At 61.1% G+C, this 57671-nt stretch carries 53 protein-coding genes and 1 pseudogene (1 of these 54 running past the window's edge); 30 read left to right on the plus strand and 24 right to left on the minus strand.

The genetic code is table 11. The features are described from left to right. Positions 1–429: hypothetical protein (locus tag AWB69_RS49195; protein WP_231936988.1), on the minus strand; the 429-nt coding region annotated here is incomplete at its 3' end. An 86-nt stretch (positions 430–515) separates the two neighbouring features. Between AWB69_RS49195 and AWB69_RS05415 the strand changes: the two genes are divergently transcribed. The 5 genes and pseudogenes from AWB69_RS05415 to AWB69_RS05435 all read left to right on the plus strand — a co-directional run bounded on the left by AWB69_RS05415 (position 516) and on the right by AWB69_RS05435 (position 4458). Then, on the plus strand, positions 516–779 hold the full coding sequence (locus AWB69_RS05415) for a DUF4148 domain-containing protein (RefSeq protein WP_063977754.1): 264 nt from the start codon (positions 516–518) through the stop codon (positions 777–779). Between the two features lie 149 nt (positions 780–928). After that, positions 929–1252: pseudogene (locus AWB69_RS05420) on the plus strand (CidA/LrgA family protein); the annotation flags it as partial. A 122-nt stretch (positions 1253–1374) separates the two neighbouring features. Continuing rightward, the gene (locus AWB69_RS05425; protein ID WP_062082990.1) at positions 1375–2109 is read left to right on the plus strand and encodes an LrgB family protein; all 735 of its coding nucleotides are present in this window, start codon (positions 1375–1377) and stop codon (positions 2107–2109) included. Between the two features lie 411 nt (positions 2110–2520). Further along, positions 2521–3258: a PA3715 family protein gene (locus AWB69_RS05430; RefSeq protein WP_062082992.1), complete on the plus strand. Its 738-nt coding sequence runs from the start codon at positions 2521–2523 to the stop codon at positions 3256–3258. Between the two features lie 246 nt (positions 3259–3504). Beyond that, positions 3505–4458, plus strand: coding sequence for a lysozyme inhibitor LprI family protein (locus AWB69_RS05435; protein ID WP_062082994.1), 954 nt, complete (start codon positions 3505–3507; stop codon positions 4456–4458). A 237-nt stretch (positions 4459–4695) separates the two neighbouring features. Here AWB69_RS05435 and AWB69_RS05440 read toward each other — a convergent pair whose 3' ends face one another. After that, positions 4696–5925, minus strand: coding sequence for a LysR family transcriptional regulator (locus AWB69_RS05440; RefSeq protein WP_062082996.1), 1230 nt, complete (start codon positions 5923–5925; stop codon positions 4696–4698). A 143-nt stretch (positions 5926–6068) separates the two neighbouring features. On the opposite strand from AWB69_RS05440, the gene AWB69_RS05445 reads away from it, so the two are divergent. From AWB69_RS05445 to AWB69_RS05460, 4 genes are all read left to right on the plus strand, one after another. Continuing rightward, positions 6069–6920 carry an amidohydrolase family protein gene (locus AWB69_RS05445; RefSeq protein WP_062082998.1) on the plus strand — a complete coding sequence of 284 codons (852 nt, stop codon included), beginning with the start codon at positions 6069–6071 and terminating at the stop codon, positions 6918–6920. 46 nt (positions 6921–6966) lie between these two features. Then, positions 6967–7878, plus strand: coding sequence for a substrate-binding domain-containing protein (locus tag AWB69_RS05450; protein ID WP_062083336.1), 912 nt, complete (start codon positions 6967–6969; stop codon positions 7876–7878). Positions 7879–7946: 68 nt separating this feature from the next. After that, a complete protein-coding gene (gene dctA / locus AWB69_RS05455) occupies positions 7947–9305 on the plus strand; it encodes a C4-dicarboxylate transporter DctA (RefSeq protein ID WP_062083001.1) in 1359 nt (452 codons plus the stop codon). A gap of 170 nt (positions 9306–9475) precedes the next feature. Continuing rightward, the gene (locus tag AWB69_RS05460; protein ID WP_062083003.1) at positions 9476–10516 is read left to right on the plus strand and encodes a porin; all 1041 of its coding nucleotides are present in this window, start codon (positions 9476–9478) and stop codon (positions 10514–10516) included. A gap of 169 nt (positions 10517–10685) precedes the next feature. Here the strand turns inward: AWB69_RS05460 and AWB69_RS05465 are convergent, their stop codons facing one another. The 5 genes from AWB69_RS05465 to AWB69_RS05485 all read right to left on the minus strand — a co-directional run bounded on the left by AWB69_RS05465 (position 10686) and on the right by AWB69_RS05485 (position 16992). Then, positions 10686–12677 carry a beta-galactosidase gene (locus tag AWB69_RS05465; RefSeq protein ID WP_062083006.1) on the minus strand — a complete coding sequence of 664 codons (1992 nt, stop codon included), beginning with the start codon at positions 12675–12677 and terminating at the stop codon, positions 10686–10688. 71 nt (positions 12678–12748) lie between these two features. Beyond that, complete coding sequence (locus tag AWB69_RS05470) at positions 12749–13600, minus strand: carbohydrate ABC transporter permease (protein WP_062083008.1); 852 nt, start codon at positions 13598–13600, stop codon at positions 12749–12751. A gap of 14 nt (positions 13601–13614) precedes the next feature. Continuing rightward, entirely contained in the window at positions 13615–14490 is an 876-nt protein-coding gene (locus tag AWB69_RS05475) for a carbohydrate ABC transporter permease (RefSeq protein WP_062083011.1), read from the minus strand. Between the two features lie 98 nt (positions 14491–14588). Further along, on the minus strand, positions 14589–15821 hold the full coding sequence (locus AWB69_RS05480) for an ABC transporter substrate-binding protein (protein WP_062083013.1): 1233 nt from the start codon (positions 15819–15821) through the stop codon (positions 14589–14591). Between the two features lie 31 nt (positions 15822–15852). Next, positions 15853–16992, minus strand: coding sequence for an ABC transporter ATP-binding protein (locus AWB69_RS05485; RefSeq protein WP_062083015.1), 1140 nt, complete (start codon positions 16990–16992; stop codon positions 15853–15855). Between the two features lie 265 nt (positions 16993–17257). On the opposite strand from AWB69_RS05485, the gene AWB69_RS05490 reads away from it, so the two are divergent. Then, positions 17258–18277: a LacI family DNA-binding transcriptional regulator gene (locus tag AWB69_RS05490; protein WP_062083017.1), complete on the plus strand. Its 1020-nt coding sequence runs from the start codon at positions 17258–17260 to the stop codon at positions 18275–18277. A gap of 156 nt (positions 18278–18433) precedes the next feature. On the opposite strand, the gene AWB69_RS05495 is transcribed toward AWB69_RS05490, so the two are convergent. Then, the gene (locus AWB69_RS05495; protein WP_062083019.1) at positions 18434–19717 is read right to left on the minus strand and encodes a lactonase family protein; all 1284 of its coding nucleotides are present in this window, start codon (positions 19715–19717) and stop codon (positions 18434–18436) included. A gap of 527 nt (positions 19718–20244) precedes the next feature. Here AWB69_RS05495 and AWB69_RS05500 point away from each other — a divergent pair. Then, positions 20245–21480: an acyl-CoA dehydrogenase family protein gene (locus AWB69_RS05500; protein WP_062083022.1), complete on the plus strand. Its 1236-nt coding sequence runs from the start codon at positions 20245–20247 to the stop codon at positions 21478–21480. 27 nt (positions 21481–21507) lie between these two features. On the opposite strand, the gene AWB69_RS05505 is transcribed toward AWB69_RS05500, so the two are convergent. Beyond that, positions 21508–22419 (minus strand): LysR family transcriptional regulator, encoded by a 912-nt coding sequence (locus AWB69_RS05505; protein WP_062083024.1) that lies wholly within the window; start codon positions 22417–22419, stop codon positions 21508–21510. A 115-nt stretch (positions 22420–22534) separates the two neighbouring features. Here AWB69_RS05505 and AWB69_RS05510 point away from each other — a divergent pair, with 115 nt between their 5' ends. Both AWB69_RS05510 and AWB69_RS05515 read left to right on the plus strand, forming a co-directional pair. After that, entirely contained in the window at positions 22535–23185 is a 651-nt protein-coding gene (locus AWB69_RS05510) for a glutathione S-transferase family protein (RefSeq protein ID WP_062083027.1), read from the plus strand. A 42-nt stretch (positions 23186–23227) separates the two neighbouring features. Continuing rightward, positions 23228–25336, plus strand: coding sequence for a 2Fe-2S iron-sulfur cluster-binding protein (locus AWB69_RS05515; RefSeq protein ID WP_062083338.1), 2109 nt, complete (start codon positions 23228–23230; stop codon positions 25334–25336). 216 nt (positions 25337–25552) lie between these two features. Here the strand turns inward: AWB69_RS05515 and AWB69_RS05520 are convergent, their stop codons facing one another. Further along, complete coding sequence (locus AWB69_RS05520) at positions 25553–26434, minus strand: NAD(P)H-binding protein (protein WP_062083340.1); 882 nt, start codon at positions 26432–26434, stop codon at positions 25553–25555. A gap of 211 nt (positions 26435–26645) precedes the next feature. Here AWB69_RS05520 and AWB69_RS05525 point away from each other — a divergent pair, with 211 nt between their 5' ends. Together AWB69_RS05525 and AWB69_RS05530 are read left to right on the plus strand one after the other, a co-directional pair. Next, entirely contained in the window at positions 26646–27602 is a 957-nt protein-coding gene (locus AWB69_RS05525) for an AraC family transcriptional regulator (protein WP_082913267.1), read from the plus strand. A gap of 4 nt (positions 27603–27606) precedes the next feature. Continuing rightward, entirely contained in the window at positions 27607–28848 is a 1242-nt protein-coding gene (locus AWB69_RS05530; RefSeq protein ID WP_062083029.1) for an MFS transporter, read from the plus strand. 18 nt (positions 28849–28866) lie between these two features. Here the strand turns inward: AWB69_RS05530 and AWB69_RS05535 are convergent, their stop codons facing one another. Beyond that, positions 28867–30072, minus strand: a complete 1206-nt coding sequence (locus tag AWB69_RS05535; protein WP_082913268.1) for an MFS transporter — start codon at positions 30070–30072, stop codon at positions 28867–28869. 130 nt (positions 30073–30202) lie between these two features. On the opposite strand from AWB69_RS05535, the gene AWB69_RS05540 reads away from it, so the two are divergent. Continuing rightward, the gene (locus AWB69_RS05540; protein ID WP_062083031.1) at positions 30203–30775 is read left to right on the plus strand and encodes a TetR/AcrR family transcriptional regulator; all 573 of its coding nucleotides are present in this window, start codon (positions 30203–30205) and stop codon (positions 30773–30775) included. A 125-nt stretch (positions 30776–30900) separates the two neighbouring features. Here the strand turns inward: AWB69_RS05540 and AWB69_RS05545 are convergent, their stop codons facing one another. Both AWB69_RS05545 and AWB69_RS05550 read right to left on the minus strand, forming a co-directional pair. Then, complete coding sequence (locus AWB69_RS05545) at positions 30901–31149, minus strand: hypothetical protein (protein ID WP_062083033.1); 249 nt, start codon at positions 31147–31149, stop codon at positions 30901–30903. A 141-nt stretch (positions 31150–31290) separates the two neighbouring features. Beyond that, positions 31291–31560, minus strand: a complete 270-nt coding sequence (locus AWB69_RS05550) for a DUF4148 domain-containing protein (RefSeq protein WP_062083036.1) — start codon at positions 31558–31560, stop codon at positions 31291–31293. A 350-nt stretch (positions 31561–31910) separates the two neighbouring features. On the opposite strand from AWB69_RS05550, the gene AWB69_RS05555 reads away from it, so the two are divergent. Together AWB69_RS05555 and AWB69_RS05560 are read left to right on the plus strand one after the other, a co-directional pair. Further along, a complete protein-coding gene (locus tag AWB69_RS05555) occupies positions 31911–32660 on the plus strand; it encodes a hypothetical protein (RefSeq protein ID WP_197500171.1) in 750 nt (249 codons plus the stop codon). Between the two features lie 200 nt (positions 32661–32860). Beyond that, entirely contained in the window at positions 32861–34162 is a 1302-nt protein-coding gene (locus AWB69_RS05560; RefSeq protein WP_062083040.1) for a UDP-N-acetylglucosamine 1-carboxyvinyltransferase, read from the plus strand. A gap of 100 nt (positions 34163–34262) precedes the next feature. Here the strand turns inward: AWB69_RS05560 and ggt are convergent, their stop codons facing one another. Together ggt and AWB69_RS05570 are read right to left on the minus strand one after the other, a co-directional pair. Beyond that, entirely contained in the window at positions 34263–35990 is a 1728-nt protein-coding gene (gene ggt, locus AWB69_RS05565; protein ID WP_062083042.1) for a gamma-glutamyltransferase, read from the minus strand. 158 nt (positions 35991–36148) lie between these two features. Beyond that, positions 36149–36871, minus strand: coding sequence for a GNAT family N-acetyltransferase (locus AWB69_RS05570; protein ID WP_062083044.1), 723 nt, complete (start codon positions 36869–36871; stop codon positions 36149–36151). Between the two features lie 195 nt (positions 36872–37066). On the opposite strand from AWB69_RS05570, the gene pdxR reads away from it, so the two are divergent. Beyond that, complete coding sequence (gene pdxR, locus AWB69_RS05575) at positions 37067–38542, plus strand: MocR-like pyridoxine biosynthesis transcription factor PdxR (RefSeq protein ID WP_062083345.1); 1476 nt, start codon at positions 37067–37069, stop codon at positions 38540–38542. Between the two features lie 15 nt (positions 38543–38557). Here pdxR and AWB69_RS05580 read toward each other — a convergent pair whose 3' ends face one another. From AWB69_RS05580 to AWB69_RS05595, 4 genes are all read right to left on the minus strand, one after another. Beyond that, positions 38558–39613, minus strand: coding sequence for an ABC transporter substrate-binding protein (locus AWB69_RS05580; RefSeq protein ID WP_062083046.1), 1056 nt, complete (start codon positions 39611–39613; stop codon positions 38558–38560). A gap of 85 nt (positions 39614–39698) precedes the next feature. Continuing rightward, the gene (locus AWB69_RS05585; RefSeq protein ID WP_062083048.1) at positions 39699–40559 is read right to left on the minus strand and encodes an ABC transporter ATP-binding protein; all 861 of its coding nucleotides are present in this window, start codon (positions 40557–40559) and stop codon (positions 39699–39701) included. After that, positions 40553–41644, minus strand: coding sequence for an ABC transporter permease (locus tag AWB69_RS05590; protein WP_082913270.1), 1092 nt, complete (start codon positions 41642–41644; stop codon positions 40553–40555). The genes AWB69_RS05585 and AWB69_RS05590 overlap by 7 nt, the downstream gene beginning before the upstream one ends. A 175-nt stretch (positions 41645–41819) precedes the next feature. After that, positions 41820–43262, minus strand: coding sequence for an NAD(P)-binding domain-containing protein (locus tag AWB69_RS05595; RefSeq protein WP_062083051.1), 1443 nt, complete (start codon positions 43260–43262; stop codon positions 41820–41822). A gap of 280 nt (positions 43263–43542) precedes the next feature. On the opposite strand from AWB69_RS05595, the gene AWB69_RS05600 reads away from it, so the two are divergent. Beyond that, a complete protein-coding gene (locus tag AWB69_RS05600) occupies positions 43543–44733 on the plus strand; it encodes a porin (RefSeq protein WP_062083053.1) in 1191 nt (396 codons plus the stop codon). Between the two features lie 47 nt (positions 44734–44780). On the opposite strand, the gene AWB69_RS05605 is transcribed toward AWB69_RS05600, so the two are convergent. From AWB69_RS05605 to AWB69_RS05625, 5 genes are read right to left on the minus strand one after another with little or no spacing between them, the layout of a single operon-like run. Then, positions 44781–45602, minus strand: a complete 822-nt coding sequence (locus tag AWB69_RS05605) for a transporter substrate-binding domain-containing protein (RefSeq protein WP_062083055.1) — start codon at positions 45600–45602, stop codon at positions 44781–44783. Then, positions 45599–47224 carry a rhodanese-like domain-containing protein gene (locus AWB69_RS05610; RefSeq protein ID WP_231936989.1) on the minus strand — a complete coding sequence of 542 codons (1626 nt, stop codon included), beginning with the start codon at positions 47222–47224 and terminating at the stop codon, positions 45599–45601. The genes AWB69_RS05605 and AWB69_RS05610 overlap by 4 nt, the downstream gene beginning before the upstream one ends. Positions 47225–47279: 55 nt before the next feature. Then, positions 47280–48467 carry a cystathionine beta-lyase gene (gene metC, locus AWB69_RS05615; protein ID WP_062083059.1) on the minus strand — a complete coding sequence of 396 codons (1188 nt, stop codon included), beginning with the start codon at positions 48465–48467 and terminating at the stop codon, positions 47280–47282. Beyond that, positions 48467–49093: a cysteine dioxygenase family protein gene (locus tag AWB69_RS05620; protein ID WP_062083061.1), complete on the minus strand. Its 627-nt coding sequence runs from the start codon at positions 49091–49093 to the stop codon at positions 48467–48469. The genes metC and AWB69_RS05620 overlap by 1 nt, the downstream gene beginning before the upstream one ends. 32 nt (positions 49094–49125) lie before the next feature. Continuing rightward, entirely contained in the window at positions 49126–50019 is an 894-nt protein-coding gene (locus AWB69_RS05625; RefSeq protein WP_082913271.1) for an amino acid ABC transporter ATP-binding protein, read from the minus strand. Between the two features lie 365 nt (positions 50020–50384). Between AWB69_RS05625 and AWB69_RS05630 the strand changes: the two genes are divergently transcribed. From AWB69_RS05630 to AWB69_RS05675, 10 genes are all read left to right on the plus strand, one after another. Then, positions 50385–51167, plus strand: a complete 783-nt coding sequence (locus AWB69_RS05630) for a transporter substrate-binding domain-containing protein (protein ID WP_231936990.1) — start codon at positions 50385–50387, stop codon at positions 51165–51167. Position 51168: 1 nt separating this feature from the next. Further along, positions 51169–51912: an ABC transporter permease subunit gene (locus AWB69_RS05635; RefSeq protein WP_062083068.1), complete on the plus strand. Its 744-nt coding sequence runs from the start codon at positions 51169–51171 to the stop codon at positions 51910–51912. Further along, on the plus strand, positions 51902–52708 hold the full coding sequence (locus tag AWB69_RS05640; RefSeq protein ID WP_062083071.1) for an amino acid ABC transporter permease: 807 nt from the start codon (positions 51902–51904) through the stop codon (positions 52706–52708). The genes AWB69_RS05635 and AWB69_RS05640 overlap by 11 nt, the downstream gene beginning before the upstream one ends. A gap of 145 nt (positions 52709–52853) precedes the next feature. Further along, entirely contained in the window at positions 52854–53873 is a 1020-nt protein-coding gene (gene tauA / locus AWB69_RS05645; protein WP_062083073.1) for a taurine ABC transporter substrate-binding protein, read from the plus strand. Continuing rightward, positions 53870–54661, plus strand: coding sequence for a taurine ABC transporter ATP-binding protein (locus AWB69_RS05650; RefSeq protein ID WP_062083075.1), 792 nt, complete (start codon positions 53870–53872; stop codon positions 54659–54661). The genes tauA and AWB69_RS05650 overlap by 4 nt, the downstream gene beginning before the upstream one ends. Further along, a complete protein-coding gene (locus AWB69_RS05655) occupies positions 54661–55512 on the plus strand; it encodes an ABC transporter permease subunit (protein WP_062083078.1) in 852 nt (283 codons plus the stop codon). The genes AWB69_RS05650 and AWB69_RS05655 overlap by 1 nt, the downstream gene beginning before the upstream one ends. A gap of 114 nt (positions 55513–55626) precedes the next feature. After that, positions 55627–55905 carry a YlcI/YnfO family protein gene (locus AWB69_RS05660; protein WP_062083081.1) on the plus strand — a complete coding sequence of 93 codons (279 nt, stop codon included), beginning with the start codon at positions 55627–55629 and terminating at the stop codon, positions 55903–55905. Further along, positions 55902–56210: a type II toxin-antitoxin system RelE/ParE family toxin gene (locus tag AWB69_RS05665; RefSeq protein WP_062083084.1), complete on the plus strand. Its 309-nt coding sequence runs from the start codon at positions 55902–55904 to the stop codon at positions 56208–56210. The genes AWB69_RS05660 and AWB69_RS05665 overlap by 4 nt, the downstream gene beginning before the upstream one ends. Before the next feature lie 111 nt (positions 56211–56321). Beyond that, positions 56322–57563, plus strand: a complete 1242-nt coding sequence (locus AWB69_RS05670) for an MFS transporter (protein WP_062083086.1) — start codon at positions 56322–56324, stop codon at positions 57561–57563. A gap of 100 nt (positions 57564–57663) precedes the next feature. After that, positions 57664–57671, plus strand: the 5' end (the start) of a protein-coding gene (locus tag AWB69_RS05675; protein WP_156528750.1) for a hypothetical protein. Its footprint extends 1300 nt past the window's final position; 8 of the gene's 1308 nt are visible here — the first part of the coding sequence; its start codon is at positions 57664–57666; the stop codon falls past the right edge of the window.

Raw genomic sequence — 57671 nt, forward strand, 5'->3', positions numbered from 1 at the left:
CGGCGAGCCGCAATCCTTGGGCGGGAGGGGCAGGCGCAACCCAAAAGCTCCATGGGAGTCGCTGCCGTGAACACCAATATCCATTGAACCGTTGTAGTTCTGAATTCCGCACTGTCCTGGCTCTATGGATTTGCCGTGGGAAATAGGACTCGCCCATCCAGACAGAGCCTTGAGCTGGGTTGCGTGCGCTACACCGACATTCTGCTTACAGATCACAAAAAATGATTCCAATATCGTTCCAACTGGAACGACCAGCAGAACTCTCATAAACACCAAGGAAGTAAATTGCAGGGGATGAAAATAGATCCTGGTTGGATGCCCGGGTTCTATCCTGGAGCGGTCGCGATACAAAAAGCAGATAACTCGCGAATAAAGGAAATTCTGCCCTGGTATTGCAAGAGCGTGCCGAGTCCTTGCAAGAAGCTTCAATGCCTTTCGAAGCGGCACGAAATCCCGGCGCCAACTGCATGATTCGATCGGCGTCGGGCACGTCATACACCATGCTGGAGAATATGATGAAAACTCTGACTTTGATTCCTATAGCCGCATTGGCGTTGTGCACCACGCTGGCCCATGCGGGCGACGACGCTGGCACCGCAAGTACGGCAACCGGCAGCAACGCATCTATGACGTCTGACGCAGTCGGCGGCACGCCCGAGGGCAGCAGCATGAGCGGTGCCCACGTTGGCAAGACTCGCGCGGAGGTCTATCAGGAATTGCAGCGCGCCCAGAAGGACGGCACGCTGGATCGCTTGAACGTGCTCTACGGCGGGCAGTGAGCAGATGCACGGGATGCCCGACGCTTTTTGCTCACCGCAATGATGACTAATGCCAACGGGTGAACAAGTTCTGGTGTGACGATTTGCGCCCACTTTGTCGTGCTTCGCCGGTGGCTCAACGTGTGCGCGTCCGAATCGAAGGTGAACCGATGACCAAAACGTTCGCTGTCCTTCTCGCCTACCAGTGCCTTGGCGAATTAATAGCCTACGCCGGGAACCTGCCGATTCCCGGCGCGGTTATAGGGATGATCCTGTTGTTAGCTTCCCTGAGTCTCCGCCCCGGCCTTTCATCCGCCATTGAGAGCGACGCTCTTGCCCTGCTTAGGATTCTGCCTCTTTTGTTCGTTCCAGCAGGAGTCGGCATCATGGTCTTTGCCGGCCGCGTGGCTCATGACCTGCTCCCGATAGCCGTGTCCGTTGTTGTGTGTACGGCGCTAACAATCGTCGTTGCCGCGCTTGTCGGCCAAGGCTTGTGCGCTTTATGGCCCCCGCGCGCTGCACCGCTTGCACCGCTGACAACATCGTTTGCATCGCCGCTCCATGCCGACGGAAACACGGCGCCTGCGGCTGCCGACATTGAGAAGGTTGATACGCCGTGAACGTTCATCAGAACATCGCGTCCGCGTGGGAATTTCTCGGAGCAACACCGCTTCTTTGGCTGACCCTCACGTTCCTCGCGTACGCAATCGCGCAGGTCGTCCACGGTTCGCTAGGAAAAAGTGCGCTCGCGAATCCCGTGTTAATTGCAGTAGCGCTTTTGATATTTGCCTTGCGTGAATCGAACACATCGTATGTCACCTACATGCGAAGCGCCCAGCCCATTCAATTTTTGCTCGGACCGGCAATCGTCGCGCTCGCTATACCGATGCACCGACAATTGCCTAAATTGCGCCGGCTAGCCCCACAGTTGGCTGGCGCACTTGTGGCGGGCTGTGCGACGGGCATCTCATCGGCCGTTCTAATCCCAAGGCTTCTGGGAGCCACGGGTCAAATACTTGCCACTATTGCTCCGAAGAGCGTGACGGCAGGAATTGCTATCCGTATTTCCGAGAAAATCGGCGGGTTGCCGTCGCTGACGGCCGTCCTTGTGATCATGACCGGCATCACTGGCGCGGTGATTGGCAGCGGCCTTTTGAGGTTGATTCACGTGTCGAGGCATGACCTGGGAGGGTTCGCACTGGGCGTCGCATCCCATGGAATCGGCACTGCTCGTGCGTTGCAGATAAGTGAAGAAGCCGGCGCATTTGCAGGCCTCGGGATGGGCCTGAACGGCATTCTGACGTCCTTTGTCCTGCCAATTATTTATCCGATCCTGAGCGGTTTTTCCTGACGCGACGGACCCACTTCGCTGCTTTATTTGCAGCACTCCTTCTGCTCACGCAGTCTTGGTGTGTTGCATCCACCGGTTGAGTCCGCACCGATGGCCCACCGGATGGCATCGTTCAACGAAGGGCCGCTTTCTGCCTTGAAACCAACTTTCGAATGTCCGAGCGACGGCGTCAATGAACGTCAGAAGGTGGCCGAACCAGGTCCGGCGCTGGGTCCGACTGCCCCGCTCTCCTTCAAGATGCGAACGGCATAAGGCGGCCCGGATCCGCTCTTGAAAATCACCCGAACCTAAGGTTCACAGAGTGAACGGTAGCGTCACTACGGCGTATCGCGCCCCTAAGTCTGCCTGATCTTGTAGAATTCCCGCGGCAGCGCATCGCTCACGTCCACCACAACCTCCGGCCACATACCCATGCGCACTCTCGTTGCATTGGCTTTCTTATGCTTGCCCCTTCTCGCACACGCGGACTGCAAAGAACGCTTTACCGAGTGGGCTCACACGCTGCAACCCGGCCGCGCTGTCGACGCCGACAATGCCGCTTGCAAGGTTTGGCCCGCGAATCCGGCGCAAACGCTTGCCGTGTTGCCGTTGCCCCAGAAAGGCGGGACAACCGATGAGACTGTCTATGATGTCGAGGTGCTGGTGGCGGACAGCAAGACGGGAGCGGTCATCGCTCACAGTTACGAACCCTCCGCCATTACGTCCGATGCGATAGGCCTGCAGAGCATTGCTCTCGACACCGCGCCTTGGCGGCTTACGCCTCAGGAACTTGCCTTTGGCGTAAGGAAGAGCTTCCAAAACTCGTCGCGAGTAAATCCCTTCGCGGATACGACGCTCAGTCTTTATGTCATCGACGAGCGCAAGCTTCGACGGGTGCTCAGCAATCTAACGACGCGACAAAGCACGGGAGATTGGGACGGCAACTGCGCCGGCCAGTTCTCCGATACGTCCCGCGCAATATCGGTCGGTCCAGCGGGCCGCGGCGGTTATGCAATGCTACTTGTCAGCGAAAAGACAGTCGACACGACCCACACGGTGGCCGGGGAACAATGTGCAAGCAAGGACAAGGCCGCCAGACGGGCCAGCTTTACAATGGAATACGATGGTTCGCACTACGGCGTTCCGAGTGGCCTGAGCGACGACCAATAGTCCTGCCGCGCCGACATCGCCAACGCGTGTCAATAACCCGGAGGCGCACAACTTTGCCGGCCGCCGCATCACTCTATCCACCTACGGCCGACCACCATGCTGCAGATGTCGCGCGTTGAGTGTCCGCATTCCAACCCTTGCTGTTCAGTGAAGCGATGGGTCCGTCGGCGCCTGATCGCTATCCGACAAACATTGATAGGCCACTTCGCAAACCAGCGACACCAGGCCCGGCAGGGACGTTACTTAATGATCGTCAGCCTGTCCGTTGCCTGTTTGGCGCCATCAATCGCGACGGCAGCAAGCTTTGACTGCGGCAACGCCAGAACCCGTTTCGAGAAAACGGTCTGCGCCGATCCGAAGCTATCGGCTCAGGACGCAGCGATGGCGCAGCGCTACGGTGCGGCCCTGCCATTACTTTCCGACCCGGGAAAAATGATCCTGCGCACCGGGCAGGAACAGTGGCGCAAAGTCGTGAAAGTCCTGTGTCTTGATAACAAGAGGGATGAAAACCCCGCCTCCTGCCTGCGACGGCAATACGCTGACCGGCTCGACGATCTGCGCAGCGCCGCCACTTCCATTGGTCCCTTCGTGTTCAGCCGAATTGACCATTACACGTCAATCGGGAAACAAGAAGTCACCGGCATGCCTTTGGAACAGCACACGGGCCTGCCAAGAATCGATCATCCGATTTCCCCGATAGCAGAACAATGGAATGGTGCGATAGTCCGATCGGCCGCGACAGCGCGAGCAAATTGGTGTTTCGGAGACGCCGAAACGTCCAGCGACCAGTTTGTGGGTTTCAGGGTCCAGTCAGCGACGCCGCATTTCATTAACGTCGAGATGTTCCACACTGAGCAATGCGCTGCGGGAGCGGCTTCCGTGACCATGAGCAACATTTCCTACTTGCTCAAGCCAACCCTGCATCGCCTCAAGACGGAGGACTTGTTCACACCGGATAGCGGATGGGAGGCCTTCTTACGTGATCGTGCCTCGCGGGAATTGAACGTCTCCCCCTTCTTTGCCGACGGAATCAGCAAGGACGTGCGAGATCCGACGGCGTGGTCCTTCACCAAGGAGGGCCTTCTTGTTTCGTTCAACCCCGGTGAGGCAGATGCAATAGCATCCGGCATTCTCGAAGTGACCGTACCGTGGACCGATTTGCATCGTTTGCTGGCGCCAGGAGCGCCGATCCCGCGATGATGCTCTAAATGCGGCCCGGCAGGATCTCGCTGGCCGATGCGCTCGCTCATGAACTTCACCGAACGTCCAGCGCCTCACAACGTTCCCCCCGTTACCCTTGATGACGCGGAATTGTGCACTTACCTGGTAACTCAGGCGTCCTGATGGCGGCAATTTCCGATTGTGGACGACCTATACACTCGTGCCGAAGGTCCGAAGCCAGCCGAACCAGGAACTCCGGCAACCACCCTCCTGCACTCAGAGCCGGGACGCGCATTCCTCACGCAGATGCTCGACGAATGCCTGCTGGACGGCGGTGCCGAGCCAGTCGGTACGCAAGGTGTACCCGACTGCCCGGCTCGCCTCAGGCGTCACCAGTTCCAACGCGACCATCTCGCTTCCCGGAGAGGCTTCGCGAATCAGCGCACGCGACAGGAGTGTGATGCAATCGCTTTCCACCAGCATCGCTATCATCATGGCGAGCGAGCTGGTCTCGACCACCAGCGGTGGCTTGACCTGCAGCCGGGCGAAGATCGAATCGATCACCGCGCGTCGCGGCACATTGCGCTGTGGCACGACCCAGTCGTAACCGGCAAGGTCGTGAGCCGCGATGGATTTCTGCCCGGCCAACCGATGCCCCTTGCGTACTGCAACCACGTAAGGATCGGCGAACAGTTCCGTCTCTTGCACGGACCCCATGAGGCGAGGCTCGCGCAGCCCGCCAATGATGATATCGATCGCGCCGGTACGTAGTTCGCGCAGCAGCCGTGCGTGGGAGCCTTCATCGACCGTGACGCGTGCAGCAGGATAGCGCTCGCGCAGCCGCTGGATGGCGCGCGCGACGAGGCGTGGCGGCAGCAACGGCAAGACGCCGATCGCCACTTTGCCGGTGAGCTGCCCACGGGCGTACGCCAGATCCTCGCTCGCCTGCGCGATCTCGTAGAGCGCCAGACTCAGACAACGCGCGAATTCAATGCCAGCGGGGTTCGCCGACACGCTGTGCACACGCCGCCGGTAGAGCGACATCCCGACGTTCTGCTCGATCTGACGCGCCGCCCGATGCACGGCCGGCTGCGAAATGCCCAATGACTGTGCGGCCTCTGCCGCCGATCCCGCGTTTGCAATCGCGATGTGGCAGCGCACCTGCGTATCGGTCAGGTGGCGGCAAATCTTGCCCGCGTTCGATGCCGCCGATTGGCCCGTCAGGCTCGCCACCGCACGCTCCATCTGGTCGAGCATGCGACGCACGCGCCGTTGCAGGATCACGCCCTCCGCCGTCAGTTCGCTGCCGCCGAAGCCGCGCTCGAACAGCTGACCGCCGAAACTCGCTTCCAGCTTGCTGATGGCGAGGCTCACCGCAGGCTGCGTGCGCCCCGCGCGGACTGCCGCCTGTCCTATCCCACCTGCTTCGCACACTGCATCGAACAGGAAGAGACGCCTTAATCGCGTCAGATCGTCATCCGATGACGTACCCCCTACTCCACCCATCGATTCTCCGGAATTGCTATGTGAAAACCCTTAGCTTAACCAAAATTTATGCCTTTCGGCGAACTTCATATTAAGGACTCCGGCTACATCTCACTTACAGTAACGCCCATTCGATCAATAAGTTTGCAGTCAGGAGCCGGTACATGCCCGTCGTCATCGACACGCACACTCATGCAATTTCCCCGGATAAACAACGCTATCCTCTCGCGCCGGTCGGTGGTCACCAGTCGGAATGGTCGGCAAAGCGCCCCGTCAGCTTCGAAGGCCTGCTCACGTCGATGGATGAAGCCGGCATTGACCGTGCGGTGGTCGTGCAGGCCTCGACGGTCTATGGCAACGACAATAGTTATGTGGTCGAAGCGGTACGCAGCCACCCCGGGCGTTTCGCAGGCGTGTTCTCGGTCGACGTGCTGGCAAGCGACGCCGTCACGCAGGTGCAGCGCTGGCTCGATGCAGGCCTCTCCGGGCTGCGCCTTTTCACAACCGGCAGCACGATGCCCGGCCAGGCGGGCTGGCTCGACGACGAGCGCTCGTTTCCGGTATGGGAATACGCGCAGCGCCATCACGTGTCGATCTGCCTGCAGATGACCGCGCAAGGCATTCCTGCGCTCCTGAACATGCTCGCGCGCTTTCCGGAGATCCGGGTGTTGCTCGATCACCTTGCACGGCCCGACCTCGCCGGCGGTCCGCCGTACGAAACGGCCTCACCGCTCTTCAGCCTCGCGTCGCATGGCGGTGTGTATCTGAAACTCACGAACCGTACGATCGCCGAAGCCGCACGCGGCGCTTCAACACCTGCTGCTTTCTTCCCGCGCGTGCTCGACGCATTCGGCGCACATCGCATCGCATGGGGCTCGAATTTCCCGGCTGCCGAAGGCGCGCTGCCGCAACTGCTCAGCGATGCCCGCGAGAGTCTTTCGATGCTGCCCGCCGACGCTCGCGAAGCGATCTTCGGCCGTACCGCCAGCACGATTTATCCAGCGCTCGCCGCTTGAACCGTGCTTGATGCATCCGTCTGGAATGAAACAGGAACACACGACCTTGAGCACCTCTACGCAACCGCTGCACCTGAAGATTGCACTGCACACCTATCCTCATACGCGAGCCCTGAAAGCCGGCGAACTGACCGATCCTGCCGTCGAATTGATATTTGAGGACGTCGAACCGATTCACCGTGCATTCGCACCGATGGCGCGCCGTCAGGCATACGACATCAGCGAATTGGCGATCGTCACGTATCTGCAGGCGAAAGCTTACGGCAAGCCAGTCGTGCTGTTGCCGGCCGTCGTCGCCGCGCGCTTCCAGCAGGGCTGCATTATTTATAATGCCCAGCGAGGCAAGCTCGATGCCGGCAGCCTCGCGGGCAAGAAAGTCGGCGTACGTGCCTACACGCAGACCACCGGCATGTGGGTGCGCGCCATTCTCGCGCAGACCTACGGCGTACCGCTCGATCAGGTCGATTGGATCACGATCGAAGGCGCGCATCTGGAGGAATATCGCGACCCGCCGTTCGTGCACCGCGCCGAACCCGGCAAACAATTGTTGCCGATGCTGCGCGCGGGCGAACTCGATGCCGTCATCCTCGGCAACGATTTGCCAGACGAGCCGGGCCTCGAACCGCTGATCGCCAATGCGGCCGCCGCCGACCGTGCGTGGTATGCCCTCCATCATTACGTCCCGATCAATCATGTTGTCGTGGTAACGAAGGCGCTGGCCGATGCACAGCCGCAAGCCGTGCGCGCGGTGTATGACCTGCTGTGCCGCGGCAAGGCATCAGTCGCTGCGGAGAACACCGGCAGGCCGGACAAGCTACTGTCCGGATACGAGGCGCTGCGCGGCCCGCTCGAGGAAACCCTTGCGTTCTGCGAGCAACAGCAACTGCTGCCGCGTAAGCTGAGTGTCGACGAAATCTTCGCCGACAGTCTCGCCATCCTGGGCGACGCCGCGCGCTAGAGCTGCATCCGTGCGTTTCACCATTTTTGAGCGAACCCGAATTCGCCGCCGCTTGACTAGGAGACACCATGAGCTTGCCCGGGAAATCCGCCGCCGCTAAACCCAAGGCACGTCAACCGTTCTACCGCGACCTGTCCTTCCAGGTACTGGCCGGTATGGCACTGGGCATTGTCACGGGTTACTGCTTCCCGAAGTTCGGCATCAATCTGCAGCCCGTCGGCGACGCATTCATCCGCGTCATCCAGATGCTGATAGGGCCGATCATCTTCTGCACCGTGTGCAGCGGCATCGCGGGCGCCAACGACTTCAAGAAGGTTGGCCGCGTGGCGATCAAGGCGCTCGTCTATTTTGAAGTGGTGACCTCGCTCGCGCTGGTGCTGGGCCTCGTGGTCATCAACCTGCTCAAGCCGGGTGTCGGCATGAACGTGGACATGCACAGCGTGCACTCCGCCGCCGTCGATGCGTACGTCGAGCAAGCGCACCACGTCGTCACCACGAGCGGATTTCTGCTGAATGTGATTCCGCACACGGCGATCAGTGCATTCGCCGGCGGCGACGTGCTGCAGGTGCTTTTCTTCTCGGTGCTGTTTGCGTTTGGCCTGGCCGCAATCGGCGAGCGTGCACAGCCGGCGTTAAAGCTGATCGATGCGGTATCAGGTTCGCTCTTCTGGATCATCGGCCTGACGATGAAGATCGCGCCGCTCGCCGCCTTCGGTGCGATCGCCTTCACTGTCAGCAAGTTCGGCTTCGGCACGCTGCTCTCGCTCGGCAAACTCGTCATCGAGTTCTACCTGACCTGCGCGCTCTTCATCTTGCTGATCCTCTGGCCGATCGCGAAGGTCAACGGCTTCAGTCTGCTGCGCCTGATGCGTTACATTGGTGCGGAACTGCTGCTCGTGATCGGCACGAGTTCGTCGGAGACAGTTTTCCCGCAACTGATCGACAAGCTGGAACGGCTCGGCTGCGAAAAATCGGTGGTGGGTCTGGTCCTGCCGACAGCGTACTCGTTCAATCACGACGGCACGTGCCTGTATTTCGCCGCAGCCGCCGTGTTTCTCGCTCAGGCCACCAACACGCCGATGACCTGGCACGACCAGGTGGTACTGCTCGCCGTCCTGCTGCTCACGTCCAAGGGCGCGGCCGGCGTGTCCGGCGCGGCAATTGCCGTGCTGGCAGCGACGCTTGCCGCATCGAACACGATTCCGGTCGAATCGATCGCCTTGATTCTCGGCATTCACAAGGCGATGTCCAGCGCATTCGTGTTCACAAACATAGTCGGCAATAGCGTGGCGACCATCGTGGTGGCGAACTGGGAAAAGGCGCTCGATCGCGTCGCGCTACGCCATGAACTGAAAACCGGCTTCAAGCAGGTGGACCCGCCGCCCGGGCGCCTCAGCCAGACGAGCAGCGCTCAGGCAGGAAACTGACAACAGATGCGCGGAGGCCGGCGGCGCAGACGAACGACCGTTGCCGCCTCGGCCCGAAGCCCATAACCGGAGTTTGAAAACAGTACATTTATTTAGTGATACGAAATTTATAGCTAGTCCCTGCCGTCACCGGGCGTTTCACCTATAAGACATTAAATCGGAGACATATTATGAAAAAAAGGGTTTGGAGAACCATTGGATTTGGATTGTCGGCTGCGGCCGGAACGCTGGGCGCAATGTCTGCACATGCGCAAACGAGCGTCCAGATATACGGTACGGTAGACGGCGGCATCCGTTACCAGACGAATACGGTAAAAGGCGGCGGCACCGTGCTCACGATGAATTCGAACGGCTACTACAGTTCGAACAAGCTCGGCTTCCTGGGGAAGGAAGACCTGGGTGATGGCTGGAACGCGCACTTCCAGCTGGAGAACGGCTTCAACCTCGGCAACGGACAATACGACAACACCACCGGCATAGAATTCAACCGGCAGGCGTTCGTCGGCATCGGAAATTCGAAATACGGGTCGATCGACCTCGGGCGCCAGTACACAATTTCGCACGACATCATTGGTATCTACGATCCATTCGGTTTCCACTTCACGCCGATCCTGCCGTTGACCACTGCCTCGGACGGCACGCGTAACAATAACGACATCAAGTACAAGAACGTCTTTGGACCCTTGCTGTTCGAAGCAGACAATTCGCTCGGCGGCGTAGCCGGCGATTTCAGCAGCGGGGCGACGCGCTCAGTCGGCGCGAGTTATGACGCGGGCCCGGTGAGCTTCGGCGGCGTGTACGGGCATCGCAGCATACTGACCGGCACGACCTACATTGGCGATAGTTATTACATGGGCGGCGCCGGTTACCGGATCGGCCCGGTACGCGTGTCGGGCGGCTTCATGTCCGAGGATCTGCAGAATCCGGTGGGTCCGCACCAGGTGACCAACAACGCCTTCGGCGGTCTCGCCTGGACCATCACCCCGGCCATCGTTTTCGATGGCGGCTACTATCAGACCACTGTATCGAATGACAAGGCCAGCCGCCGCGGAATATCGATCATTTCGCTCGCGTATCTGCTGTCGAAGCGCACCACGCTCTACAGCGAAGTCGATTACACGTCGTATAAGCACGCGGTAGTCAGCACCCTGAACCCGGCGGGCACGCCCAGTCAGACAGCCGTCACGGTTGGTATCGACGTCCTGTTCTAGTACGTTAGGCTCGTACCCGGGAGCTACGCCACCCAGTGCTCGGGTCTTTACAAAACGGCTAACCCATCCGCAAATACGATACAGAGACCGCGCGCGGCGTCGCGAATCCTTTCGAACCAACGTTTTGAAGTTGACAAAGCCGGCGGGGTTGCCGGGGCGAGACACCGCGTTAGATCCTGACGACCGATTGCAGGATCTCAACTCCCATGGCCTCAAGCACCAGATACTTCGGCGCGGCAAGCTGACTCAGCACGCTTAGATAATCACCCTCCGGCAGTTCAACGACCTGCTCGCTCCTGGTCAGGTTGAGCACGAACAAAAGACGTCGCTCGCCGTCAGTCCGAGCGGAAACTTCGACTCCCGCCGGGAGATGCGGCATCAACGGGACATTCAGGCCGGTCAAAATCCCCTCAAACCACGCCTTGTACCCGTCGTCCTTAAGCACCGTGCCAAGATAGTAGGTCTCCCCCTTGCCGAAGCGGTTTCTCGTCACGGCTGAGCGGCCCGCAAAGAACTCGCTCGCGTATGTGCCCACTGTTCCGGCCGTAGTCGGTGTGAGGACATCGCACCACTGCGCGCATTCGAACGTACTGTCTTCAGCGAGCGAGACGAACTGCGTGTCATGACCCACCGGGTCATACTCATCGACCAGCACGCCGGCAAGCTCGCTCAATGGTCCGGGAAGCTGCGTCGGCAGACACACGTTATTCATGTTCTTGACGCCGGTCCGGGACGTCAGGATCAGCGTTCCACCTCCCGCAACGTAGTCGGTCAGCGTCTTGACGATGGCGTCGTTGACAAGAAACAGGAACGGCGCTACGACCAGCTTGTATTGATGGATATCGGAGGTCCAGTTGATCACATCGGTACCGACACCAAGCCGGAGGAAAGCCCGATGTATTTGCTTGAGGTTGGCCAGATATTCGAATCCGTCGGACTGCGGCTGAATCGTCAGTGCATTGAGCTGATCGTGCGAGAACAGGATCGCGACGTCATTGACCACGGTCGTTCCATCCAGCAGAGGCGACAACCGTCGTGCTTCTTCGCTGAAGCGGGCGAACTCGTCGAAGCGCCGCCCCGGTTTGCCATGATGATCGTGCAATCCATGCCAGAACTGTTCGGCGCCAATGCGAGCGGTCCGCCATCGAAACTGAACGATCGCATCAGCCCCACGCGAAACACTTTGCCACGCGTGCGCGCGGATCATCCCCGGATAGGGCGTTCGCGACATGGGATGCCAGCAACCCGGCGTGCCGCTCAATTGCTCCATCACCCAGAAGTTCTTTTGTTTCAGGCCGCGCGTGAGATCGAGCGTAAGGGCGCCGTGATAGACGCGCGACTTGCTGTCGTTGGCGAGATCGGTGCTCGGGTAATAATCGACCGATGCGAAATCCATGCTGTCGAACAGGTCGTAGTAGTCGTTGACGACCGGATAACCCCACAGGTTATGCGTGATGAACTGCCTGCTGCAATTTTCCCGAATGATGCGCGCCTGGAAGCGGTTGAAATCTGCCACGGAGTCCGAACAAAATCGCTTGTAATCTAGCAGATAGGACGGGTTCATATGAGGTGAGCCGCCCAGCGGCGTGCTCACCTGGGACCAGTCGCTGTACTCGCCGCTCCAAACAACCGTGCCCCATGCCCGGTTCATCGTTTCGAGGTTGCCGTATTTCTTCTGCAGCCAAAGACGAAAGTCGCTGATGGCGGCGTCGCTGTGACTGTCGTTGCCGATCATCTCGTTGTCGGTTTGCCATCCAATGACGTGCGGATTCTTGCCGTAGTGCCCCGCCATTTTTTCAACAATGATCTGCGTGTACCGGCGCAACGACGGACTGTTGTAGCAGCGATGCAAGCGCACGCCGGGATAGACCGGCTGACGCTTGTTGTCCAGCGGCAGGACGTCCGGACATTTCGCTACCAGCCAATTAGGCGGCGTCGCGGTGGGCGTACCGATAACCACCTGGATGTCATGCTGTCCGAGCGTATCGATAGCATCATCGAGCCACGCAAAGTCGAATTGCCCTTCAGTTGGCTCCAGACGTGACCAAGCGAATTCTGCAAGCCGCACGAGCGTGATGCCTGCGGCTTGCATGCGCGCTGCATCCTCTTCCCAGATCGCCCGCTCCCAATGCTCCGGATAGTAATCAACACCGACCTTCATAAACGTTTCCTGGTTTGAATGATGAATGACAAGTGCCGGACGCAAACACACCCGGCCCGCAGTGGAGGAATTCAGCCCTTGGTAGCGCCGAACGTGAGTCCCGTTACAAAGTGCTTTTGCATCGCGAAGAAGATCGCGACGGACGGCAGCGCTGCCAGCAACGAACCTGCCGAGACGAGGTTCCAGGAAGTGGTCCACTGCCCTTTCAACGCAGCGACCCCGACCGTCAGCGGCGCCGCGTCGTCGCCCTGTGTGAGACACAACGCCCAGAAATAGTCATTCCACACGAACGTGAAGACGAGGACTGCGAGCGCGGCAAGCGCGGGCCGGATCAACGGCAGCACGATCTTGTAGAACAGTTGCCATTCCGTGGCGCCTTCCACCCGGGCCGCTTCCACGAGTTCGTATGGCAACTCCTTGATGAAATTGCGCAAAAACAAAGTGCAAAAGCCCGTCTGAAAAGAAAGATGAAACAGGATGAGCCCGCCGACCGTGTTGAATAGTCCGAGCTTCAAAGTCAGATCGCGTACCGGGATCATCAGAATCTGGATCGGCACGAAGTTGCCCGCGACGAAGGTGGCCAGGACGGCCGCGCTGCCTTTGAACGGATAGGTAGCCAAAGCGAAACCGGCCATGGCGGAAAGTACAATCGCACCGAACACCGACGGGAACGTAATGAGGCAACTGTTCCACGCGTAGTGGAGCATCGGCGAATCGACCAGCACGGTCCGGTAGTTCTGGAACGCGGCGAACTCGTGCGGCCACCCCCAGTAGTTGCCCTGCATCAATTCATCGGAGGAGCGGATGGAAGTGAGCAGCACGGCCAACAAGGGCAACAGCCAGATGATCAGGGCGACGGGTAAGGAAATTTTGTACAGCACCCGGTTTGATGGTTTCCAGCTGGCGACGGGTAAGGGATACATGGGATGCTCCTGAATCAGTTGTCCGAGCGAAGCAAGCGCCGCAACTGATAGACGATGAAGACCAGCATGATGAGGAACAGCACGACCGCGATCGCGGCTGAGTAGCCGTAACGGAAGTACTTGATTGCCTGGTCGTACATGAAGTAAGCAAGGACGGTCGAACTGTCGAAGGGCCCGCCGCCCGTCATGACGGAAATCAGGTCGAAGCTCCGTAACGCCCCTATGACGGTCAGCGTGATCGCCATGAAGGTCGCCGGGCGCAACTGGGGCAGCACCACGTGCCAAAGCAGGGTCCAGCCACGGGCGCCTTCCAGCCGTCCGGCCTCGATGACCTCGGGATTGATCCCGGTCAGGCTCGTCAGGAACAGGATCATGCAGAACGGAATCTGCACCCAGAGCGCGGCAACAATAATCCCGGGCGTGGCCATATGCTCGTCGCCGAGCACGGGTACACCGTGCCCGATCAGTACCTTCAGCAAACCGAACGAGGGGTCGTAGAACCAGCTGAAGACAAGCCCGATGACAACACCCGACACAACGAACGGCGCAAAGAACAATGACTTTACTATCCGGATGCCGCGTACCTTCTGATTCAAATAAAGCGCAAGCAGCAATCCGATTGGCGGCGCCAGCAACAGCAGGACGAGCCAGATAACGTTGTTAAGCAACGCCGTGGAGAACGTGTCGGAGTGCAGCAATTCGCGGTAGTTCGCGAGCCCCACAAAGGTTCTCGCTCCTACCCCATCCCAATCGTAAAAACTCAGCACGATGCTGCTGAAGATCGGGTAGATCACATAGATCAAGAACATCGCACAAGCGGGCGCGAGGAACAGCAGCGCCGCGCGCCGGCGGCGGCGCGCGAGTGGAGACGCACTGATGGATGCGGACATGACGAAGCTCGGTAATGCGCGCCGAGGCGCGCTACATTGGCTAAACGTTGATTAAGCGATCCCCTTCCCGGTGCGCAACGGCGCCAGGTAGTCGCGTATCATTTTTTGTAGATACGCAAGCGCGTCTCTTCGAGGTGCGCCAGTACCTGATCGAGCTTGGACGGGTCGCTGAAGAACCGCTGCATGCCCTTCATGCCTTCGTCTGCCATTTCCTTGGTCATGTCGCGATCGTAGAACTGGGCAATGCCGCCTTTGGTATTCGACAGGATCTCGAACCCCTTCTTGGTAAACGGATCGTCCGACACCGTCGCTTGATTGTTGGCCGGCAACGACCCGAATGCCTTGGCAAGACGTCCTTCGATCTCGGGCGTACCGACAAACGCGATGAAGCGTCGTGCATCAGCTTTATTCTTCGCTTTAGCTGGAATGTTGAGGCAGTCCGCAGAGCCATCTTCAGCCACAGGAATCTTGGGGTCGACAACCGGGAACTGGAAATATCCCGTCTCCGTCTTGACCGTATCGGGCAGGCCGGCGGAGATGAACGAGCCCATCAGCATCATTGCCGCCTGCCCCTGAATCAGCAGGGGTTGAGCGGAATCGAGCGTGTAGGAAAGCCCATTATCGACAAAATATTTGTTGTCGATCAGCACCTTCCACGCTTCGTACACCTTTTTAACGCGCGCATCGGTATAAGGGATTTTTCCGTCCATGAGTTGCATATGAAATGCATAGCCGTTGATGCGCAGATCGAGGTAGTCAAACCAGGCGGCGAGCGGCCACGAATCGCGCCCGCCAACGGCGATCGGAGCAATGCCGGCCGCTTTGAGCTTCTTGCAGTCGTCGAGGAATTCAGCCCACGTCTTGGGCTCACCCTGAATCCCCGCCTTCGCGAACAGGTCCTTTCTGTAGAAAACACCCCAGGAGAAGTAGTCCGTCGGCAATGCGTACTGTTTGCCTTGATACGACGAAGGTTCTTTCAGGGAGGCAAAGCTCGTATTCCAGCCGTTCTTTTGCCAGTCCGGTGAGAGGTCCTCCAGCAAGCCGCGCTCGACGTAGTAACGCATCCGCTCGCCTTCACGCCACCTGACAATATCCGGCGCCTCGGAAATCAGCCAGCCGGGCAACTGGACCTTGTAGGCCTCTTCCTCGATGTAGGCTATCTTGACCTTGACGTCAGGATTGGCCTTTTCGAATTCGGCTACCGTGGTCTCCCAGAATGCGCGCTGATTCGCCCCTTTGAACGCCATATTGATAGTCAGCGTACCGGCATGAACGGTGGCGGCGAAGCTCAGTGCTGCGCAAAGCAACGACAAGCGGAATCGGTTTTTCATGATTTGTCTCCTGATGTTTATATGAGCCCGCTCAGACGGCGTGGCCTTCTTCGGTAAAGAGGTGGCACGAAGCGGGGTCCGGTGCAAGGTGAATCACTTCGCCGGAACGCAACAGCGTATTGCCCTGCAGCTTGACCAGAAGCGTGGCGCCGCCCGCCTCATTGCAATGGAGATAACTTTGCTCGCCAAGCCGCTCGACGAGCGACACGGTGCGAGTCAGTTTCGAGCGAGCGCGTCCCAGCTCATCCCCTTCCGGCTCGCCCGAAGCGAGCAGCGTGATGTGCTCCGGCCGCACGCCAAGCGTCACCGCCTGTCCGGGCGTCAGGCGCGCGCCTGTCCGCTTGACCCGGACGTCTTCGCGGGACGCCCCGAGCGTTACGGTCGTGCTCCCCTCTTCTGACTTGCTGACTGTCGCCGGCAGGAAATTCATCTGGGGCGAGCCGATGAAACCCGCTACAAAGCGGCTGTTCGGCCGCAGATACAGATCCATCGGCGTGCCAACCTGGGCGATGCTTCCAGATGCCGACGCGTCCCGGCTGACATTGAGCAATACGATCTTGTCGGCCAGGGTCATGGCTTCAACCTGGTCGTGCGTCACATAGACGGTGCTCGCCTCACTGAAGCGGCGATGGATCCGCGCAATTTCGACACGAGTCTGGCCGCGCAAGGTCGCATCGAGATTCGAAAGGGGTTCGTCGAACAGGAAGACACCCGGCTCGCGCACAATAGCCCGGCCAATCGCCGCGCGCTGCCGCTGACCGCCGGACAACGCCGCGGGCTTGCGATTCAGCAAGGGTCCGAGCTCCAGGATCTTCGCTGCTTCCTGTACCTTGCGCTCTACCTCCGGCGCCGGCAGCTTGGCCAGCCTTAGCCCAAAGCTCATGTTCTCGGCGACCGTCATGTGCGGGAACAAGGCATAGCTTTGAAACACCATCGCTACGCCGCGTTTTGCCGGCGGTACGGTGTTCACGACGCGGCCGCCGATCGAAATCTCTCCGGCGCTTGGGTCCTCCAACCCGGCAATAATGCGCAGCAGAGTGGATTTTCCGCAGCCGGACGGTCCAAGGAAGACGCAGAACTCGTCCCGCGCAATCTCGAGATTTACATCCCGAAGCACCGGCGCATGCTCTCCGAACGCCTTCGAGATGCCCTGCAAAGATATCGCTGCCACCGCGTCTCCGATTTTTTTGGTTTAACGTTAAATCAACTTTCGCTAAAAATACGGCCGGGGGCCGTCAGAAATGTTGATCAACGTGGTTGTGCAGATGGAAATTAGCAGCGTGCGGTACGATTGGCAAGAATTTTTTTAGCACAATAGGTTCCGTCGGCCAACCGAAAGCGTTGGTAACATCAACGTCTGGTACGGCATTAGAGGTAACCGTAAGCGATGTTCACTGCAGATTTCGGGAAATGGAATGGTTAAGCGGGAAAGGTTGATGGCGACGATCAAGGAGGTCGCGGCGTTGGCGGGCGTGACTCCCACAACGGTAACCAACGTACTGCGAGACCGCGGCCGAGTGGGTGACGCGACGCGTGAGCGGGTATTAAAGGTCGTGGCCGCACAAGGGTACCGGCCAAATCTGAACGCCCGCGCACTGGTCGAACGTCGCGCACCCACGCTTGCGCTCATGCTGGGTTGCATCACAAACCCGTTCTATCCGGAGTTCACGCTGCAGGCGAACAACGCTGCCCGTAGGCACGGCCGTTTTCTATTGGTTTGCAATACTGATTATGAACCGGATGGCGGAACACGGTTTCTTGCGGATGTCGCGGGTTCATTATCGGACGGCATTCTGGTTGCGAACAACGGCGATCTTCGTATCGACGAATTGAAAGCCATTCAGGCGACGGGTACGCCCGTGGTGATTTCGATCTGGGAACTTCCAGACGATCCACCGGGGGTCCCATGCGTTGCCTTTGACTCCCACAAGGCCGGCTTTATCGCAACGGATCACTTGCTGGAACTTGGGCACCGGCGCATCGGTGCGCTTGTCGGCAGCGCGAAAAACGGCATTCATGGTGGCCGCTATCAAGGGTTTCGCGATGCCCTGCGCGCGCGAAAGGTCAAGCACGTCCTGGCGGACGCACGGTTCTGTACCGACTCGTTTCAAAGCGGCTTCGACGCCGCGCTCGACTTGTTATCCGCACGCCCGGACCTGACGGCTTTGTTCGTTTCAAACGATCTTCCCGCACTGGGAGCGCTGAACGCGGCGGCTTCGCTCGGATTGAATGTTCCAGATGACGTTTCCATTGTCAGCGTAACCAACATTGAGTTGGCAAGTCAGTCCAGACCGTCACTCACCACGGTTGCCATTCCGACCGCCGAAATGGCCGAGCAAAGCGTCGAACTGTTGCTAAAGCTCATCGCCAATACGCCGGATGTGGCTCCCGTTGTTAGGACCGCCGACCCTGTGTTGGTCAAGCGCGCTTCGACCGCTGTGGTTCGGAAAAGGTAATGCCCTCCTCTCCAGAGTTCGTCACGCCTGCGGGCCCGCCACATAAGATCGCCTGCTGAGTTTCGCCTTCCGCCCGCGTTGCCCGCGCGCCGCCGGGCCTTGCATGACGGAGGTGCCGAAGCTTGGAGAGCTCCCGTCCGGGCGGCGCGTTGAGTGCTACTTTCCTGTGATGGCCGGGGACGCGAAAGCGATATCCGACGGGCTGCCAACCGCCACGTAGGTTCCCGTAAATCGCAGCTTGCCACTGGGGGCATCGACGGCAAAGATCGCGATGTGATCGCTGCGTTGATTCAGTGAATACAGGAACCGGCCCGACGGATCAAACTTGATCACCCGGGGATAGTCGCCACCGGTCGGCGTTTCGCCAATGCGCGTCAGACGTCCGTCCGTGCCCACGCGAAACTGCACGATCGTGTCATGAAGACGGTTCGCCACATAGATAAAGCGGCCGTCATGTGAAAGCAGGAGTTCGGATGCGAAGCTCGTGCCCTGGTAGGCGGCCGGCAACGTCGAGACGGATTGCAACTGCGTCAGCACGCCGCGCGCACTGTCATAGGCGTAGCAGACGAGGGTCGACGCTTCCTCGGTGACTTCGTACAGGTAACGGCCGCTCGGATGAAACACCACATGCCGCGGCCCCGCTCCTGCAGAAGCGGCGACAAACGGCGGGTCATTCGGCGACAGCGCGCCAGTGGTTTCATCGAACTTCCAGATATAGGTGCGATCAACGCCAAGGTCAGTCGAAATCACAAATCGCCCGTCCGGCGAAGACACGATATTGTGCGCATGCGAACCGTCGTGGTCGCTGACCGCGAAGCTTCCGGGAACGCCTTCTGCAGCGTGTTGCGCACCTGCAGGCGCCTGTGGCTGTTGCACGGAACATGCTTCACCCAACACGCCGTCGCTCGCCACCGGAAAAACCGCGATGCTTCCGCTGTTGTAGTTTGCAACCAGCAAGAAGCGGCCGTTCGGATGCAAGCTCAGATAAACCGGTCCGGCGCCTTGCGAATTGACCGTGTTGATCAGATGCAAGGAACCGGCGCCGTGTTCGATTGCATAGCTGCTGACCGAACCGTTCGTGGTGCCGTTGTAGTTCTTCACCTCACTCACGGCAAACAGGAAACGCTGTTGCCGGTCGACAACGAGGCAGCTCGGATTCTCGATGCCACGCAGCGGCTCAAGCGGATCAAGCTTGCCGGTGCTCGGGTCCACCTGGAAGCGATGAATGCCAAGGCCGTTCGGCGTGTAGGTGCCGACATAGGCGAATAGCGGCTCAGTCGTGCGCGCTTTGGTGGCAAGGCTCGCCCCGCTCGCCGCCTGAGCGGAGCGAGCTACTGTGAGCGAACCCATGGCCGACATGGCTGCCAGCGCGCTCACGCTTTTGAGCCAGACACGTCGCGACTGCGATGCATGAACTCCGAGATTTCGAACTTTGCTCATTGCTTGCCTCCTGGATGATGACTGAGGGCCCCCAAGTGAATATGAGCGCCGCGACAGAGATAACCGTCTCGCATGCGGTTCAAGTCTTGAAGATTTGATCCGCCGATTCAGCGCTTCGCGCCAGAGCGTCTCCTGCATTATATTCCTTAATTATGGAATATATGTTTTAATTGAGGATTATTCTAGCATGCAATGTCCACGCGTCAACTGGACAAAAACACTCGGTATCAGGGGAGCACGACCGACCTTCCAGGGCTGATCCGGGGCTGAAAATGATTCAGTCGCGGTAAGGTATTGAATCAGGTAATTTCAATATGAAAAGGAATACTTATCAATTAATTGCGCGGCGGCCGGCTTGAACAAGCTGCAATAACGCAACTCGACGTTGACCGTGATGCGCACCGGATCGATAAGCATTGCGCAAAACGATCTAACGCGAATGGAGTCGATGGGCTAGATTGAGAAACCTGCGCGCTCGCGCCAGCTTGCCCTCAACGTCTCCTTAATCGCACCCAAGGATTTTCGCCATGACACAACTGCCGCCTGTCGCGCTATCGGTTGGAGCGGATTACGACAGTGTCGCCAGCCGCTTCAGGCCCATCTTCGAACGCATTGCTGCTGGTGCCGTTGAACGCGACCAGCAAAGGACCCTGCCCTACGACCAGATCGTGGAGCTCAAGCAAGCGGGCTTCGGTGCGCTGCGTGTGCCGGTATCGCATGGCGGCGCAGGTGTCTCCATCAAGCAATTGTTCCGTTTGCTGATCGAACTCGGCGCCGCCGATTCGAACCTGCCGCAGGCATTGCGTGGCCACTTTGCCTTCGTCGAAGACGTAGTCAACGCACCCGCCGGCGCCGAACGCGACCAGTGGTTTGCGCGCTTCGTACGCGGCGACCTGTTCGGCAATGCGTGGACTGAAGTTGGCAACGTCGCATTGGGCAGCGTCGTCACCAGAGTAGCCAAGCAGGGCGACCGCTGGGTCCTGAACGGCGAGAAGTTCTACAGCACGGGCAGCATTTTCGCGGACTGGATCGATGTCTATGCGCAGCGCGCTGAAGACGGCAGCGACGTGGTTGTCGCGGTGGCCGCGCAGCAACCGGGCGTGACGTTAAGCGACGACTGGGACGGTTTCGGTCAGCGCACCACGGGCAGCGGCACCACGGTGTTCAAGGACGCGGTGGTCGAACCGGGACATATCGTCGATTTCGCGCGGCGCTTTAAGTATCAGACCGCGTTCTATCAATTGTTCCATCTGGCGGCGCTGGCCGGCATCGCCCGGGCAGCTGAACTCGACGCGGCCGCCGAAGTGCGTGCACGCAAGCGCATCTATAGCCACGGCAATGCGCCGCATGTCAGCCAGGACGTCCAGATTCAGCAAGTGGTCGGGGAGATTGCGGCCTGGGCGTATGCCGCGGAAGCCATTGCGTTGCGCGCGACGGAACCGGCACAGCGGGCGTATGAAGCGCATTTTGCCGATGATATCGACGCTGAAAAACGCTTCAATATCGAGGCTGAAATAGAGTCGGCTAAAGGACAGATCGTGGTGACGGAGCTTGCGTTGCGCGCCTCGACTCATCTTTTCGACGCGCTGGGTGCGTCGGCTATTGGCGGGGGCAAGGCGCTTGATCGTCATTGGCGCAATGCACGCGCAGTCTCGTCGCATAACCCGATCGTGTACAAGGCCAAACTCGTTGGCGACTGGTCGATCAACCAGAAAGAACCCGTCTACGTCTGGCAGATTGGCGCAGGACCAGGAGCGGTGTAAACACTCGAGCGCTCACGGCGTATCAACCTACCCGCCTTTCGCTTCGAGATGAGCCTTGAGCGCATCGATGAACACGCGCACCTTCGGCGCCGGATAACGTGCCGACGGAAAGATAGCGTGAATGCCAGCGGGCGGCGATGACCACGCCGGCAGCAAGCGCACCAGCCGTCCCGCCGCCACATCCTCTCCGATCGAAAAATTCGTCAGGTAAGCCACGCCGCCGCCGGCCAGCGTTGCCGCGCGGCACGTGGGTGCGGTGTCGGCGAAAAAACCCCCGCTGAAACGCACAGTCCGCTTCCCGCCACGCGTGCTTTCGAGCGGCGCAACCAGCGGCTTCTGTAAAGCGGACATGCCGACGAAGGGCAATTTCGCAACCGCCTCGAGCGTAGTCGGCTTGCCCCAATGGGCGACAAATCCGGGACTCGCAACGAGCCATTTGACGAAACCGCCGATCTTCACCGCGCGATGACTCGAATCCGCCAGCCGCCCAAGCCGGATCGCGACATCGACCCCTTCTGCGACCAGGTCCACTTGACGGTCGGCCGAGACGAGTTCAATCCTGAGCTCCGGATGGCGTTGCTGCAGCGCGACGAGCGTGGGCGCCACGACACTCGCTCCATAGTCGATAGGCGTGGCGACCCGCAGCGTTCCCCGCAGCACGCCCGACTCCTGCGCCAAAGCGGAAATCGCGTCCTCGGCCGCGCTCAGGATCTGCCGGCTTGCTTCGTAGAACGTCCTGCCCGCCTCCGTCATGCTGACCCGGCGCGTGGTGCGCACGAGCAGGGTCGCGCCGACCTCGGCTTCCAGACGCTGCATGTGCGTGCTCACCATGGTCTTCGCGATCCCGAGACGGTCGGCCGCGGCCGTCAGCGAACCTGCCTCGACCACCGCCGCGAAAACCACCAGCCGGTTAAGGTTAACAGCGCTCAGGCTCGTCATGGGATTGTCCACTTTAAGAGGATTGTCTAACCATCATTATCCGTCTTCTCGTGCGCTGTGCAGAGCTATATGCTGACTTCATCGGAACACCGGTTCAAACCTTTCAGAGTCCATCATGCCTACACTGCCCAAGCCTCTCCAGCCCATCCGTCTCCACACCACGCTGCTGTCCGGGCATGGGCATCGGGCGAAGCTTTTCCTGACGCTGCTCGATCTGCCGTTCACCACGATCGAGCTCAACATGAAAGCCGGGGACAACCGCAAGCCGGCGCATCTGGCACTGAATCCGTTCGGCGAAGTACCGGTGATCGAAGACGGCAATATTGTCGTGGCCGACTCCAACGCGATCCTTGTCTATCTCGCGAGCAAATACGGCGATGCGTCGTGGCTGCCGGGCGATCCTGTGGGCGCGGCAGCGGTGCAACGCTGGTTGTCTTTGGCGGCGGGAAAGATCGCGTATGGCCCTTGTGCCGCGCGACTGGTCACGGTGTTCGGTGCACCGAAGGACTACGCGACAGCCAGGAAGATGGCGGAAGACCTGTTCGCGGTCATCGATCCCGAGTTCCGCGACAAGCCGTTCGCGGTCGGGCAGACACCGACCATTGCGGATATCGCCGCTTATTCGTACATCGCTCATGCGCCCGAAGGCGGCATCTCGCTTGAACCGTACCCGCATTTGCGCGCGTGGTTGAAGCGCGTCGAGGCGCTGCCGCGTTTCGTTCCAATGCCCGTGACGAAGGCCGGTTTGCTCGCCGAGGCCACGTAACACTCCTTGCAGCACACGCTCGTGTTCCATATCGAGAACATCATGTCCGCTCTTGCGCCCGCTCCTGTTGCCGCGCCGCCTTCGGGCTGGCGTGCTGTGGAATCACCGTTCCATGCCGGTGAACTCGCCGCGCAGGAACGCGCGGGGGTCCGCGAGCGGATGAACGTCGACGCGCGTCGCGGGATTCGCGACTACATGCCCGAGCAGCATCGCAGGTTCTTTGCGGAACAGCCGTTCATGGTGCTCGGTGGAGTGGATGAAACGGGGCAGCCGTGGGCCACGTTGCGAATCGGCGCGCCGGGTTTTATCTCGACGCCGGATGAACACACGCTGCGTATAGCCGGACGTAGCCTGGCAGGCGATCCTCTTGGCCAAACGTGGCAGGTCGGATCGGTCATCGGTGGACTCGGCATTCAGCCCGCCACCCGCCGGCGCAATCGTGTGAATGGTGTCATCACCGCCATCGACGGCGAGGCGATCACGGTTGCGGTCAGCCAGAGCTTCGGCAACTGCGCCAAGTACATCCAGAGCCGTACCCTTGTCGAATTTGGCGTAGGAGAAGGGTCGGAAGCAGGCTCGGAACCGCCGGTTGTTTCAAATCGTCTGAACGATGCCGACCGCGCGTTGCTTGCGCGGGCCGATACGTTCTTCGTCGCCAGTGCGAACACATCGAGCGAAGCGGGAATGGGACGCGGTGCCGACGTATCGCATCGTGGCGGCAAGCCCGGGTTTATTCGCATCGACGATGACAGGACGCTGACCACGCCGGATTTCAGTGGCAACCTGTTCTTCAACACCATCGGCAACCTGATGCACGATCCGCGCGCGGGCTTGCTCGTGATCGACTTCGACAGCGGCGATCTGCTGTATCTGGCCGTGGATGCCGAGATCATTTGGCAAGGGCCGGAACTCGATTCATTCGACGGCGCCGAGCGCTTGATCCGCTGGCGTGTGCGTGAGGTACGTCGCACGGTGCGTGCTTTGCCCATGCGTTGGTCGGGCGTGCAATATGCACCGCAGCTTGCGAAGCTCGGAAGCTGGAATGAGTCGAAGATCACGCAAGCGGCAACGAACGCGTGGCGCAACTTGAAGGTCATCAAGGTCAGCGACGAAGCCCCCGGCGTGCGGTCGTTTTATTTTCAAGCCACTGATGGATCGACGCTTCCTGCCTACGAGCCCGGCCAGTTCCTGCCGATCCGGTTGCACGTTCCAGGGCTCGCAGCACCGTTGATAAGAACCTATACCCTCTCCGATGCCCATAATGACCGCCACTATCGGATCACGGTAAAGCGCGAGGGTGCGGCGTCGACATGGCTGCACGAGCATGTCGAGGCAGGGATGGAGATCGAGGCCAAGGCGCCGGGCGGGGCCTTCGTCCTTGAACGTACGAGTGGCCGCGCGGTGGTCCTGCTATCTGCCGGTATTGGCATCACGCCGATGATCGCGATGCTGAACAGCTTGCTTGCCGACAAGAGCGGACGTGCAAAGCCCGAGCACATTCATTTCATCCACGGTGCTCGCCGGTCCGAAGAACATCCATTCGCCGACGAACTCAAGGCTGCTGAGCAGGCGCATTCGAATCTGTCGGTGCATCTGCGCGCGAGCGAGGCTGATGTTAATCACGGAGCGAAGTCATCCGCCGGACGGGTTGATATTGCGTACCTCAAGAGCGTGTTGCCGTTTGGCGATTACGATTTTTACCTGTGCGGCCCCGGCTCGTTCATGCAGGACATGTACAGCGGCTTGCGCTCGCTCAACATCGCCGACGACCGGATTCTTTTCGAGGCGTTCGGACTGGCAAGTGTCAAGCGGACAGCAAGCGCTGCGCCGACATTGAGTGTCGCTAAACCTGTTGCTCCCCGTGCCCCTGAGCGGTCATCGAAGGTCGCGTTCATGCGTACGCATCGCGACGCGCAATGGTCCCCGGAAGACGGAAGCCTGCTGGATTTTGCGGAGGCGAACGGCGTCCCGGTTGCATCGAATTGCCGGTCCGGTGTGTGCGGTACGTGCGCGACGCGGGTGCTGTCGGGAGACGTGACGTACCCCGTGCCGTGCGAGGGGGACATCCCGGCGGGACATGCGTTGATATGCAGCGCAATCCCCGCGAGGATGGGTTCGGGTGAGGAGTCAACCGTCGTACTGGACCTGTGAGCGAGGCGTGCCGGACTTAAATGATCAGAAGAAAATGAAGTCGTCGTTGCTGTCGGGGAGTGCGCTTAATAAGCACTGGAACCGGTAGCCGCCAACGAGTCCGGCAAGGCCGATGATAACGAACAGCCATGCACGCGTCATCCGGCGTGCATGGCTTGCGGATACCGTCGGCGAAGATCGGAAGCGCGTCGCTTTCTTCCGTGTTGAGCGGCGCATTTAGTTAACCAGCGCTGCGTTGTCAGGCAGCATCGAAGCCATGACCTCGGCGAGTTCGGTGGTCCCGAAACGCCGCTCGCCGATTCCCTCTTCCACGTCAATGCGGCCCGCGTTGTGGGTATCGTAGAGATCGATAATGAGCTGTGCATGGTCCGCGCCAAGGCCGGCGCGCAGCAGCATGGCCGGCCATTCATCGCGTGGTACTTCGTACGCACTGACCTCACGCCTGCTCACATTGCTGAACGCGCGGGCGACATCGAGCACAGAGACTCGTCGCGGACCTTCAATGCTGACTATCCCGCGCGGCTCCCCCGCCAGCAGTTCTGCCGCGAGCTGCCCCACGTCCTGCGCCGCGACCGTGGGAATGCTCTTGCTCAACGGATGATGCAGGCTCGGCAACTTACCCGTTGCCAGTGCAACAGGTATCACGCGTGCCCAGTTCTGCATATGTTCTGCTGCGCGCAACAATGTGAGGTTTTGAACCGCTGCCTGCAACTGTTTTTCAAGGATATGGAAGAGCAAGGTGATGCCCGTACCTTGATCCAGTTCCGCGCCATAGTCGGACAGCGCGAGTACATGAGGGGGCGGATTGGCGCGCAGTGCATCGGCTGCGACTTCAATCATGCGACGCATCGTGCTGCCGGGCTGTGCGTCACCCATCGGGACCGGACAGAGGATCTGTACTGCATCCGCACCCTCCATGGCTCTTGCAACCGATACCGGGTTCGTCAGATCGGCAAGCGCGATCTCGCAGCCCATCCGCGCGAGGAGCTCGCCCTGGGCTTCGTTTCGTACCACGGCCCTGACCGCATGCCCTGCATTGCGAAGCGATGCAGCGCTCACGCGTCCTACTTTGCCTGATGCTCCGAATATCACGAACACATTCGACTCCTTGTTGGCTTGGCATGTTGTCATCGTAGGGAGCTTGAACGTTCCTGGCGCGCAAGGACGGATCGACATGCGCAGATACGGATGATGGTTTCGCGGCGCCGCCGTAAGACGGCTGGGCTCACGGCGCCGCCCCGGTACAACATCGAGCAGCTTGGCGAAAAACCCAGCACAATGTCCGCTTGCCGCCCAGCGAGGACTTGCCATGAATGCCATGACACCATTGCCCATGCCGCCTTCGGGCTCCCGCGTCAATTTGCGCTCCAGCAGCGGTCGGGGCTGGAATGGCTTCGGTGCGGCGCTGCTCGGTATTTCGGCGGGCACGCACCGGATTCCGGCCATGGCGCATCACCGCGTCGGTGTGCATGTCGGCGCGCCGGTGATGGCGCGCTGCATGTGCGAGCAACGCCGCTATGCACGCGTTCAGGCGCATGGCGACGCCGACGTGATCCCCGCGGGACTCGAAGGCCAATGGACCGACGAATCGGATTGCACGATCCTCAGCATCTGGATCAGCGAGTCGTTCACGCGCAAGACGCTGGAACAGTTGGAACTGAAATCGGGCGTTGCCGAGATCCGTCCGCAACTGCAGATGCGCGATCCGCGTTTTCAGCATCTGGCGTGGGCGCTGCAGGCCGAACTCGACGCCGGCGACGCGTCCGATCCGCTTTTTGCAGAAAGCCTCTGCACAGCCATGGTGGTCCGGCTGGCCGGCAATGGCGCCGGCGCCAGCATCGCCACGCTCGACGGCAAGAGGCGTACGTTGGCGCTGAGAACGGCTACGAGCGTGATCGACTTCATTGAAAGCAATCTGGACCAGCGGCTGATGCTCGATGAACTTGCCGCGCTGGCCCAGCTCAGCGTGCCGCATTTCAAGGTGCTCTTTCGCGAGACGCTTGGCGTGCCGGTGCATCGATACGTGGTGCAGCGCCGCGTTGAACGCGCGAAGGCGTTGCTGTTGCAAGGCAAGCTCAGCGCCGCCCAGGTAGCGCTGGAAACGGGCTTTTCCCATCAGAGTCACATGGCGCACTGGATGAACCGGCTGCTGGGACTGACACCGCGCGAGATCATGAAGAAGGACAGTGGCCAGGCGATGCACCTCGCCAGCCCGGCTCTGGTGAGTACAGCGGCTACAACGCGTAAGCAATCGCTTTCGCGTTGAGCCGATGACCGATATTCCGGGCAATTCGCTTGGCCGCGCGTCCGGGCGATCAATCGACTACGGTTTGTGGGCACTGACGTTCAGCTATGTATTGAGCCAGTTTTTCCGCAGCTATGTAGCCGTGATTTCGACACAGCTCATCGGGGATTTTCATTTCACTCCGCAGATGTTCGGCTGGTTCTCCGGAGCGTTTTTTCTTGTCTTCGCCGCCGCACAAATTCCGGTTGGATTTATGTTCGACCGGTACGGCGTGCGTTATCCCACAGCAGTCCTGATGAGCGTGGGCACGCTGAGCGCCGCGATTGTATCGGTGACGACCGACCCGCGTCTCGCCATCATCGCGCAGGCCGGGATCGGACTGGGTTGCGCGCCAGTCTTCATGGGACTGCTGAATCATGTTCTGCGTCATGGCGCGGGACCGCGCGATGTACGCTCGATCACCACCGCGGGCGCTATTGGCATGTCCGGGGGACTGCTGGCGGCGTTCCCGCTAAGCTGGGCGACAGCAAATTTTGGCTGGCGTTCCATCATGGCGTTGTCGGCCATGCTGATGCTGCTGGCAACGCTCGGCGTTGTCTTCTTCGTGCGTCGACGAGACGAAAAGCCTTCGCCTGACGCGCCGCAATCGCAACCATCGCCGGGAGGGGTAATGACTCCCGCCCGCACGAGCGACTTGTGGACCTTGATGCCGGTTTGCCTGGCGATGTCGGTGGGCGGAACGTTTCGCACGTCCTGGGGCGGACCGTATCTGGCCGACGTATTCGGTTTCGACGTCATAGCGCGCGGCAACGCAATGACCGTCACGAGTATCGCGGGCATAGGCGCATCGTTCTGTATCCCGTTCCTGGTACGGCGATGGTCTCCCAAGCGGTTGTCTCTCGGCTGGCAGGTGACCGGCGTCGTCGCGGCGCTCGTGCTTGCGGCGATGCCGCAGCGAAGCCCGGTTATCAGCATTGCTGCGATCTGCCTGTTGTTGTCCGTAGGCTGCATTCATCCGCTGGTCATGTCACAAGCACGGGCGATCATTGCGCCGGGCAAACTGGGGCTTGGGTTGGGCTTGCTGAACAGCCTCGTATTTTTGGGTGTGGCGCTGGCAAGCAGCATCTTCGGCTCGATAGCAGAGGAGGCACGATTGACGGGCGTATCGAATGCCGACCTCTATTCAAGGCTCTTTGTCGTGACGGCGGTGCCGCTCGCTGTTGGAGCACTCGCCTATTGGTTCAGTCCCGGACGCGCGCGCAGATGATGCATCGATGGTGGTTCGTCAGCCTCCGACCATCCGCTGGCGGCTTTCCAGCGAACTGGCGACAACGGTCATCCCCGCCAGCGCCACCATCGTGATTCCGTATACATCGGTAGTCAGGCGCAAACCGACGACATGGGCCATGGTCCCCGCGATGATCGCCGGCACGCTGAACGCCAGATAACTCAGCACGTAGAACGCCGCCATCAGCCCCGCTCGTTCGTGCGCTTCGGCCAGCGGCAAGACCGAGCGCAATGCGCCCTGAAACGCCGAGCCAAAGCCCATGCCCGCCAGGATGGTTCCGGCAAAAAAGATCGCGGCATTGCCCGCGTGCACCCCGGCCAGCGTCACCAGCAATCCGGTTGCAAGCACCACCGCACCCGTCATCAGCAACCGGGGCGTGCTCAACGCGCGCAACAGCAACACGGCAACCAGGCCCCCACCCGTCAGAGCGAATACGACCCAGCCGCCCGTCATGACGTCGTTGTCGCCTGTCACAGCACGCGCCAGCGTCGGCCCCAACGACAGATAGAACCCGCCCAGCGCCCATACCGCAACGTTGACCGGTGCAATGCGCAACATCGCAGCCCGCGCTGCACGAGGCACCCGCACGCGCGGCACCAGCGAAGCGAGCGTCCCCGGGCTCCGGCTCACCGTCTCCGGCAGCATCCACACGCCCACTGCCTGAAGCACGAACCCCACGGCCAGCAACACGTACACAAGCCGCATGGGCGCGGGCGCATAGTCGACCAGCAAGCTCGTGCCAAGCGCGCCCACCCCCATGCCGAGCATTGGCGAAAGCGTGTTGACCAGCGAACCGCGCGTGCGGCTTGCATCCAGAATCGCCGCACCCAGCGCGCTCGTGGCCGTACCGGTCGCAAAACCCTGGAGCACACGCGCCAGGATCAGCATCTGGACGCTGTGGGCGCCGGCGAAAACGAGCATGGCCACGACCTCGAGCGCCACACCGCCCATGATCGCCGGACGCCGGCCAATGTGATCCGAGAGCGACCCGGTCGTCAGCAGCGCGGCCAGGAGGCTGAATGCGTAGACGGCGAATACCAGCGTCAGCGTGGCCGACGAGAACCCCCATGCCTCCTGATACAGCCGGTAAAGCGGTGTCGGCGCGCTCGACGCGCCAAAGAACATGGCCGCGATGAACGCATAAAGCGGCAGCGCATGGCGTGTCCTGTCAGGGGTGAAACGAGGGGCAGTATTGAAGGCCATTGCACACTCCGGAAAATAAACGCAAAATAATTGCTTTAGCGAATTGTGCGCGTTGTTCTTCGTTAATGCAAATTTTTAGCTTTTAGCGGATTTCATCGATACGAACGAACAAGGCGGAGAGAGACAGGCAATGGCAGCAAGAGAAGGGTTGCGACCCGGTGGACGGAGCGCGCGGGTGCAGGAGTCCGTGCATCATGCAGTCAGGACGTTGCTGGACGAAATGCCGCGCGAGGAACTCACCGTGCCGCAAGTCGCGGCGCGCGCGGGGGTGACGCCGTCGACTATCTACCGGCGCTGGGGTGACCTGCCGACTCTTCTCGCCGATGTCGCCCTGCAGCGTTTTCATCCGGATAACGGCCCGGCTGACACGGGCACCCTGCGAAGCGATCTGGAAACGTGGGCGCAGGGGTATCAGGAAGAGATGTCGTCGGCGCCCGGCCGCGCCATGACACGCGACGTGCTGGCAAGCAACGATCCCCGCAGCCCCGCCTGTCAGTGCGCGGCCATCACGCGCTCGCAGATCCAGATGATCCTGGACCGGGCCGCCGAACGAGGCGAAACGCCACCCGATGTGCATGCGGTGATGGATCAGGTGGTCGCGCCGCTCATCTATCGCCTGCTCTTCGACGATCTCCCGATCGACCCCGCATTCGCCCGCACCCGCATGGCGGTGTTGCTGGACCGGACAAGGCAAGGGTCGTGAAAAAACACACGGTTGTGCTTTCCCTGGCTAAATCCTCTCGGGATCAGAGCGGCATCCGTGAGATTTCCTGATGATTCACACGCGCCGCCGTGCTCGCTTCACTGAATGATCCTTCCACCTTCTTCTTACGCTGCAAGCCGATAACTCATCATTGCTGGCCGTGAGATGGCAGGAGGGAACACGCACCAGCTACCGTCGTCGTGGCGAAAGAAAAAGATTGCGCGCGAGCCTGTTGGTGCCGAGGCCTCGATGCGCACGTAGCGTCTCTTGTCCAGACTCATGCGGCCGAATTGAACCACGTGGATCCGCATCGCAGGGGTGGGCGCCAGCCATTTTTCGACGAGGTAACGCAAGGACTTCTCGGCGATGTTCATCTCCGTCTCCTTCATGCCAATACTGCTGGCCGGTGCCGACAAACACGACGGCGCTCATCCGCATACCGAAATATTCCGCGAGCCTTGTACCCGGGAAAAGGCCGGGTGCAAGCTCGTGTCCGACCTGCCGGGAACGTCGGCTCAGCCACCGCCGTAAAGCGCGTTCAAGCGGTCGAGCGACCCATCCTGCTTGGCGCGCATCAGTTCATCGTAGACCTCCGCGCGGGTCTTCCCAACGGGCGCAGCGTTGCTCTTCATTGGTGCTGCCGGCTGCGTGGGCGCCGAATCCGCTTGGGACGCCATGGTGCTGTTATCGCCCGGCGTCCCCTTGGCCGTGTCGTACTCCCCTGCATAGACCTGCGAAGCGACGGCGATCAGCGCACCAGCAACCGCTAACGTGAGGTATTTCATGACACTCTCCATTTCATTAACTTAGGAATACCGATCATATTCACTGAATTGAATGCATCGGATTGTGGCGTCTGAGATAATGTAAGGATCTCAAGGTCCTGGATAAATCAGTCAGACGCACACTCATATAACTACGGCCAAGTGCGGTTTATTCCCCTCACCCCGTCAATCTCAAGGCACCTCTTTTTATCGATGTCCAGAGAGCGGGAATAAAACCGCCCGGCCGCAGGTCTTACTTTCAGGTTGGATGTACACGCGTGCGCGTAAATACTTTTCCCGATCCCTGCGCGTCTGGCTGAAGTCGTTATTTAATGAAACCCCGTCCGCGTTCGACATCAAGAGGAATGGAGATGCAATCGATCTTGCGTCATGTGCAGATTGGATCGGGCGTGGTGCTGCTGACCTATCTTTTCCTCCATCTGGTCAATCACGCGCTCGGAATCTGGTCGCTGGATCTGGCGGGACACGGTCTCACGCTTGCCATCAGGCTATGGCACAGCACGCCCGGCACGATCTTGCTCTATGGTTCGGCCGCGCTTCATTTTTCGCTGGCGCTGCGCACGATCTACGGACGCCGCCGCTGGGTGCTGCCGGCTACCGAATGGATCCGCATCTGGGCGGGACTGAGCCTGCCTCTCCTGCTCATCCGCCATGTGGTTGCAACCCGTCTTGCCGCCTCGCTCTACGGCTTCGAACCGAACTATGAAAAGATCGTGATCACGCTGATCTCAAGCGGCACGCAGGGGCTGCAACTTGCGCTGCTCGCGCCGGGCTGGGTACACGGCTGTCTCGGACTCTGGATAGGTTTTGGCCACTACGATCCCGTGCGCCGCGCAAAACCCGCGCTGATCGCGGTGCTCGCTGGATTGCCGCTGCTGTCTGCGGCCGGTTTTCTTCACATGACCCGGGCCGTCGAGAAGATGCGTCCCATCCTCCCTGCGCCCGATCCGAAGCTGCTCGTACATCAGGTCGCGCTGGATGCCTGGCGTCACGATCTCCTGATGCTCTATGTGTCACTGGTCGTTGGTGCTCTGGTCGCGGGCCAGTTGCGCAATCGAATCGAGCGCCGAAGTCTCCCTAAGACATCGCTCGATGCCTGACGCATTCATGCAGGCGGAAGAATCATGGGGGTTTCCGTTGGCCTTGACTATAAATTCCAGGCTGGAGTCTCTTGCGGCAACCGCTAAGCCCAATGGATCGGGCCCCTTGGCGCCGTGATAAATTAGCCACACCTACCGCCTATGCGCACTGCACGGTGGCATCATTATTCCCTCGCTTCTTCCACGAGCCTCTTGCGAACATGTCGAATCTGATCGTACATGGCGGCGTCGCCCTACGCGGGGAAATCACGCCGTCCGCCAACAAAAACGCTGTCCTCCCCATCCTTTGCGCCACGCTGCTGACCGATCAGCCGCTGCGCCTTATCGGCGTCCCTGAAATCACCGACGTCAAAAAGATCCTCGAGATTTTCCGTACGCTCGGCAGCAACGTGTCGATGGACTTTTCCACCGGCATCCTCGACCTGCATCATCACGCAACGACCTTCGACCCCGTCGCGCATCATCTGCCCGAGGAAATGCGCTCTTCCATCATGCTCGTGCCGCCCTTGCTCGCGCGGTTCGGCGTGGCGCGGCTGGAAAACGACGTCAAGGGCTGCACGCTGGGGGTTCGGGAAATCGATCCGCATGTGGAGGTATTCGAACGTTTTGGGGCAAAGGTCGAGCGCACGACCGACTCGCTGATCGTGCGGGCCGCTACACAGATGACCGCGAATCATCACTGGCTGGACTATGCCTCGGTCACTACCACCGAGAACTTCGCGCTCTGCGCGGCAGCGGCGAACGGTACGTCGACGCTGGTGAACGCGGCGTCGGAACCGCACGTACAGGAGTTTTGCCGTTTCCTCGCGCTGCTAGGCGTGGAAATCGATGGCATTGGCACGTCGCGTCTGAGCGTCACGGGCGGCCGCAAGCTGAGCGGCGGCGAGTTTCGCTTCAGCGAGGACTTCCATGAAATCGCGACCTTCCTCGCGCTCGGGGCGATCACCGGCGGCAACATCGCGGTGAGGAATACCGCCCCCGACCAGTTCCCGCTGATCGACCGGACCTTCGCGAAGTTCGGGGTGAATGTAGAGCATAAGAACGGCTGGTCGCGCGCGTTCCAGGACGGTCCATTGCGCGTGCGCCGGCCGTTCACGCAAAATATCCTCACCAAGGTGGAAGCCGCGCCCTGGCCGTATCTGCCGGTCGACCTGCTGCCCATCTTCATCGCACTCGGCGTGAAAGCCGAAGGCAGCGCCATGTTCTGGAACAAGGTCTATGACGGCGCAATGGGGTGGTCGGTCGAGCTGTCGAAGTTCGGCGCGCACGTGTTCCTGTCGGACCCGCACCGGCTGATCACGTTCGGCGGCCTGCCGTTGAGTCCCGCGAAAGTGGAGAGCCCGTACATCATCCGCGTGGCGATCGCGCTGCTGATGGTCGCGGCGAGCATCAAGGGGCGTTCGGAGATCATCAATGCACTTCCGATCCGCCGTGCACACCCGCGCTTCGTGGAGAACCTGCGCTCGGTCGGTGCGGACGTGGAGTGGACCAGCAGCGAATGACTGAAGAGGTAAATAGGCGTCGTGGCCGGCAGCCGCGACGCCAACAAGCCCGAACCGTGCCGGCGATAATCAAACACTCGCCGGCACGGCTTCGCGTGCATCAATAGCCGAGCGCGAGTCCCGAGTTACGACGCGGATCGTTCGCGCCATAGAAACGATTCTTGCCGACCGGCTTGCCGCCCAGCGACGGCGCGCCCACCAGAATTGCCGCTACGTGGTTGGCCGGTTGCGGACCCGAGAACTTCTGACCCCATCCTTCCAGGATCTTCTGCGTGTCGGGGCTCAGCGTGAAGCGTTCGAGATTCGTCGTTTCCGGCAGCCATTGCTGATGAAAACGCGGTGCATCCACAGCTTCCTGAATGTTCATGCCGTAGTCGATCACGTTAAGCATGGTCAGGAGCGTAGCGGTAATGATGCGGCTGCCGCCCGGCGTACCGACCACCATCACGGTCTTGCCGTCCTTCGTGACAATCGTCGGGCTCATGGACGACAACGGACGCCGGCCCGGGCCAATAGCGTTGGCCTCGCCCTGCACCAGCCCGTACATGTTCGGCACACCGACCTTCGACGTGAAGTCGTCCATCTCGTCGTTGAGCATCACGCCCGTCTTGTTCGCCATCACGCCCGAGCCGAACCAGTCATTAAGCGTATAGGTCACCGAAACCGCGTTGCCCCATTTGTCGACGATCGAATAGTGGGTGGTGTTCGTGCCTTCATGAGGAGCCACGCCCGGCTTGATTTCCTGCGACACCCCCGCCTTATGCGGATCGATTGCAGCGCGGATCTTGGCCGCATAGTCCTTGTCGAGCAGACGGTCCAGCGGGTTTTTCACGAAATCGGGGTCACCCAGATAGCTGTTGCGGTCCACATAAGCGTGGCGCATTGCCTCGATCTGGTACTGCATGGCCTGGGCTGAACGGAAGCCGAGGCTTTGCATCGGATAATCCTCGAGGATATTCATGATCTCGCAGATAGCGACTCCGCCCGAGCTCGGCGGCGGCGCCGAGACCACGTGGTAACCGCGATAATCGCACTCGATCGGCGCGAGTTCGCGCGTCTTGTACTGGTCGAGGTCGGCCTGCGTGATGATGCCCTTGCCGGTTTGCGTTGAAGAGACCAGCGCATGGGCTACCCAGCCTTTATAGAAACCGTCGGGACCCTTGGTGCTGATCTCGCGCAGGGTCTTCGCCAGGTCTCTTTGCACGAGCCGCTGGCCCACCTGGAACGGCTCGCCGTGGTTCAGGAAGATCGAGCCGGAGCCGTTCGGGTCCTTCTTGAAGTCGTCCGTGGCGGTCCCGAGGATATCGACGTCGCCCTGGTCGAGCACGAAGCCTTCCTGAGCGTATTTGATTGCCGGGGCGATGAGATCGGCGCGCTTCATCGTGCCGTATTTCGTCAGCGCCATTTCCATGCCGGACACCGTACCCGGCACGCCGACCGCCAGGTAGCCCTTGGTGCTCAGGCCCGGGATCACGTTGCCGTCCTTGTCCAGGTACATGTTCGCGGTGGCGGCCAGCGGTGCTTTTTCGCGGAAGTCGAGGAAGGTCCGGCGGCCGTCGGCGAGCTGGATCGTCATGAAACCGCCGCCGCCGATGTTGCCGGCCGCAGGGTAAACCACGGCGAGTGCGTAGCCGACAGCAACGGCCGCGTCGACTGCGTTGCCGCCGTCCTTGAGCACGTCGACGCCAATGCGCGTGGCGAGATGCTGGGCTGTGACGACCATGCCGTTCTCGGCGGCAACGGGGGCTTGCGAAGCGGCTTGGGCCCCGGCATAGCAAAGGGCGAGCGCCGCCGCGAGAAGCGACTGGGCTAGACGATCGAATTTCATTGTTGAATGTCCGTTGCTGAATAAATGAGGGGAGCGAGAGAGCGCTGATGCAGCGGTGACCTGGCGTCCCGTTTAAAACGGGGCGCCAGGTCACCGCGCACGATACCAACAAAGATTACAAACGGGAACCCGCAAAAGCCGCAGTAGAAAAACCTGGCCTAGCCTGCCTTGGAGAGCTGAGCGCGCAGGTCGGTCAGCGACTTGCGCTGCTGCCCTTGCTCATCGAAGTTCTCCGGCGCGAGCCATTGTTCGAATGCGGCGCGTACCGTGGGCCATTCGCTGTCGATGACGGAAAACCACGCGGTATCCCGTGTTCGCCCCTTGTAGAGCACGGCCTGGCGGAAGATGCCTTCGAACTGAAAACCGAGCCGCGCCGCCGCTTGCCGCGAGGGTGCGTTCAATGCATCGCACTTCCATTCGTAACGGCGGTAGCCGAGTTCATCGAATGCATGTTTCATCAACAGGTACTGGGCTTCCGTTGAGACCGGCGTGCGTTTGAGCAGCGGCGAGAACGCCACGCTGCCCACTTCAATAACGCCATTGGCCCGGTCGATCCGCATCAGCGCGAGGGTGCCGATTGCAGTTCCCCTCTTCAGGTCGATGACCGCATAGTGCTGGGGATCGGGACTCACCGCGGCACGTTCGACAAACTCGCGATAGCTCGCGGCATCGTCGAATGGGCCGACCGGCATGTAGGTCCAGTCACGGCCATCCGGGGCTTCGCTATAGGCGGCGAAGAGGTCCGCTGCGTGGTGCGGCTCGAGCGGCTCCAGCCGGCAATACTGCCCTTCGACGGGATTGCGCGGCGGATGCACGCGCGCGGTCCAGTGGGGCACGGACTCGCCAACGGGTTGCTGATACTGATTCAGGGTGCTGGGCATAACGGTTCCTTGCAGCATGGGGCGGGGACACAGGGTGGGACATAAAGCAGGGGTTCACGCAAAACGCGGGCAAAGCATGTGCTAACGTACGCGCATCATGGAACCTTAAAAAGTGCCACATTCCATGTTTTTCATGGCTCCACGCTCGTGGCTTCGCCTGCTGGCGTGCTCCTCCCCATTCCGCTCATGATCCTCATGACTACCGCTGCTTCCTCGCCTGTGCCGCAGACCCTGCTCGAGGCGCCGCTCGCCAAAGGGCCCGGCGCGGCGCCCATGCAACGCCAGTTGCACCATCGCTTCAAGGAGGCGATCCTCGGCGGCCACCTCGCGCCGGGCAGCCGCCTCCCTGGGTCGCGCGCGCTGGCCGAGGCGCTGTCGATTTCCCGTAACACGGTGACCGCCGCCTACGACCTGCTGGCGGCAGAGGGATATGTGCAACCTGACCGGCAAGGCACCCGGGTAGCGACGCTGTCGCGCCCGGCGCCACCGCGCGGCAAGCGCCAGGCGCTGGCGGCGCCGGCCACCTCGCAGCGGCTGACGGGCATTCAAGCCTCCGCGCCGCCGGCCGATGGGGTTGCTGCATTGCGCCCTGGTGTGCCGGCCTTGTCGCATTTCCCGCTGGCTGCGTGGCGCCGTGCGATCGACCGTGCGATTCGAAACGCGGGGCCATCGGCTCTCGGTTACGGTGATCCTCCGGGTGAGCCGGCGCTGCGTGCGTCCATTGCCCGGCATCTGGGCATCGCCCGGGGTGTGCGATGCGATCCGGCTCAGGTGGTCATCACCGAGGGCGCGCAGGAAGCGCTCTCGCTCTGCGTGCGTTTGCTGACCAATGCCGGCGATACGGCGTGGATCGAAGATCCGGGTTATCGCGGAGCGAAGGCGGCCATGCGCGCGGGCGACCTGCACATGGTGCCCATGCGCGTTGATGCCGATGGCCTGATCGCCGATGAAAACGACTGGAAGACGCAGCCGCCACGGCTGATCTACACCACGCCTTCGCATCAGTATCCCGCGGGCGCGGTGCTGACTGTCGCGCGGCGCCTTGAGCTGATCGCGAAGGCACAGCACCATGGGACGTGGATCATCGAAGACGACTACGACAGCGAATTCCGCCACGCCGGCGAGCCTATTGGCGCCATGCAGGGTTTGGTAGCGCAGGCGCCCGTGCTGTACGTGGGCACGTTCAGCAAGACGATGTTTCCGTCGTTACGCCTGGGGTTTCTTGTGCTGCCGGAAACACTGGTGGCGCAGATGCGCATGCCTCTGGACGACATGCTGCGAGGCGGCCACCGTCATGAACAGCTTGCACTGGCCGAGTTCATTGAAAGCGGCCAGTTCAGCCGGCATCTGGGCCGCATGCGGCGTTTGTACCGCGACAGGCAGCACGCGTTGAGAGAAGCGCTGACCCGCCACTTGCCGATGATGCATGTGATTGAAGGCGGGTATTGCGGCTTGCACTTAACGGTACGGCTGCCGGCGTGTTACCCCGACCGCGAGATTGCCGACGCAGCCCGGCAGCACGGTATAGCCCCCGCTCCGTTATCCAGTTTTGCGCTGCAGTCCAAGCCCGAGGACAACGGCCTCGTGCTTGGGTATGGGAATACATCGGCGGAATTGTTCGAGCCTTTGGTCCGGCTTCTGGCCAGGCTGGTGCGGGGGGTGAAGGTTTAGAAGCGGTGGACTGCTCTAAACCAGCACATCGGAAAACACCCGGTTAGCGAAGTGGGCCGAATCCGTGCTGCCGTTCAACACGCCCACGGTCTTCAAATCGTCCGCGTACAGCGCGATTTCCTTCTTGAACGCGTCGCCGGTCGGATGATGATGATCCGTATGGCTCTTGAGCATGGCCGTCAACTGGGCCACGTCCGCTTGCGGTGCGTACTGCGCAAAGATCGTCGCTGCTTCCGCGGGATGGTTCGCAGTCCATTCCGTTGCGTCGAGCAAAGCCTGCGTCAACGCCTGGGCCGCCGCGCGATCCTTCCTCACCAGTGTCCCACGCACGCCGAGCACGCAGCACACCCGCGTCTGATACTCGCCGCACAGGTTATTGGAGACCTCGTACAGATGATCCGATTCCCGCAGCAGCCAGATGGTCGGGTCTCCGTCCGCAATCGCGTGGACCTCGCCCTTCTTCAACGCCTCGCCCAGCAGGTTGGCGGGGTACTGCCTCCAGCGAACCTCGCTGTCCGGATCAATGCCGATCTTTTTCAGCGTGATAGCAAAGAAGTTCTTGGTGGGGCTGGCCATGTCACTCACCCCCACAATCTTGCCGCGCAAGCCCGGCAGATCGACAATTCCCGAACTGCGCGTCGCGAGCAGGCGCATGCAGCCGCCGTGAATGCCGGCAGTAAGCTTGACGTCGAAGCCCTGTTCCAGCGGCTTGATCCACCGCAGCGCCATGCCAACACCGGCATCCGACTTGCCGGTCGCAATGGCTTCGAGCAACTGGTCCGTCGACCCGGCGAAGTTGATCAGCTCAACGTCCAGGCCACGCTTGGCAAAGAAGCCTTGCTTGACCGCCACCGGTACCGGCGCCGTACAAATCGATCCGGCGTTCCACGATAACTTCAACTGTTTCAACGTGCTGTCGTCGGCACGCGCAGGCAGTCCGGCAAGGCCAAACGACGCCCCGCCAAGTGCCGCAGCCCCAGCGGTCCACGCAGTCTTGCGCAGCCACGCGCGGCGCGAAATATTCTCCGGCACGGCGGCTCTCTCGCCACCGTCGGCATCAGGACGATTCATCAAACATTCTCCACAGGTCGTTCGTTATTGTTGGCTTGTCTACGTGTTCCGGTCGGGTAATTGAGTTGCCAACGCACCCGCCCCCTCAAGCAACCAGACCGAGTAACGCAAGCACTTCGCGCCTGAGTTCAACCAGCCTGGGGTCGTCGCGATGACGCGGATACGGCGCGTCATTGCGCACTTCCGCCGTCACGCGCGCCGGACGCTCGCTGAAAACGATCACCCGGTTCGCGAGGAACAACGCCTCTTCCACATCGTGTGTCACAAGCAGGACGGAGAAACGCGCATCCAGCCACAACTTCACCAGCTCTCCCTGCATGCGCAGCCGCGTAAGAGAGTCCAGCTTGCCAAAGGGCTCATCGAGTACAAGCAACTCGGGATCGTTGACAAGCGCGCGCGCCAGCGCAACACGCTGCGCCATGCCCCCGGACAACTGATGCGGATACGCCGCTTCAAAGTCCGTCAGGCCGACCAGTTGCAACGCGGCGTCGATGCGTTGTTCCGCCGAACGCTCCCCTGCCGGAAGAGGCTCGACCGACCGGTCCCGGCTCCACGGAAACCGCCTGCGCCTTCGCTGCGCCTCCGGGCCAAGGCCGACATTGGCGCGCACCGTGCGCCACGGATACAAGGTCGGGTCCTGGAACACCACGACCCGCGACGGGTCCGGACCGCGTATGGCGACCCCGTTCGACGACACCGTGCCAACCGCGGGAGCATCGAGTCCGGCAACGAGTCGGAGCAGGGTCGACTTGCCGCAACCGCTCGGCCCTAGCAACGCGACGAACTCACCCGGGGCGACCGAGAAGCTGACGTCGTCGAGAACCGGCAGCGCTGCACCGTGCAGCGAGAACCGGTGGCTGACGTCGCTGACGTCGATACGCGCACCGGTTGCCGCGGCCTTGAATGCCGGCTGTGCTGCTTGCGCGATGCCTTGCGTGCTTACCATTTCAACAACCCCTTCTGCCAGGCGAGTAACCGGTCTCTAAAGCGGAACAGCAACGTGATCAGCCCGGAGCACATCAGCGCCATCACCAGCAACGCGGCGTACATGTTCGAATAAGCCGCCCATCCCTGCGCCCATTGCAAATACCAGCCGAGCCCTGCCTTGACGCCCATCATCTCCGCCACGATCAGCACGGAAAACGACGCGCCCAGTCCCATGAAAAGCCCGACGAACACAGACGGCAACGCGGCCGGTATCGCAACCTTCAGGATCAGGAAACCGGGCCGTGCACCGAGCGTGCGGGCGATGTCGTAGAACGCGCTGTTGACCCCGGCCACGCCCGACCACGTGAGCACGGCCACGGGGAAGCCGGTGGCGAGCGCGATCAGGAACACACTGGCGCTGAAGCTCGACGGAAAGAAAAAGAACGCCAGCGGCAACCAGGCGGTGGCGGGCAATGGACCGATCAGTCTCAATACCGGATGCAGCCAGTACCCCACCACTCGCGACCAGCCGATGCCGACTCCCGTCACAAAGCCCACCACGGCTCCGATCACATAACCGTAAGCAAGCAATCCGAATGAATGGGCGATGCTTGAACCAAGGCGCGGGAAATCATCGAAAAAAACGGCGATCAGCGATTGCGGCGGGGCAAAAAACGGCCGCGGCAGCCATTCGAGTTTCGCAGTGAGTACTTCCCAGGCCGTCACACCCACCGCGAGCGCGACGAGCCAGGGCATGGCCGCGAGCCATCGTTCGGCGCGTGATGGAGACGTATCGGGCTGACGCGCCAGGAGGCTTCTGCGGGCCGTCACGCCTATCAGCAGCGCGGTCGCCGCGAGCACCAGCTTGAGGACCAGAAGATGACTGGTGTAGGGCCAGTCACCGGCGTCAGGCCACCAGTGCGTCAGACCTGCGCTGACAAGCCACGCGAGCGCGGCCAGCCACGCCGGCAGCAGGCTCCTGCTCGTCTCGCTCGAAGACGCCGCGCTTACGCGGGCCGGTTGCGTCCGGATACCCGCCGCTTGCGGCTGGAAGCCGACGCCGGGGTGTCCGGAGGCTGAATCGAAATGAGGAGTGCCGGACATGATGGGGAAGGTCCTCGTTACGTTGAAAGAAGCTCCGTGCACAGCATTGGAGCCCGGGGTTTCCGCAGCGCGTTACATTGCTACAAACGCCAAGACTAGCGACGCTTCGGTCTCTTAACAATTATTCGTTTGCGATATGTTTATGAGCTCACGCGCTTTATCGATTGCATGATTGTTAGGCGATGCCGGCCTTCTCGCCTTGCCACACGCTATGCGCGTAGAGCGTCTCGTTGAAATCCGGAGGCACGTCTGCGTTCAGGCGGACTTCGTGACGATCGAGATCGGCAAGAAAAAGATCGCGGCTGATCCGGCTCACCACCGCCGGAATATCGCGCTTCATGCTTGGCACGTCGCCTACCGGCACGCCGAAGCTGACAAGACCCGCAGGGTTGTACACGTGAAGGTTCGCTAAATGAGGCGCTGTTCCAGGGATCTTCTCCAGATATTCGTGCGCCGCGCCGAGATACGGATGAGCGCCGAGATAGTCGTCGCGCTCGTGATCCTCGGGAACGTACCGGTCGCGCCACAAAAGAATGTCCTTCGATACCGCTGAGAGCTCGGGGCGCACAGCCGGGTCGACAAGGTAGCCCGTACCCGCGATTGCAAAGTCGAACTGGAACTGCTCGTTGCCCACCCGCGCTGCAATACGCCCACCCTCCACGCTGGCGTGGCTCCAGGCCGCGCCAAGATGCAGATGGAAGTTCGGATGCTTCGTCACGCGTTCAACGGCATCGACCGGCGGCGTGGAGCCTGCCTTCCGGAAGCGCAACGCCTGACGCCAGCGGAAAGCGTCCGGTAACTGCGGGTAGTTGTCGTACGCACCCGGATACGCTCTAGTACGCGTAATAGGCGCGGCGGGAACCGCGTCACGACGCACAAAGAGATGCACCTGCGCGGCGCCCGCTTCGAGTGCCGTAGCGGCCGCGTTGAAGGCAGACGCCGCACCGCCGATCACCGCTACCGTTTTATTCCGCAGCGCCTTGAAATCGATAGCCTCCGAGGTATGCGCGTAAAGCGTGCGCGGCAGGTTCTCGTGCAGCACAGGCGGTACCTGCGCAGCGCCGTTGCCGGCGACTCCGTTGCACAGGACGACCTTGCGTGCCGTCTCTACATGCTCGTGACCGGCGGCGTTCAGCAGACGCAAACGGAAGTGCGAGTCCACCGGTTCTATCCGCGTGAGACGTGTGCCATAGCGAACCGGGATCTTCAGGAAGTGGCGATACCACCCGAGATACTCGGCCCAGCGCGCGCGGGGAATCCGATCGATATCCGCATACGCCGCGGCTCCCCAGCGCGCTTCGAACCATGCCTGAAAGCTCAATCCCGCGACGCTGAGCTCCGGCCCTATGAGCGTCTTCGGTGTACGCAGTTTGTTCATGCGCGCCCGGTTGAGCCATACGCCGGCACCCGCTTCGTCAGTTGCCGCATCGATCACCGACACCTTGCCAATACCCGCGCGCCGCAGCGCGAAAGCGAATGCGGCGCCGGTCTGTCCACCGCCGACGATCACGACGTTGTGGTCGATACCCGCCCGGTCCGGCACCCAGTTATCCGGGTCGGGACCTGACAGGCGCAGCGCTTCGAGCGCGTTTGCATCGGGATTAGAGGTGGTTGTCATTGCGTGAGGTCGATCAGGAAAGGGAGAGATGGCCGAGATATTGAAAAGGGATACGCGTGCTGGCAACCAAGCAATTCAACTTTGCTTAGACGCTTTTTGCGGAACACATCGACCAGGGAAGCGGCGCTTACATCTTATTTTCAAATCACGGCGTCAGTACATTACAAATCAAGATCATATGCATTACGAAGTTTAAATTCATCGTTCATTCCAGCGTCGCCAAACCCTAATATAGGGATCCGAAAGATTCGTTAAAACCACCTGGAACAAGAGGACAACAATGAAACGAGCCGTACTCGCGGGCGCTGCCGGCATGCTTGTTATCACGCCTGGAATGTCGCAGGCGCAGAACTCGGTCACGCTATATGGAATAGTCGATGCCGGGATTGCCTACACCAACAACCAGAAGGGCGCGAAGAACTTCCAGCAGACCAGCGGCAAGCTGAGCGGCAGCCGCTGGGGCCTCAAGGGCACCGAAGACCTGGGCGGTGGCCTCGCCGCGGTCTTCACGTTGGAGAACGGCTTTCGCCCTAACGACGGCACGCTGGGGCAAGGCGGCCGGGAGTTTGGCCGGCAAGCGTTCGTGGGTCTGACCAAGACCGGCATAGGCACGGTCACGCTAGGACGCCAGTACGAACCGCTGGCCGATCTCGTTGCGCAATATGCGGGCTCAGGCTTCTGGTCCCCCGCCACGCACGTAGGCGACAACGACAACCTGAACCAAACCTTCCGCGTCAACAACGCTGTCAAGTTCCGCAGCGACTCATTCTCCGGATTTACGCTCGATACGCTGTACGCGTTCAGCAATCAAGCAAACAACGGCACCGGCCAGGGCTTCAGCAATAACCGCGCGTGGGGCGTTTCAGCGAACTACGTAGCGGGTCCGCTTTCGGCAGGCGCCGGGTATGTCGTGCTGAATCATCCGGACAGTACGTCGAATACCAGCGGCGCAGTGGGAGGTGCGACCACGACCACCGGGGACGACTACAGCGGCGCGCTCTTCTACGGACTCAACGGCGGCGTAGCGCGCCAACAAATAGCAGTGGGCGGAGCAAACTATGCAATCGGCAAGGCCACTGCGGGCTTCGCATTCAGCCATACGCAACTCGACTACAACGACGGCTCGTCGCGCAAGTTCAACAACTACGACGCCAACCTGCGTTACCTGTTAACGAGCGCCACCACGCTGATCGGCGTGTACACATTCACAGACGGCCGCGCCAACGGACTGCCGGGAACCGGCGGCGCCACGCTCAAGCCGCGCTGGCATCAGTTCACGCTGGGCCTGGACTACGCGCTCTCGAAGCGGACCGAGTTGTATCTGTCAGGCGTGTATCAACTGGCCTCCGGCGATGCATCTACCCGCGTGGGCAGCGGCTATAGCAAGATCGCCGCTATTGCGGATGCGGGAACGGCGTCATCGACCAACCGGCAAGTCGCAATCTTCAGCGGCATTCGAGCCAGGTTCTAAGCGGGTTTGAAAGGCCGGTGCAGCGCGACCGGCCCTTGGCCCTGCACTCATTTCGACGAATACTCCTGATGCCACGCGAGCAATTGCTTTGAGGGCGGCATATGCCACTTGTTGCCCTCATCGATGAGAAAACTGCTCCGGTGCCACTCCTTCACGATCTTGTCGAATGCCGCGACCGTGTCTGTCTCGCCCTTGCGCACCCAAATTACCGAAGGCGATGGGATCAGTTGATCAGGCATTGGCGACTCGTAGTCCTGCCATTCGCCGGAGGTACTGGCGAGCCGCGCCTGAATGCCGGGCGTCACATGAACCGACGCCACGCAAGTCCCGCCGCGCAGCGCCAGCAGCGCTTCGGGCATGCCCTTGAAACCCCTGACCTGTGCCCCGTATTGTTCAATCAGCGGACGCGTGTAGTTGCTGCCTTGCGAAACGCAAACCGGCTTGCCGCGGAGATCGCTCCAGTTGTGAATACCCGCCCCCTTGTGAACCATCGCCGAGCCGCCGATCTCCTCGAACGGCGTGGGCACATAACTCAATATCTCGTCGCGCTCCTTCGTGTATTGCATGCTCGCGATCAGCGCATCAACCTTGCCTTGCTGAAGGAATTGCACCCGGTTCGGCGGCGTGACTTCCACGGCTTCAAACTTTACGCCGAGGCGTTTAGCAAGGTCCTGGGCAAGTTCGACGTTGTAGCCGACAGGCTTGCGGGTCTGCGGGTCGAGTGAACCGTAGGTGCCGTCGAGCACGACCCCGACCGTCAGCGTGCCGCGTGACTTGATCCGGTCGAGGGTGGCGTCGGCGTGAGCGCCTTGCGAGAGTGCAAGCACAGTCAGGGTAAAGCTCAATAAGGTGGTGAAGCGAAATTTCATTGGCTGGGACTTTCTGTAGCGGGTGTATCGATACGGAAAACAGCGAGCTCGTCCGGCGCGCACTGCGCGATCAGACCTGTTTCCCAATCCAGATACTGGCGGGCGGCGTCGAGGTTGCCATCGTGGCGGTCGTGAACAAAAAACAGGTAGTCGATGTGCGCCGCATCGGCAGGAAGATCGGGCGTAGACACCACGGGCAGGCCCGCTTTTTTCCAGGTGTCGATGCCGTTGGCCGCGAGATACAGCGAGGTGAAACCCCACCCGCGCAGGTCGGTAGCCGCGATGTTCGCAACCGCCGGTTCATCGGCGAATAACAGCAGCGTGTCGCCCGGGGCGGCTTTGAGCGCCGCCAGCGTCCTGGCGAGTTGCGGACGAATCGACCAGTGCGCACCAGCAGCATGTTCCCGCCGGTAAGCCGCGCTCGATCGCAAATCGAGCAGCAGCACATGGCCCGTCGCCGCCTCGCGCAGCGCCGCTGTATCGAGCAGCGGCAAGGATGATTGCACCGGTGCAACCCGCTTGCCAACGTGTAGCGTAGTTGCATTGAGGGCATCGACCAAAGCGGCTTTAAAGCCTAGCTGTACGAGCCACGTAGCAATCACGGGAGCACGTACGCCGTCGTAATCAACCAGCAGCACGCGGGCACGCCGCACGCCAATGGTCTGGTCAGTTGCCTGTACCAATTGCCCTCCCGGTGCGTGGATGGCGCTCGGCAGACCGTCGCGCGCAAACTCTTCCGGCGTGCGGACATCGATCAGAAAGGTCGTCCGATCTGGATCAGCAAGCCATTCCTGCGCAGCCGAAGCGTCGAGCGTCGCAACGCCCAAGCGCGCAGCAAGCGTAGCCGCACGCGTGCGCGCCTCGGCAACCGATGCTTCGTCCAAGACCTCCGGGTAGCGGCGCTCGCTGCCATGTTCGAGCTTGAGCCCCGCGAGCGCCCAGCCTTGCGTGCCATTCTCCAGCGCAATCACCGGATTCGGCACACCCAGATTGCGCAAGGTCTGCGCGCCAATAATGCTGCGCGTGCGGCCGGCGCAATGAATCACGATCGGCGTCGCAGGGTCGGCTACAAGCGTTCCGATCCGGTATGCCAGTTCTCCGTTCGGCACGGGAACAGCACCAGGGATCGTCATCTTTCGATGTTCATCGAGCGTGCGTCCATCGAACAACGCATGAGCCTGTCCTTTTTCGATCAGAACCGCAAGCTCCTCCGGCGAAAGATGCGGCGTCCCATGCGCGTGCTCGACGAGTTCGCCAAAGGTCTTCGATGGCAGGTTCACGCCTTTAAACAGCGTATAACCCGCGGCCAGCCAGCCGCGTGCGCCATCGTGCAGCACAGAGACTTTGGTGTAACCGAGCGCGCTCAGGCGCCGTGCCGCGAGTACCGCAATACTTGTGCTATCGGCGTATTCGCCATCGTCAAGCAGGACGATCCGTGTGCCGGGTCCCGGCACCAGTCGCGGCGCGTCTATTTCCAGCCGGCTGTAGGGCAACGGGGTCGCGAAGAACGGATGCCCTTCGCCGAACTGCCCGGCTTCGCGGACATCGAGCAAGGCGATTTCGGCTTCGTCATTGAGCCATGCGCGGACAGTGGAGGCATCGACGAAAGGCACATCAGCCACATCGTTTCGGATTGAGGTCATTTGAGCAGGGTCGCAATGAGAGGTGGGCAGCGATTCAGGACAGCACGCTGCGAAATGCCTGTGCGAGGTCGAGAATGAGATCGTCCGCGTCTTCCAGCCCGATATGCAACCGGATCACGGCTTCCTGTCCCTGCCAGTAGCTATGTGTGCGCAAGCGCCGCGGCGGGGCGATCAGCGCGAGGCTTTCATAACCGCCCCATGACGCGCCAAGGCTGAATAGCCGCAACGCGTCGATGAAAGCGGCAGCGAGGCTGGTATCGGCATCACGCAAGGCGAACGAGACCAGCCCGTTCGCGCCGTGGAAATCACGCGACCACAATGCGTGTCCGGGATCCGTGGCCAACGCCGGATGGAAAACGCGCGTGACCTGGCGTACGCGTTGCAGATAGGACGCCACGGCAAACGCGCCGCGCGCGTGTTGCGCGAGGCGTACGGGCAGCGTACGGATGCCGCGCAATGCAAGGTAGGCGTCGTCGGCGCTGACGCTCAAGCCCAGTGCGTCGTGAGCCTCTCTCAAGCGCTGCCCGATTGCTGCATCCGCGGTCGATACCGCGCCCTGCATCAGGTCCGAATGTCCGCCCAGATACTTTGTGACGGCCTGGATGGAGATATCCGCGCCCAGCGCCAGCGGTTGATAGAGCAAGCCCGCGCCCCACGTGTTGTCGGCGGCGAGCAGGACCCCTTGCTCGTGAGCAAAATCCGCAAGCGCCGGGAGATCGACAATCTCGTACAGGAACGAACTCGGCGACTCTGCATAGATCAGGCGCGTGTTGGCCTGAAGCAGCTTATGCGGCAAGCCGTCCGCCGCGCTGAAATAGCTGAAGGCAACACCCAGCCGCGTCAGCAGCGGTTCGATCCGTTCACGCACGGGCCCATAAACGCCGTCGTGCACGAGCACGTGATCGCCCGGCGACAACAAGCCGATGAACACCAGTGAGATTGCGGACAGACCTGACGGGGCAAGCAGCACGTCACGCGCCCCTTCCAGTTCGCCGATGGCCGCTTCAAGCGCCCGGTGCGTTTGCGTGCCATGCCGCCCATAGGTGCTGACCGCCTCCCCCGCGTCGCGCCGTTTATGCAGCGCCGCCTGGCTCGAGGTGCTTTCGAAACGCACCGTGCTCGTGCGTTCGACCGGCACGTTGACTGGCGCAGTGCCATCAACAAACGCCGGCGCACCGGCGCGCATCAGGCGCGTCGCTTTGTGCTGCACTGGGGCATTCATCAGCCAACCGCCTGCGTGCCGCGATGCATGTGGGTTGTGTTGTAGCGCACCACACGTCCTGTATCGAGTTCATAGCCGAGCCGGCCGGAAAGTGTTTCCAGCGGCCGCCCGTAGAGATGGAAATGCAGCGTGGGTCTTTCACCCGTTACATGGATGCTGTGAATGTCTTCGGGCAGAAACGCGATCGGTGTGCCCGGACGCACCACGACTTCACGGTCGAGATCGAGTGTGGCGCGTTCGGGGTCGGCACCGTCGTCTGTACGGTTATAGACACGGTTCAGTTCCTCGCCCTCAAGTGCAGCGATGACCGCCCATGTATCGTGGTTATGCGGAATCGTGGTCTTGCCGGGCAGCAGCGAGTTGAGATAAAGCGCGAACCCGTCCTCGCCGGGATTCAGCCGGTATCGTGTCGACGTGTCCCCGCTGCCCGCTTGCGGCGGCGGGAAATCTGCGGCGGAGAACAACTCGGCGTGATCCGCGGCAAGCGCCTGCAGATGATTGCTGATGGCATCGAGCGCGGCCCGCGTCACGCCCTGCTTCTCCACAATATGACGTACATGGTCCAGCAATGCGGTAACAGCGGCCTGGCGTTCGCCAATCTGATCGGGTATGGAGGTTGCGGTCATGTCAGGATAGGTTCGTAGTAGTTTTGCAAGAATCAGGGGGTGGCCAAAGCCAGAGCGGCACCGCTTCGCGAGCGTTTGCGCAGTGCGCGCCGGTCCTCGCCGCGTGCGCGTTGCAGAAACAGGCGCGTGCGTTCGTTCTCAGGGGCGCTGAAAATCTGCGACGGCGCGCCGTGCTCGACAATCACGCCGCCCTCGGTGAAAAACACTTCGTCGCTCACGTCTTCGGCGAAGCGCATTTCATGCGTGACCAGCACACAGGTCTGGCCGTCATCCACCAGTTCGCCAATCACTGTAAGCACTTCGCCCACCGTTTCCGGATCGAGCGCAGAGGTCACTTCGTCGAAGAGAATCAGGTCGGGGCGCATGGCAAGCGTTCGTGCAATAGCGACACGCTGCTGCTGGCCTCCGGACAGCTCGCCCGGATACGCATGGGCCTTGTCAGCCAGCCGCACCTTCGCCAGCAGCGCGTGCGCGTCGTGCTCGGCTTCGGCGCGAGAGCGCCCGAGCGCGCTCATCGGCGCAATGGTCAGGTTGGCGAGCACGTTCAGGTGCGGGAACAGGTTGTACTGCTGGAACACAAAGCCGATGTGCTTGCGCAGCGCGATTTTCTGCGCGTCGGTGCGCTGCGCGCGGACATCGATTCCATCCACGTGCACGTCGCCCTGCTGCGGCGCGATGAGGCCGTTGATGACACGTAAAAGCGTTGACTTGCCCGAGCCCGAAGGCCCGATGATGGAGACGGCTTCGCCTCGCCGCACGCTCAGGTCGATACCCTTGAGCACGTGCACCGGGCCGTAGGAGAGGTGGACATCGCGCAATGAAACCAGCACGGGATCGGCACTCCCTGCGGCACCCTGGCGCGACGGTGCATACGCAAGCGCCGACGCATCCTGAAGCGGGTCGAGCGCAAGCGCAAGTCGATTCATACGACCTCTTCAGGTGTTGTTACAGGAGCGCTGACCGCATGTTTCGAAAGAATCAACTGTGTCATCGCGGGTTTCCTTCTCAAGCGCACGAAAGCATGCTGGAGCGAAGATTCTAAGAACCATGCCCCTTTTCGATAACCAAGCATTCGTCGAATAGATAGCAGCCCGCTTGCTAACGACGCACCAAACCCTCGCGTGCGTTTTTTTGAGGCCTTAATCCACCACGCGGTGATTTGCTTAGCAGATTCGCTTCCTTGGCGATGCACCGGCAATTACCTATTCTGTCTGGCTCTCCTGCCGTTTTCATCTCCATGATCCTGACGAACCTCCGCCGCCTGATTGCTCTCATTGCGCTGGCATCGGCCATGACCGCGTCCTTTGCCGCACACGCGGATGCCACCCTCGACAAAATCAACTCCCGCCATGAACTCACGGTGGGGGTGTTGATCGGCGGCAGTCCATTCGGTTCGCTCGATCCCGCGACCCAACAACCCCGCGGTTTCAATGTAGACCTGGCTAACGAACTCGGTAAAAGACTGGGCGCGAAGGTGCAACTGGTGTCCGTGTTGCCTTCCACGCGGGTCCAGTTTCTTCAGCAGGGCAAGGTCGACATCCTGATCGCGAACATGGAATACAACGCCCAGCGCGGCGAGATACTGGACCACGTAGCGACACCCTATTACCGGGTCGGCGGCACGGCAATCACCCTTAAAACCAGCGGTATTACGCGCTGGGAAGACTTGCGCGGCAAGCCGGTGTGCATCTCTCAAGGCAGTAGTTATATTCGCCCCATAGTGGAACGCTACGGCGCGATTCCGCGGGCCTTCCCAGGCTCGTCCCAGTCATTGCTCGCGTTGCGCGGCGGGAGTTGCGTCGCGGCCGTCCATGACGCTGCACCGCTGCTTTATCCGTTATTGCAGAGCGACCCGGAGTGGCGTGACTACCGTCCACTGCAACCGGAGATAGAGCCTGCGCCGTCGGTGATCTGGGTGCGTCAAGGCGAGCACGACACCGCCGCGAAGCTGGATACGTTCGTGCGCGACCTGCATCGCAACGGCTGGTTTATCGCGACCGAAGCGAAGAACGGCCTCAACCCGCCCTCGCCCGCGCTAGCCGAGTGGCATCGTCAATTGCCTGCGGAGAACTAGCATGGACACGCTGCTGCACGGCTTCATCATGGCGACAGCGCGTCTTGGGCTTGACTACCGTTTCCTGCTCGACGACTACGAGCGCGTGCCATTCGTTCAGGGCCTGGGCGTGAGCATCGAGATCATTGTCTCGACCATGACAGCCAGCGCCGTTGCCGGGCTCGTGTTGCTGCTCGCACTGCGCGGCCGCAACCGGCTGGTCTCCGGGCTGGCGCGCGGTTTTATTGAAGTCACCCGCAACACGCCCACGCTGGTGCAGCTCTACTGCGCGTTTCTCGTGCTGAACATGCTGATCACGCAATGGCTGCATGCGCGCGGTATTGATAACCCGTTCAAGCCCTTCTTCTGGGTCGTGCTTGTATTGTCACTGCACAAGGCGGCATTTCACGCAGAAGCGCTGCGTGCAGGCTTCGACGCACTGCCTTCTCAAACGCTGGAAGGTGCGGCTTCGCTTGGGCTCAGCCGTGCCACACGTTTCTGGCGCATCGAGCTGCCGCTCGCGTTGCGCGCGGCCCTGCCGGCGCTCGTCAACAACATGGTGGAACTGGTGAAAGCCTCTGCGGTGGCATCGGCTATTGCGGTGGGGGACGTGACCTACCAGTCCATCATGATCTGGACCCAGCGCGACAATGTGCTTGCGTTGATGCTGCTGATTCTCGCCTTCTTCGGCGCGCTCACCTGGCTGGTCACGCTAGCCGGCCGCTGGCTCGAACGCCGTTACAGGGTTCCCGGCTATGGCTACTGATTCGGCTTCCACCGGTGGCAAGCTCGCCATCACGCGCTTGCCACCGGGCATTTATGGCGTTGTTGGCGTGCTCGCGGCGGGCGCCGCGTTGTGGTCGCTCGCGCCCGAGGCCGGCTCGCGTGGCGAGACACTGGCGCGCTTCGTTGAATGGACGCCGGCACTGCTCCACGGCTTCGCCATGAACGTGCTGATCAGCATTGGCGCGATTTTCATAGGGACGGTGCTTGGGCTGCTTGCGGGCGCGCTAGCGATGTCGAAAACATTCGCGGGGCGGCTGGCAAGAGTGTGGATTGTCGCATTTCGCAATGCGCCGTGGCTTGTGCTGATCTATTTCACCACCTATGTGTTTCCCTTCGAGATCCATGCGTTCGGCACCATTGTGCCGTTTCCCGACTGGCTCAAAGTGATGCTTGGGCTCGCCCTGCCGGCGAGCGCAAACATAGCGGAAGTATTTCGCGGCGCGGTGGCGTCCATCCCTTCCGCGCAGTGGGAAGCCGCTGCTTCGCTTGCGTTCTCCCGCCGGCAGATCCTGCTGAAAATAGTCGTGCCGCAATGCGTGCGCCGTATGTTGCCGCCGTGGATGAACGTGTACGCCATCATCACCATGGGCACCGCGCTGTCGTCGCTGGTCGGGATCCACGACCTGCTGGACACCGCGCAGATCGCCAGCAGTACGGTTGCACGCAGCAGCTTTACCGTGCTGACCTACGTTGCGACGCTCGTGATCTTCTTCGCGTACTGCTATCCCATTTCGTGGCTCACGCGCACATTTGAAAAGCGGCTGAGGACCGCATAAAAAGCGGGCTTGGCACTTCCAGCACAACGTGCAAAGCAACGCTTGAGCAACGTCATTTGCAACGCACGAATGCTTCTAACCGCTTGAGCGCGGATTGCTTATAGTCGAAACCCTTCCACAAGACACACTTGAACCGGGGCTTCCGATGAAACGCTTTCTCTCCTCTCTGCGCGCGTGCGCCGGCTTTGCACTCTTCGCCGTGGCCGCGAGCGCCGCTCATGCGCAGTCGCGTGAAGTCGTGATCGGCTATCAGGACATGGTCGTACCGTGGCGTTACGCTCAGGTGAGCGGCGCAGTCGAAAAAGCGACGGGCTACAAGGTGACGTATCGCAAGCTCGGAAGCGGCGCCGATGTGATCCGCGCGCTCGCATCCGGGTCGATCCAACTGGGTGAAGCCGGTTCCAGCCCGATCGCGGCCGGCCTCTCGCAGGGCGTGGATATTTCCCTGTTCTGGATCCTCGACAACATCAACGACGCCGAAGCACTCGTTGCCCGCGACGGCTCGGGCGTGACCAGGATAAGCGATCTCAAGGGCAAGAAGATCGGCCTGCCGTTCGTCTCCACCTCTCACTTCCACGCGCTGGTCGCGTTGCAAAACGCCGGGGTCGATCCGTCGACTGTAAAGATCCTGAACCTGCGGCCGCCTGAAGTGGCCGCGGCGTGGGAACGCGGTGATATCGACGCCACCTATATCTGGGACCCGGTGCTGGCGAAGGTCAAGAAGAACGGCAAGGTGCTGATTACATCGGGTGAAGTCGCGAAGGAAACCGGCAAGGCGACCTTCGACGGTTTCGCCGTCAGCCGCAAGTTCGCGCAGGATAACGGCGCGTTCGTCACGGGCCTGGTCAAGGTGCTCGCCGCTACCGACGCTGAGTATCGCGACAACAAATCTGCCTGGATAGCCGGGTCGAAGCAGGTTCAGGACGTGGCGCAGGAATCGGGGGCAACCGCTGCCGACGTGCCCGCCAGTCTTGCGCTTTACGCCTTCCCGACCGTCACCGAGCAGGCTTCACCGGCCTGGCTTGGCGGCGGCGCTCAGTCGGGCGCCGCGAAGTCGCTGGCCGCCACCGCAGCCTTCCTGAAGACGCAAGGCACGATCCAGAACGTGCTGCCCGACTATTCGGTCGGTGTCGACCCACGCTTCGTACAGCATGCATCGCGATGAGCACGCTGGACATTCGCGGCCTCGGCGTGACCTATGAGGGCGCGACAACGGCTGCCCTCGCGGGCGTCGACCTGCAGATCGACAGCGGCGAGTTCGTGGTTGCGCTCGGCGCCTCCGGATGCGGCAAGACAACCTTGCTGAACTGCCTCGCAGGCTTCATCGATCCGACTGCCGGCGAGGCGCGCCTGAATGGTGAGCTGATCGTCGGGCCCGGCGCCGAACGCGGCGTCGTGTTTCAGAAATATGCGCTGATGCCCTGGCTGAATGTGATTGACAACGTCGCGCTCGGACTTCGTTTTCAGGGCGTCGGACGGACGCGGCGTCTTGAGATAGCACGCGAAACGCTGGCCCTGGTCGGCCTGGAAAAGCACGCGAACGCGCGGGTGTATGCGCTTTCGGGCGGCATGCAGCAACGCGTGGGGATAGCACGCGCGCTTGCGAGCGATCCGCAGGTGCTGCTGATGGATGAACCCATGGGCGCGCTCGACGCGCTCACCCGCGAGACCATGCAGGAACTCGTGCTCGATGTCTGGGGCCGCACCCGCAAGACCATTTTCTTCATCACGCATAGCGTGGAAGAAGCGCTGTTCCTCGCAACGCGGCTGGTCCTGATGACGCCGGGTCCCGGCCGCATTGCCGAAAGCCACGCGTTGCCGTTTGCGCGGCAATTTCTCGAATCGCGCGACGCACGCGCGGTGAAGTCGTCGCCCACGTTCATTGAATGGCGCGAGCGGCTGGTTAGGCGACTGCACGACGGATCGCACGCTACGCTGCAGGAGGTGGGTTGATGAGTTCGATCGACTCGCTGCCGCCTGCTGTGACCGTGTCTCAAGTACAGCGCCGCCGCAAGCCACGGCGTGGCCTTCCGGGCGAAGGCCCGACTGCAGTCCTGAGTGTGCTGTCGGTGGCCGCCATTGCCGCGCTATGGTGGGCGGCAACGTCATTTCATTGGGTGGCGCCGCTTTTCCTGCCCTCGCCGCAAGCGGTGTGGAGCGCATTCATCGACGCGTGGAATGGCCGTATTCAAGGCGGTCTGCCGCTGTCCGAGCATTTGTTGTGGAGCGCCATCCGCGTGTTCGGCGCGTTCGCGCTAGCGAGCGTGACGGCTGTGCCTGTCGGCATCCTGATGGGGGTCAGCCGCATCGCACGGGGCCTGCTCGATCCACCGTTGGAGTTTTACCGGCCCCTGCCGCCGCTCGCTTATTTACCGCTGGTCGTGATCTGGTTCGGTATCGATGAAACCGCGAAGCTGATCGTGATCTATCTCGCCTGCTTCGCGCCGATTGCGATGGCGGCACGGGCAGGTGCCCGGAGCGCTACCGCGGAACAGGTGAACGCAGCGTATTCGCTTGGCGGGAGCTTCGCACAGGTCGTACGTTTTGTTGTTCTGCCGGCTGCGTTGCCCGAGATCCTGACGGGCTTGCGGATCGCTATCGGGTTTGGGTGGACGACGCTTGTCGCGGCCGAGATGGTGGCGGCAACGGCCGGACTTGGGCAAATGGTGCTGAACGCATCGAGCTTTCTCAGAACCGATGTCGTGGTGATGGGCATCGTGTTGATCGGATTGATCGCGTGGACTTTCGATCTCGGTATGCGCGCACTGGAGCGGCGGCTGGTGCCCTGGCGCGGGAAGCTTTAAGCAGTGGCCGTCCTTGGCGAGCGTGAGGGGGCGGAGCGCTGAATCGTGATCCCTTGCGCTCAAACTGAAAAAGGGCGACAATGCATCGCAATTGCGATGCATGGAGCATGAATCATGAAAACAGCTACTTTCCCGTCGGTGAGGGTCGAGCCAGAATTGCGCGAGGCCGCCGAAAGCGTCTTGCAGGAAGGTGAGAGTCTCTCCGGTTTTGTCGAACAGGCGATCCGCGAAAATATCCTCCGTCGCCAGCATCATAGTGAGTTCGTCGCACGAGGACTTGCGTCTCGTGACGACGCGAAACGCAGCGGCGACTACATTTCCGCCGAGGAAGTACTTTCTCGCTTGAGTAAGCGGCTAGACGCCGCGAAGGCGCGGAGCAAGACGCGCCGATGACGTTCGAAATACGCTTTACCGGTAGTGCCGCAGAAGATCTCGAACGACTTTACGACTTCATCCTCACACCCGATACGCAGGAAGTATCGCTGGCCGAGCGCGCTCTTCGCGCAGTCTACGAGGGCATTGCCACGCTTCGCGCCTCACCCTTTACCTGTCGAAAGGCACAGTCCAATCTTCCCTTTCTGCGGGAACTGATCATCCCTTTCGGGAGATCCGGATATTTAGCGCTATTTGAAATTGACGATAGAGATACAGTAACGATCCTGGCGGTACGACATCAGTTGGAAGACGACTACTACTAGCCGTCCATGACGAAACCGTTGGCGTAGCTGAACGTAAGCGCAAGATCCGGGGCGTATCGCGCGCCTTGGCACAGCATGATGATCAGGCCACCTCCCAAGGAGCCTCACGTCATGCATCCCCCGCCAAACCAGCGCATTTCCTTACCGCCCGCATTCCATCGTCTGGCATGGTCGAATCTGCTGGCGCAGTCCGCCGAACAGATCAGTCTTGCCGCCGCGCCGCTCGTTGCAGTGTTCCTGCTAGGCGCAAGCGCTGCGCAAACCGGCCTGCTGCAAACCGCCCAGACCCTCCCCTTCCTGCTGCTCTCGTTACCAATGGGCGTCTATGCCGACCGTCACTCCAGACGCGGACTCATGGCCAGTGCAGAAGCCGTTCGCGTACTGGCAATGATCACGATCCTCGCGCTGATCGGAGCCCACCTCCTCACACTCCCACTGCTCGCTGTCTGCGGTTTTATCGGCGCGGCGGGTACGGTCGCTTATAGCGTCGCGGCGCCTTCGCTCGTTCCCTCTCTCGTGCCCCGCGCCGCGTTGCCGGCAGCAAACGGGCGTATCGAGCTGGCGAGAAGCGTGGCGTACTCGGCGGGCCCGGCAATAGGCGGGGTGATCGTAGGATCCGTGGGGGCGGGCTGGGCCTACGCGCTGGCGACCATGCTGTCGGCCCTCGCCGTCGCGCTGCTGTGTGCGTTGCCCATCTCGGCGCATCCTCCCAGGACCGGGCGGCATTTCCTCGCCGAAGTACGCGAGGGTGCGGCTTTCGTATTCCGCGGCCCGCTGCTTCGCCCCATTCTCCTTACCGCGGTTTTCTTCAACCTCGGTTATTTCGTCTTGCAAGCGGTCTACGTGGCTTACGCGGCCCGCCATCTGCATATGTCGTCATGGGTGATCGGCATGAGCCTGGCAGCCTACGGAGCGGGCATGGTGGCCGGTGCGCTGGCGGGGCCTGAAGTGTCCCGGCGGATTTCCTTCGGCCGGACACTGGTGATCGGCCCTCTGTGCGGTTTCCTGGCATCGGTGCTGATGAGCGCAACACTATTTTCGCCAGACGTATGGATGGCCTGCGTGAGCTTCTTTTTGCTCGGCGCCGGTCCGGTGCTGTGGACGATCGGATCAACCACATTGCGCCAGGCGATCACACCCCACGCCATGCTCGGCAGAGTGTCGGCCATCATGAGCACCGCCACCTATGGAGCGCGTCCCGTTGGCGCGCTGCTGGGCGCCGCCCTCGCGACGCAGACAGGCGTGGGCGCGTGCCTGCTGATGTCGAGCGTGGCCTTCGCGATCCAGTTAGGGGTGATCGTCCTGTCCCCGGTCACGCAACTGACGGCACTTCCCGAAGGCGCGGCGTCTTGAATGAAGCGGCCGTTCAGGGACGTTATCCGTTAACATCGGGTTTCCCTGTTCGTACCTCGTCCCGCACGCTTCCGGGACCGCTTCTCCCACCGGTCATTCAATGAACCC

Origin of the sequence: Caballeronia udeis (assembly GCF_001544555.2) — a bacterium.
GTDB classification, from domain to species: domain Bacteria; phylum Pseudomonadota; class Gammaproteobacteria; order Burkholderiales; family Burkholderiaceae; genus Caballeronia; species Caballeronia udeis.

Coding starts and splice junctions, on each gene's coding strand:
- AWB69_RS05415 (WP_063977754.1), top strand. CDS start 516: ATGAAAACTCTGACTTTGATTCCTATAGCCGCATTGGCGTTGTGCACC.
- AWB69_RS05430 (WP_062082992.1), top strand. CDS start 2,521: ATGCGCACTCTCGTTGCATTGGCTTTCTTATGCTTGCCCCTTCTCGCA.
- AWB69_RS05435 (WP_062082994.1), top strand. CDS start 3,505: ATGATCGTCAGCCTGTCCGTTGCCTGTTTGGCGCCATCAATCGCGACG.
- AWB69_RS05440 (WP_062082996.1), bottom strand. CDS start 5,925: ATGGGTGGAGTAGGGGGTACGTCATCGGATGACGATCTGACGCGATTA.
- AWB69_RS05445 (WP_062082998.1), top strand. CDS start 6,069: ATGCCCGTCGTCATCGACACGCACACTCATGCAATTTCCCCGGATAAA.
- dctA (WP_062083001.1), top strand. CDS start 7,947: ATGAGCTTGCCCGGGAAATCCGCCGCCGCTAAACCCAAGGCACGTCAA.
- AWB69_RS05460 (WP_062083003.1), top strand. CDS start 9,476: ATGAAAAAAAGGGTTTGGAGAACCATTGGATTTGGATTGTCGGCTGCG.
- AWB69_RS05465 (WP_062083006.1), bottom strand. CDS start 12,677: ATGAAGGTCGGTGTTGATTACTATCCGGAGCATTGGGAGCGGGCGATC.
- AWB69_RS05470 (WP_062083008.1), bottom strand. CDS start 13,600: ATGTATCCCTTACCCGTCGCCAGCTGGAAACCATCAAACCGGGTGCTG.
- AWB69_RS05475 (WP_062083011.1), bottom strand. CDS start 14,490: ATGTCCGCATCCATCAGTGCGTCTCCACTCGCGCGCCGCCGCCGGCGC.
- AWB69_RS05480 (WP_062083013.1), bottom strand. CDS start 15,821: ATGAAAAACCGATTCCGCTTGTCGTTGCTTTGCGCAGCACTGAGCTTC.
- AWB69_RS05490 (WP_062083017.1), top strand. CDS start 17,258: ATGGCGACGATCAAGGAGGTCGCGGCGTTGGCGGGCGTGACTCCCACA.
- AWB69_RS05495 (WP_062083019.1), bottom strand. CDS start 19,717: ATGAGCAAAGTTCGAAATCTCGGAGTTCATGCATCGCAGTCGCGACGT.
- AWB69_RS05500 (WP_062083022.1), top strand. CDS start 20,245: ATGACACAACTGCCGCCTGTCGCGCTATCGGTTGGAGCGGATTACGAC.
- AWB69_RS05505 (WP_062083024.1), bottom strand. CDS start 22,419: ATGACGAGCCTGAGCGCTGTTAACCTTAACCGGCTGGTGGTTTTCGCG.
- AWB69_RS05510 (WP_062083027.1), top strand. CDS start 22,535: ATGCCTACACTGCCCAAGCCTCTCCAGCCCATCCGTCTCCACACCACG.
- AWB69_RS05515 (WP_062083338.1), top strand. CDS start 23,228: ATGTCCGCTCTTGCGCCCGCTCCTGTTGCCGCGCCGCCTTCGGGCTGG.
- AWB69_RS05525 (WP_082913267.1), top strand. CDS start 26,646: ATGAATGCCATGACACCATTGCCCATGCCGCCTTCGGGCTCCCGCGTC.
- AWB69_RS05530 (WP_062083029.1), top strand. CDS start 27,607: ATGACCGATATTCCGGGCAATTCGCTTGGCCGCGCGTCCGGGCGATCA.
- AWB69_RS05535 (WP_082913268.1), bottom strand. CDS start 30,072: ATGGCCTTCAATACTGCCCCTCGTTTCACCCCTGACAGGACACGCCAT.
- AWB69_RS05540 (WP_062083031.1), top strand. CDS start 30,203: ATGGCAGCAAGAGAAGGGTTGCGACCCGGTGGACGGAGCGCGCGGGTG.
- AWB69_RS05545 (WP_062083033.1), bottom strand. CDS start 31,149: ATGAACATCGCCGAGAAGTCCTTGCGTTACCTCGTCGAAAAATGGCTG.
- AWB69_RS05550 (WP_062083036.1), bottom strand. CDS start 31,560: ATGAAATACCTCACGTTAGCGGTTGCTGGTGCGCTGATCGCCGTCGCT.
- AWB69_RS05555 (WP_197500171.1), top strand. CDS start 31,911: ATGCAATCGATCTTGCGTCATGTGCAGATTGGATCGGGCGTGGTGCTG.
- AWB69_RS05560 (WP_062083040.1), top strand. CDS start 32,861: ATGTCGAATCTGATCGTACATGGCGGCGTCGCCCTACGCGGGGAAATC.
- ggt (WP_062083042.1), bottom strand. CDS start 35,990: ATGAAATTCGATCGTCTAGCCCAGTCGCTTCTCGCGGCGGCGCTCGCC.
- AWB69_RS05570 (WP_062083044.1), bottom strand. CDS start 36,871: ATGCCCAGCACCCTGAATCAGTATCAGCAACCCGTTGGCGAGTCCGTG.
- pdxR (WP_062083345.1), top strand. CDS start 37,067: ATGACTACCGCTGCTTCCTCGCCTGTGCCGCAGACCCTGCTCGAGGCG.
- AWB69_RS05580 (WP_062083046.1), bottom strand. CDS start 39,613: ATGAATCGTCCTGATGCCGACGGTGGCGAGAGAGCCGCCGTGCCGGAG.
- AWB69_RS05585 (WP_062083048.1), bottom strand. CDS start 40,559: ATGGTAAGCACGCAAGGCATCGCGCAAGCAGCACAGCCGGCATTCAAG.
- AWB69_RS05590 (WP_082913270.1), bottom strand. CDS start 41,644: ATGTCCGGCACTCCTCATTTCGATTCAGCCTCCGGACACCCCGGCGTC.
- AWB69_RS05595 (WP_062083051.1), bottom strand. CDS start 43,262: ATGACAACCACCTCTAATCCCGATGCAAACGCGCTCGAAGCGCTGCGC.
- AWB69_RS05600 (WP_062083053.1), top strand. CDS start 43,543: ATGAAACGAGCCGTACTCGCGGGCGCTGCCGGCATGCTTGTTATCACG.
- AWB69_RS05605 (WP_062083055.1), bottom strand. CDS start 45,602: ATGAAATTTCGCTTCACCACCTTATTGAGCTTTACCCTGACTGTGCTT.
- metC (WP_062083059.1), bottom strand. CDS start 48,467: ATGAATGCCCCAGTGCAGCACAAAGCGACGCGCCTGATGCGCGCCGGT.
- AWB69_RS05620 (WP_062083061.1), bottom strand. CDS start 49,093: ATGACCGCAACCTCCATACCCGATCAGATTGGCGAACGCCAGGCCGCT.
- AWB69_RS05625 (WP_082913271.1), bottom strand. CDS start 50,019: ATGAATCGACTTGCGCTTGCGCTCGACCCGCTTCAGGATGCGTCGGCG.
- AWB69_RS05630 (WP_231936990.1), top strand. CDS start 50,385: ATGACCGCGTCCTTTGCCGCACACGCGGATGCCACCCTCGACAAAATC.
- AWB69_RS05635 (WP_062083068.1), top strand. CDS start 51,169: ATGGACACGCTGCTGCACGGCTTCATCATGGCGACAGCGCGTCTTGGG.
- AWB69_RS05640 (WP_062083071.1), top strand. CDS start 51,902: ATGGCTACTGATTCGGCTTCCACCGGTGGCAAGCTCGCCATCACGCGC.
- tauA (WP_062083073.1), top strand. CDS start 52,854: ATGAAACGCTTTCTCTCCTCTCTGCGCGCGTGCGCCGGCTTTGCACTC.
- AWB69_RS05650 (WP_062083075.1), top strand. CDS start 53,870: ATGAGCACGCTGGACATTCGCGGCCTCGGCGTGACCTATGAGGGCGCG.
- AWB69_RS05655 (WP_062083078.1), top strand. CDS start 54,661: ATGAGTTCGATCGACTCGCTGCCGCCTGCTGTGACCGTGTCTCAAGTA.
- AWB69_RS05660 (WP_062083081.1), top strand. CDS start 55,627: ATGAAAACAGCTACTTTCCCGTCGGTGAGGGTCGAGCCAGAATTGCGC.
- AWB69_RS05665 (WP_062083084.1), top strand. CDS start 55,902: ATGACGTTCGAAATACGCTTTACCGGTAGTGCCGCAGAAGATCTCGAA.
- AWB69_RS05670 (WP_062083086.1), top strand. CDS start 56,322: ATGCATCCCCCGCCAAACCAGCGCATTTCCTTACCGCCCGCATTCCAT.